Raw genomic sequence first — 57,671 nt, forward strand, 5'->3', positions numbered from 1 at the left:
ATCCGTCACGTGGGCTCGGAAATTTGTATAAGAGACAGGATTTATGATTACTATAGAGATTATAAATAACTTAATATATTGATGAAGATTATCAAAGAGTCCGTAGCCGATGCTGGTCTCTATTTCATAAGAAAAATCTAGTATGTTTATAATATATTTTTTACTTTTGTGTTCTTTTTTATTATTTTTAATATCATGTATTACGAATATAAAATCTCATCAATATGATGGAAGATCAGAAGGAAAGATAGTTTCCCTAAATAAAGTTTGTCATAATGGGAGAAATAATAAGGTTTATATATATTATCCAGTTTATGAATATACTGTGGCTGGAATCACATATCAGGAAGAATTTCCCTTTGGTGACGAATGTCCTAATAATTTAGTAATAGGAGAAGAAACAATTATAAAATATGATAAAAAAATCCAGAAAAATTTATTGTTTCTGGAAAAGAGAATGTTTATTTAGGTCAAGCTATTTTCGGCTTGATTATATCAATTATTATACTTGTAGTAATAATTAATTGAATTAGTATGGGTATATGAAAACTTAAAACAACCGGAGCAAGAGGTTAAGTGTTATGCCAGAGCATACTATCTTTGGCAGCACGAAGGATTTAATGATCCATTTGGTTGGTATAAAGACATGTTAAAATATGCGTACAAAAATCTTGTGCAAACAGATTTGGATTATGAAAATTAGTCTCAGGAACAGCTGAAACAGGCAGAGGCAGATTTAAAAGAAAAATGGGGAGAAGTGAGGAGTGACGAAAATGGACAATGATGAAAACCAGATAGGCGGATATTCAATATCAGAGATAAGAGAATATCTGGAAAAAAATCAAGAAGAGTACTTAAATAGATTCAGACAAATTGATAGAAAGAAAAAATTTAATGGAGCCGCTGCATTTTTTGGTCCATTATGGTTTGCTTATCGAATGATGTGGATAGAAGGATTCTTATTATGGCTCATTTCTTCTGTAATAACATTATTTGCTTCGTTTATTATTTATATATTAATTTTAGCAAATATAATATATACCAAAGAATCTGCCGGACTATTGTTATTTTTACTTTGGATAGTAGAATTTCTGATAATAGGTAAGATGGCTGATTCCATCTACTGGTGGAAGATAAAAAAGAGAATTGATGCTACTCATTGGGAAGATGGAAAAAAACGGAGTATAATTCAAAAGCTGGCGAATGCTGTAGAATGTAAAGGGGCTTCTCTATGGAGTGCAATTGTTTTTTCCTTTTTATTGCGATTTGGAGACGTCGTCGTAGGAGCAATTGGAATTGCAATGGCTACTGTAATGGCCCAAATCTAGACTGGCTTATTAAAAGGAGGAATCTTAATAATTGATTAATGAAGTAAATTTGAAAAATAAAGTTATAAATGAGCTGCAGACTATTGCAGATAATCGTTATCTTTGGTATACAGAGAAGATAGAAAAAAAATTGTTTTATATATCGCTGAAATTACTGATAGTCTGAAAATTGTACTTAATAATATTTACAGTCAATACATAAAATTACAAGATACCGGCGAGGTAGGGATACTGGAATGGGTTTATTTGTCCTTTCTACATACAAGTTTTTTAGATCATTCGCCATGTTATAAAATTGATTTTTACGATACAAGAGACTGTATTTCAGAAATTGAATGCTTCAAAAGTGGATTATCAGCCTGCATAGACATTAAAAACGCATTATGGTATAATAAGGAAATCCAATTGGTCCTTTCTGGTAATTTTTCCGGATGATCCGGAGAATACTACCTGAATATACAGACCCTTCAGGAGAACTGGATCCGGCTGAATTCCTACATGCCGTTACCAGAAAAATATTGAAAAAGAGGCGATTAACAATGTCAGAAGTGATCAATCATTTTTTAAAATATGTATCTTATGATACCCAGTCAAAGTATGAGGTTGACGCTGTTCCAAGTACTTCAAAGCAGCGGATACTTGCAGAAGAACTGGTGAAAGAACTTCAGGCCATGAAGGCTGCAGATGTAAGAATTGACGAGCACAGCTATGTGTATGCTACCATTCCGGCCACCATGGACAAAGCAGTCCCGGTACTGGGATTTATCGCTCACATGGATACCTCTCCAGCCTACTCAGGAGCTGGTGTAAAGCCGCAGATCGTAACGAATTACGATGGTAAGGATATTCTAATGAATGCGGATACAGGACTTACCATGAGCCCGGAAGATTTTCCGGATTTATTAAAATATGTCGGGCAGGATATTATAACTACAGATGGGACAACCCTGTTAGGTGCAGATGATAAGGCCGGTGTGGCTGAGATCATGACTATGGCGGAATACTTACTTACCCATCCGAAGATTCCTCATGGAACCATCCGAATCGGATTTACACCGGATGAAGAAGTGGGCAGAGGGGCAGATTTCTTTGATGTGAAAGGATTTGCCGCTGATGTTGCTTATACCGTGGACGGCGGTGGGTTAGGAGAGCTGGAGTACGAAAATTTCAATGCTGCTTCTGCCAGAGTTTTAATCCACGGATCCAGCATCCACCCCGGTTCTTCCAAAGGAAGAATGAGAAATGCGCTTTTAATGGGTATGGAATTTCATAACATGCTTCCGGCAGCTGAGAACCCTATGTATACGGAAGGATACGAAGGATTCTACCACCTGGATTCCATGATTGGAAGCGTTGAGGAAGCCAGACTTGATTATATTATCCGTGATCACAGCAAGAAGAAGTTTGAAGAAAAGAAAGAATTTATGACCCGTGTGGCAGATTATTTAAACCAGAGATATCAAAGCGGGACAGTAGAACTGATCTTAAAAGACAGCTATTTTAACATGAAAGAAAAGATTGAACCCCATATGTACCTGATCGATATTGCAAAGACGGCGATGGAAGATCTGGGAATTGAACCGTTAGTTACTCCGATCAGAGGCGGTACAGACGGAGCACGCTTATCCTATGAGGGGCTTCCCTGTCCAAACCTTTGCACCGGCGGATATAATTATCATGGAAAATTTGAATTTATCCCAGTTCAGTCCATGGAAAAGGTTGTGAAACTGCTTCTTAAAATTGTTGAAAAGTTTGCTGAAAAGTAATTTTATAGAACAAAACTTAAAACGTCCGGAATTGGTTTTAATGGTATACTGCCAAAACCAATTTCGGACGTTTTTTTTGCTGTATCATTCATTTATTTTGCGGTTTCCGGTTCTTCAAGTATTCCCATTAAAGTATGCCAGGGAAGGACAGCACATTTAACCCTGCCCGGCATATGGGAGATTCCCTTCAGAGCAATCGCATCCTCAAGTGAATCCAGCTGCTCCTCATCTGATATTTCTCCTTTTATCATCCCCAGAAAGGTATTAAGCAGATTCTGAGCCTCTTCAACCGGTTTTCCAAGAATGAGATCAATCATCAGAGACGCGGAAGCCTGGGAAATGGCACAGCCTTCTCCGGTAAATCCGGCATCTTCAATGATTCCGTCCTTGACCCGCAGCTCCAGAACAATGTCATCGCCGCAGCTGGGATTGACTCCTTCCAGACTGGCTGTCGCCTCTGATACCTTGTGACGGTTTTGACTGGAACGGCTGTTTTCCACAATAATCTGATTGTATAAAGCATTAAGCTCCATAACCCATCCACCTCCTTACCTGTTTTAAGCTGTTTAAAAATACCGAAATATCTTCCTCTGTATTGTAGATGGCAATGCTTGCCCGGACACAGGAGCCAATTCCCAGATATTCCATTAATGGCTGGGCGCAGTGATGACCGGCACGGACTGCGATTCCTTCTGAATCCAGAATGGTTGCAGTATCGTGGGGATGAACCCCTTCCACATTAAAGGAGATAACCCCAAAACGGTCACGGCTGTCTGTACTGCCGTATATGGTGACATAGGGCAGAGCATTCAGTCCTTTCAGCGCCTGGTCCATCAGAGCGTGCTCATGATTACGGATCGTCTCCCAGCCTATGGAAGTAATATATTCCATGGCTGCCGCCAGGCCTGCTTCACCGCCTACATTTCTCGTTCCTGCCTCGAACCGGCGGGGGACTTCTGCATAGGAAGCGGTCTGTTCATGGACGCTTGCAATCATATCGCCTCCACTTAAAAACGGGGGCATTTTTTCAAGCAGCTCTTTTTTGCCATATAAAACACCAATGCCCATGGGAGCATACATCTTGTGTCCGGAAAATGCTGCAAAATCTACTCCCAGGTCTTTGACGTCAAGAGGCATGTGAGACACACTCTGGGCGCAGTCCAGAACCACTGCAGCGCCGCATAAACGGGCGCGTCTCACAATGGATTTTACCGGCGCTTCCGTTCCAAGCACATTTGATACGTGGGCAATGGCAATCAGCCTTGTGCGCGGGTTTATTTTCTGATCCAGTTCTTCTTCTGTAATCCGCCCGTCAGGTCCCGGATAAAGATAAACAAGTTTAGAACCTGTCAGCTTTGCGACTCTCTGCCAGGGAACCAGATTACTATGGTGTTCCGCTACGGAGATAAGTATTTCGTCCCCTGCTTTTAAGAACTCCATACCGTAGCTGTAAGCGATCAGATTAAGAGCTTCTGTAGCATTCTGGGTGAAAATAATTTCCTCCGGGCCGGCATTTACAAAGCGGGCCGCAGTCTGCCTGGCGTTTTCATGAATATCCGTGGAGCGGACGCCCAGGGTGTAAACGCCCCTGTGTGGATTGGCATTATCCATACGGTAATAATCATCCACCGCCTTTAAAACGGACAGAGGCTTGAATGAAGTCGCTGCGTTATCTAAGTATATCAGTCTCTTTCCATTTTCCGGAACAGCGAGAATGGGAAACTGATCACGAATTGGTTTCATGTTCATCGAGCCTCCTTTCAATGACATTCAGAATCTCCATGCGCAGATCATCCGGAGTTATTTTATGAAGAACAGGCATAAAGCGGGCTTCTACCAGCATGCGCTTTGCCTCCATCAGGCTAAGCCCTCTGGAGCACAGATAGTATAGCTGTTTTTCATCAAACTGTCCTAAGCTGGCTGCATGCTGTCCTTCCACAGCTTCTTCTCCGCACAGGATTAGGGGAACAGTCCTGTTTCTGGCGCTGGGGCTTAGCAGAAGTACGGTTTCATTTTCGTGCCCCACAGAGTGTGCGGATCCTGCCTTAAAGTCTATGGTTCCTCTCAAAATCTTGCTGCTGGAGCCTGCAAGAACTCCGGCCGTATGCATTTCGCTTACCGTTTCTCTGCCGGTGTGGCGGGCAATGTCATTGAAATCAAAAATCTGTTCCTTATCAGTAAAGTATGCAGTATCCTGTTGGTAGCCGCCTCCCTGCCCCTCCAGATGAGCCAGAGAACCGCATGCCGCTGTTTTTCCTCCCAGGACGGCCCGAATGAGTTCTACCCTGGCACCTTTTCCAATGCGAGCACCTACGGCATCAAAGCTCTGGCTGTTTCGTCCAAGCAGCTGGACAGAAACCAGACGGACAACGGAATTTTCCTGCGCATCAATCTGAGTTAAGCTTCCAAGAACGCCGTCTTTTGCGTCCCCGCGATTAACCTGAATTACCGTGAGATTACTTCCTGGCTTTGCGTTTATGGCATAATGGGCTCTGATAACCGGATGAGTAAGGTCCAGAGTCTGGGTGATAATAACAGGTTCACTGGGAGATCCTTCTCCCAATAAGTAGCAGGTTTTGTCTGCACCGTTCATGATAAACTCATTCATCCATTCACCCATCCCGCTTGGAATTGCAGCAGTTTCTTTTGGAAGATCCTCCATCAGGCTGATTCCGTGAGGAAGGTCGCCGTTATAAGGAAGGTGGCCGCCCTGCGAATATTCCCTGTCCGAAGGCAGCGCTTTTTTATCCAGCCAGTTTACCCCTGTCCGGTTCCAGGTAGGAACCGGGAGACGGTTGATTTGTGTATTCATATTTGTGTTCCTCCTTTCAGCCGATGCTTCCCTTCATTTCAAGATGAATGAGATTGTTCATTTCCACCGCATATTCTAACGGCAGTTCCTTGGCAATGGGTTCTGCAAACCCGCCTACGATTAAGGCCCGTGCATCATCCTCGGACAGACCGCGGCTCATTAAGTAGAAGATTGCGGATTCACTGATTCTGCCGATTTTTGCCTCATGGCCGATATCTGCCTGATTGCAGGAGATATCCATCACCGGTATGGTGTCGGAACGGGAAATACTGTCAAGCATCAGTGATTCACAGGAAACGGCTGATTTGCTTCCTTCTGCCTTTTCCGTAACGGTTACCAGGCTTCGAAACGTGGAATTGCCTCCATCCCTTGATATGGATTTCGTAGAAATGTGAGAGGTGGTATCCGGTGCGGCATGAAGTACCTTTGCGCCGGTATCCAGGTTCTGGCCTTCTCCGGCAAATGTGATGCCTGTAAACTCCATACGTGCCTTTTTCCCTTTTAAAATGCTCATGGGGTAAAGATAGGAGATATGAGATCCGAACGATCCGGAGATCCATTCCACGGTTCCTCCTTCCTCTACCGAAGCGCGTTTTGTATTCAAATTGTACATATTCTTTGACCAGTTTTCGATGGTGGAATAGCGGAGCCTTGCATTTTTACCCACATACAGCTCCACACAGCCGGCGTGAAGGTTTGCAACGTAGTATCTGGGAGCAGAGCAGCCTTCTATGAAATGAAGATAGGCACCTTCCTCCACGATGATCAGCGTATGCTCAAACTGGCCCGCACCTGGTGCATTCAGCCGGAAATAGGACTGAAGAGGAATTTCAACCGAAACCCCTGCCGGCACATAAACAAAAGAACCTCCGGACCAGACTGCTCCGTGAAGAGCCGCAAACTTGTGGTCGGACGGAGGAACCAGTTTCATAAAATGCTTTCGTATCATTTCACTGTAAGGGCCGGTAAGAGCGCTCTCTATATCCGTATAGACCACGCCTTTTGACGCAACCTCTGCACGGACATTGTGATAAACCACTTCTGAGTCGTACTGTGCCCCCACACCTGCCAGGGATTTCTGCTCCGCTTTGGGAATACCAAGACGTTCAAAAGTCTGTTTGATATCGTCTGGGACATCGGACCATTTCGCTTTCATGGTTGATTTCGGTCGGACATATGTAACAATCTGATCCATATTCAGCTCATCAAGAGAAGGTCCCCAGGAGGGAAGCGGTATCTCATTATACAATTTCAATGATTTAAGGCGGAACAGACGCATCCATTCCGGTTCATTTTTTTCCTTAGATATCTGGTTTACAATCTCAGGGGTAATGCCGGAGTCCGTAAGGAAGGCCGGGTCCAGCCTGTCTTTCACATCATAAATGGTGCGGTCAGCCTGGTCGACTCTTGTTTTTTCCTGTTTAAAGTCTTTCATAGAAGCCAGCCTCCTTTCCCAGAACGCCGAATCCTTGCTGCGTAATTTTTGAGATCAGTTCCCGGCCGCCTGTATATGCAATTTTGCCTCCTTCCAGTACATGTACCACATCCACATCCAGACCTTCCAGAATACTTGCATTATGTGTAATGATAAAAAGTCCGTTTTTACGGTTTTTAAAAGCACGGATTCCCTTTGTAACGGTACGGACAGCATCTACATCAAGACCGGAATCCGTCTCGTCTAAAAGAGCCAGCTTTGGCTGAAGCATAAGAAGCTGGAGGATTTCCGTTTTCTTTTTCTCTCCACCGGAAAAGCCAACATTTAAGTACCGTTCCGCATAGCTGGGGTCCATATCCAAAGCTTTCATCTGTTCTTTCAGTTCCTTTTTAAACTGCAGTATCTTTGGAGGACGTTTTTCCAGGGATCCTTTGGCTGTGCGGAGAAAGTCTTCAAGGGTGACGCCCGGAATCTCCTCCGGAGCCTGGAAGGAGAGAAAGACACCTGCTCTGGCTCTTTCGTCCGCTTTCATTTCTGTTATATCTTTCCCATCCAAAAGAATCTGCCCGCTTTCAATCTGGTACCGGGGATCCCCCATAATGGCGGATACGAGAGTGGATTTTCCTGTTCCGTTTGGTCCCATGAGGACATGAAGCTCACCTGAACCTATGGTAAGATTAATGCCGTTTAAAATTATTTTATCCTCCACAGATACAGTGAGATCTTTAATTTCCAGTAATGCATGACTCATATATATCAACCTCCTTTATTCCCCGAATGGGAATCTAATGGTTAGTACTTGCTAACATGTCTTTGTGCTTTCATACTATACCTATTTGGTATGAAATGCAAGCCTGATTTTTATTTTTTTATAATCATAATGAAAATTTTGAAATTTCAGAACAGTTTGGAAAATATGTGGCTACAGTAAATGTAAGAAATTTTATTTTTTTCTTGACATAACTCTGATATGGGAGTATTATTGCACCAATTGAACAATAATCTTCAGGGCAGGGTGTAATTCCCTACCGGTGGTATAGCCCACGAGCCGCAAGGCATGATTCGGTGTAACTCCGAAGCCGACAGTAAAGTCTGGATGAAAGAAGATGATGCAGTTTTTTTCATATTTATGAAACATCTGCTGATTAACACGCTCTGGAATGATCATTCATTTCAGAGTTTTTTGTGTTAACAGTCATAAATAATGGACGGATTGCCGAAAATATGCCCTGAGCCTTGTGTTCAAGGCATTTTTCTTTTAAAGGCGGTGTGATATGAATGATATTGAATGTATGCGTCTGGCTTTGCAGCTTGCCAAAAAAGGTTGTGGTTTTGTAAATCCAAATCCCATGGTTGGTGCTGTACTTCTAAAGGAGGGCAGGGTAATTGGCACAGGATACCACGAACGGTATGGTGCTCCCCATGCAGAAGTAAACGCACTTGCAGGCTGTGAAGAATCCCCGGATGGAGCGACTCTTTATGTGACTCTGGAACCCTGTTGCCACTATGGGAAGACACCTCCCTGCACAGAAGCCATCTTAAAAGCAGGTATAAAACGAGTAGTGGTGGGAAGTTCAGACCCAAACCCGCTGGTCAAAGGACAGGGCATCAAAATCCTGCGGGAAAAAGGAGTTGAAGTCACGGAAGGAATACTAAAGTCGGAATGTGACAGGCTCAATGAAGTATTTTTCCATTTTATCCAGACAGGAAGGCCCTATGTTGTCATGAAATACGCCATGACAATGGATGGAAAAACAGCAGCATATACAGGTGACTCCAAATGGATTACCGGTGAAACTGCAAGGGAAAACGTCCATAAAGACCGGCTCCGTTACAGCGCTGTGATGGTTGGGATTGGTACCGTTTTTGCAGATGATCCGCTGCTTACCTGCCGGACAGAGGGAGGGCGTAACCCGCTTCGCATCATCTGCGACACAACCCTGCGGCTTCCCCTTACCTCCCAGATCGTGGCCACTGCAAATGAGGTTCCGACTCTAATTGCAACGTCCTGCAGGGATCAGGAGACACAGCAGCCCTATTTAAAAGCCGGCTGCAGGATTCTCCCGCTTGAACAGGCGGATGGACATTTGGATTTGTATGAACTCATGACAAAGCTTGGCGCAGAGAAAATTGACAGCATATTACTGGAAGGCGGCGGTATTCTTAACTGGTCGGCACTGCAGGCAGGAATTGTAAACAGAGTGCAGACATACATTGCGCCAAAGCTTTTTGGGGGATCAGGCGGGAAAACTCCGGTTGCAGGACCTGGCGTCCCTCACCCTGAGGATGGTTTTTTTCTCACAAACATAGAAGTGAAACATTTGGGAGAAGATATACTAATTGAAAGTGAGGTGAAACCTTATGTTCACAGGGATTATTGAAGAAATAGGCATACTGAAGGAGGTAAAGAAAGGAGCGCAGTCCGCTTTGCTGACTATACAGGGCAGTGTGATTTTTGATGATCTTGGAATCGGGGACAGTGTAGCGGTAAATGGCGTATGCTTAACGGCTTCCGGGCTTTCTTCCCATACCTTCCGGGCAGATGTGATGCATGAGACCTTAAACCGTTCCGGTCTTGGAAAGCTGCATCCCGGAGATTTTGTAAATCTGGAACGTGCAATGGCGGCAGACGGACGATTTGGCGGGCACATTGTCTCAGGACATATTGATGGCATTGGGACCATTACGTCCGTTGTAAGGGATGACAATGCCATCTGGTACACCATTGCCGCTGAGGACAGGATACTCCGTTATATTGTGGAGAAAGGCTCGATTGCAGTGGATGGCATCAGTCTGACGGTAGCTTCGGTTAACAATACAGAGTTTCGCATATCTGCTATACCCCATACAGTAAAATCCACCATTCTGTCATACAAAAAAACAGGTGATATGGTGAATCTGGAGAATGACCTGATGGGGAAATACGTGGAAAGGTTTTTATCAGCAACCCAGGAAGAACAGAAGCCACGCGGTATCACAAGAGAATTCTTAACAAAATCTGGCTATTAGGAGGAGTAAGATGTTTGAGTACAATACCATAGAAGAAGCGCTTGAATCGCTTCAACAGGGAAAAATCATTCTTGTAACAGACGATGAGGGACGGGAAAATGAAGGTGATTTCATCTGTGCCGCCCAGTTTGCTACAACCGAAAATATTAACTTTATGGCGACGCATGGAAAAGGGCTGATCTGCATGCCCATGAATGAGGAGTTGTGCATGCGATTGGAATTACCACAGATGATTTCTGAAAACACAGACAATCATTCTACTGCCTTTACCGTTTCCATCGATCATGTGGATACAACCACCGGAATCTCCGCAGCAGAGCGGTCAATAACTGCAATGAAATGCGTAGACGCCAATGCAAAGGCCGGGGATTTCCGCCGACCGGGACATATGTTCCCTCTTCTTGCAAAACGAAACGGAGTATTAGAGCGGGGAGGACATACGGAAGCCACAGTGGATCTCATGCGTCTTGCAGGTCTGAAGGAATGCGGTCTTTGCTGCGAAATCATGGGAGAAGACGGGACCATGATGCGTACACCTGATCTGATAAAGCTGGCTGAAAAATGGAAGATTCCTTTCATTACCATCGCAGCTTTGAAGGAATACCGTAAAAAACACGACAGGCTGGTGGAACAGACCTCAATCTGTAATATGCCCACAAAATTTGGAGATTTTAATGCCTTCTGCTTTGTTAACAAACTAAACGGAGAACATCATGTGGCTCTTGTCAAAGGCGAAATCGGTGACGGTAAGAATCTTTTGTGCCGTGTTCATTCAGAGTGCCTGACCGGGGATGCGTTCGGCTCCATGCGCTGCGACTGCGGACAGCAGCTTGCTGCCGCCATGACGCAGATTGAACAGGAAGGAAGAGGAATTCTTCTATATATGCGTCAGGAGGGGCGCGGAATCGGTCTGGTTAACAAACTGCGTGCTTACGCACTCCAGGATAAAGGCATGGATACGCTGGAAGCCAACCTTGCTTTAGGCTTTGAAGGAGATCCCAGAGAGTATTACATCGGTGCTCAGATTCTCAGGGAATTAGGAGTAAAAACCCTGCGCCTGCTCACCAATAATCCGGATAAGGTATATGGGCTGTCCGGCTTTGGTATGGAAATTATGGAACGGGTTCCCATACAGATTCCTGCCAATGACCATGATCTGTTTTATTTAAAAACCAAACAGACAAAAATGGGGCACATTTTACATTATTAATTATTAATCATAAAGGAGAATTCATAATGAAAATATTTGAAGGAACACTGGTATCAAAGAATATCCGGATCGGCATTGTAGCCGCACGTTTCAATGAGTTTATAACATCAAAGCTTCTTGGCGGGGCATTGGATTGTTTAAAACGCCACGGTATCAGCGAGGAGGACATTGAAGTGGCCTGGGTGCCCGGAGCCTTTGAGATTCCGCTGATCGCTTCCAAGATGGCAGGCTGCGGCAAATATGATGCAGTAATCTGCCTTGGTGCGGTTATTCGGGGCAGCACCACACATTATGATTACGTCTGCAGCGAGGTGTCCAAGGGGATTGCCCATGTATCATTAAATAGCGGCATTCCCGTCATGTTTGGAGTCCTGACGACAGAAAATATTGAACAGGCAATTGAACGGGCAGGTACGAAAGCAGGTAACAAAGGGTTTGACTGTGCAGCGGGAGCAATTGAAATGGTAAGTTTAATCCGCACAATTCAAGCTTAAACAAGAAAGAAAAGCCTCCAATAAAGGCTGTATATAACCTTATTGGAGGACTTGATGGAATTTTATTTTTAATCAGCCAGCAGGTCAGGAGAAAGAGTATTTCCTGACCGTAACTCCTGGCGTGCGGTCTGGATGAGGGAATCCATTTTCTCTAACTTTTCTAACAGCTGTTTTTCTTCTTCGCTTGTATAAATCACATGATTGATACCGCCGTTTTTAATGACAATCCGCTTGTCCGCCATTAATGCCAGAAGGGGATCGTGGGTCGCCATTAAGACGATTTTATCTGATGTCACAAGAAGCTTTAACGCCTTTTTGCGGTCGATTCCGGCATTTTCGATTTCATCAATAAGAACGATGGGAGAGGAACTTAATATTGCTGTATCTGCAATCATAAGCGCTCTGGACTGCCCGCCGCTTAAGCTGGTAACAGGAGTGGAGAGTTCAAATTTTTCTCCCGCTAAATCGTTGGCTGCGGCTATGATTCTGTCTATCACAGACTGGGGATCCTCAACCATGCGGCTTTCCGCATGCATCCGTAAAAAGTCCCGTACCGTTAAGTCCATAACAAAGTTCATGTTCTGGGAAAGCTGGGCGACCAGCTTGTTGTTTGAGGAAAAACGCCACTTCATATCAGGCACTTCGCCGTTGACCAGAATGCTCCGCCCGGTAGGAGTGTCATTCTGGGCCGTCCATTCAATATCTGCCAAAAGCCGGCTTTTTCCTGAACCGGTAGGTCCTACAATGGATATAATCTGGGATGTCTCTACAGTCAGTTCCTTAAAACCTTCCATCGTTCCTGATTTATCGTGACCTGGTAAAATGGTCAGGGACTGCACCTTCCGGTCGTTCTCCATTCCTAAAAACTGACGCATCTGATCCAGATAGACAGGCAGGTCCGACAATAGCTTGGCTTTATCAATGGCCTGGTCTTCCAGTTCTTCCTCTGAAAAATGATTTAAATACTCCTCAAATGTCTGATCCTCAAATCCAGAGATAGTAAGCTTATTCTGTTCAAAATATGCGGCAGCAAAAGGATATTCCTCCAGCAGCTTTTTCATGCTAATATTTATCATTTTTTATCACCGCCTAAATCAATTTTCTTCACATTACCCATCTGATACGCTTCTCCGATTCTTGTTTCACCCAGACAATAGGAACATAATGCGGAGGGCATTGGGAAACGGAGCTGCATTCCCTGTACGGATTTAATACTTTGATTTTCATCATACAGAAGACTTGCAAGTTCATAGGTACCCTGTCCGGTGAGTCCGTTCACATGCATGGTAATGGCTCTGGGATTTACAGAGCTGACACAGGAAGCAAATACCTCCCGTTCTGCCTGGGAAACAATATCTCCCTTGGTAATCACCACCAAGTCGGCAGCCTTTAACATCGGGCCGATTTTTTTAGGAGTGTTGATACCGGATAAATTATCGATGACACAGACTCCTTTTACTTCTTTTAAATAAGGGGAACAGCGGTTGCACAGACCTGCTGATTCCGTAATCAGCAGATCAAGCTTTTCTTCATTTCCCCAGTTAACCACCTCTTCAATATTGGAAGCAAAGAAGTGATCCGGGCATAAGGCGCCGGATAAGCCCTTTTTCACAGGGATTCCCGCCTTTTCATAGGCAATGTCATCATCGGTGTAAAGACAGTCAAACTTCACCACACCCACCTTTATGTTTTTCGCATGAAAGGATGAAATTGTTTTTAAAATTACTGATGTTTTACCGGAAGAGGGCGGGCCTGAAAATATAATCAGATTCATAAGAACTCCTTTTGTGCAGCTGAAAAGAACTGCTTTTCTATTTTTTTGATTAATTCTCCAATATCATTGTTGTGAATAAAATCCCATCCAATCCACATAAATTTCTGGTCAGGTGTTAAGCCATTGTCCACCAGGGGATTGGTCGATGGGAATTTTCCGTTTGAGGAAAGAATATCTCCAATCTCTTTTGAATATAAAAGATCAACAAAAGGTTTTACTTTCTCCTTATTCTTTGATTTAGCCAGAAGGAAAATCGGACTGATAATGGCTCCGTCTTTTGGCCATACCGGCCGCATGGGGCTTTTTTCATCTGTCATGCTGGCAAAGAAATAGGGGGCAACCGTAATAGCGGGAACCTTATTGCCATCTTTTAGCTTGTGGGATTTGATCATCTGAGCCGGATGCATGCTCTGTAAGAGAGCCTTACCCATCTTTTCGATTCCTTCTTCCCCATAAAAACGGTAGATGTGAAGTAAAAATGCATTAAACATATCCAGATCCTTCATGGGAAGGCTGATGCTGTTTTCAAATTCCGGTTTCATTAAGTCTGCCCAGCTCTCAGGCAAGGGGCGGTCCCCTAAAACGTTTGTATTAACCATGAAGACTGCAGGAACAATTCCGATGATGGCGTACTGGTTTTTGGGATCCTTCAGTGATATATTATCATTATCAAGATCAGGGTTTAACCGCTCCATCCCGGAAAGATCTTCGAATACGCCTGAATCCTGATAGCCGCCAATCATCTTTTTATCAAAGAACAAGTCAAAACCTGCAGAGAGATAAAGATCTGACAGACCGTCAGGGTCTCCGTCTGCCAGAATAACCCGGTCCTTTACATCATCAAGACCCAGGTTTGCTGATTTTAAATGATACTCCACCTCATACCCAAGTGAACTTTGATTTTCCTCAAGCCAGGATTCAAACTTTTCCAGAAGAGGAATGCGGATGGGACAGGGCAGTACACCCTCGATGCGGATATCCCCTTTATTTTCCGATTGTGCAGGAGTGAGTCCGTCTGTGAGGCTGGGAGCCTTCCGACCTATCACTTCCTCCAGCTTCTTAATAAAAAGTTCCTGGTTTACCTTTCTCATTGATAATGCTGTTTCTAATGAGATGGTTTTTCCAAGAGTTCTGCGCATAACGGGATTGCTTAAATTTTCAAAACCATTGGCAATAAAAACTTCAATGGTTTCCGGATAGGTTTCTGTGATATGAAAGATCGTATCTGAAGCTTTAAAATAATTTGACATGATTATTCCTTTCTCTATGTTAATTGTAAGTTGGTTTCTGAAAGTATGTTTATCATATCATAGATTCTTTGTTTTGTTTGTTGTAAAAACAACTAATCTCAAATACTTTTGATATTATTTCCTGTTTAGGCACTATCTTTTTCATCAATGAGATAGTATGATGAAATCATATAAATTTGATTCGCAGAGGGGGAATTACATTGTTAAAACCAAAAAAAATCACTCTGGCTTATTTTTCAGGAACTGGTTGTACAAAAGAAGTCTGTCTGTGTTTCGCACAAGAATTAACAAAGAAAGGACTGGAAAGCAAAACCATCAATCTGGAAAGTCATGATCCGGAGAAATTAAAACAGCCCGATCTCCTGGTAATATTTTCACCCGTATATGCCTTCCGGCTGGCCTCCATTACCGAAAAATGGGTCAAAGGCCTTCCGAAATCCAATCGGACAATGGTTGCGGTCGTTCCTGTGTCCGGAGGGGGAGATATCTCACCCAATACAGCCTGTACCATCGCCTGCAGGCGAATATTAAAGAAAAAGGGATATCATGTGATCTATGAACGAATGATCGTAATGCCGTCTAATTTCGGTGTGGATGCAGGAAGGGAAATTAACCTGCAATTATTACACCGATTACCGGAAAAAACAAAAGAAATGATCGAAGACATACTCACTGGAGAACATCATTTTCTGCTGGCTAAATCCAGGGACCGTTTTCTTGCTATGCTGGGAAAAGGAGAACATCTGGGGGCAGGATTATTCGGCGCTTCCATTCAGCCATCTGCTAAATGCACCCACTGCGGGCTATGTTCACAAAAATGCCCCGCCTGCAACATCAAAATGAAGCGGGGAATGCCCAGATTCGGCTTCCGTTGTATCTGGTGTTTAAGATGCATTTATGCCTGTCCGGTTCATGCTCTGAAACCCCGAATTTTATCCTCTGTTGTTTTGAAGGATGGTTTTCATTTGCAGGAATTAAAAAAACAGGATTATAAAAATTTTGATCCGGATCAGACAAACTTTAATCAGAATCGAGCCTGGAAGGGCGTCAGTGAATACTTAAAATAGGTAATTTACAAAACGGGCATGCATTCTCTCAAAAGAATACATGCCCTTTATTATTATTTATAATTTTAAATCAATTCCACTGGTTTTTGCTTCCATCATTGCTTCTATAATAGAAATGATCTGTGCGCCGGCTTCTACCGGCGGCAATCCATTCTTATGGATATTGGATACCACCGTTCTCTGGGATTCCGGCTTCTTCGTGCTTGATTCATATGCCATATATGCACTTAAACTTTCTCCGGTTGCAAGACCCGGCCTTTCTCCTATGAGAATCATGGTGATCTTCGCATTTAACGTTTCACTGATCCGGTCCATGGTTGCTACCCGAGCAAATTTAACAAAGATGGGATCACCCACAGTATATCCCTTTTCTTTCAGTCCATCCATAAGCATGGGATAGATATCAGGAAGATTACTGGTGATCGCAGGAGAGCTGAGTCCGTCACCGGCAATGATCTGCACATCAATATCGTGTCTGCAGTTTTCACTGATTGTTTTTAGCGTTTCATCGGAGAAACGTCTTCCAAGATCCGGTCTTGTTATGTACTCATCTTTATTTTTGCATAAACTCTGAACCTTTAAAAATCCCAGCTGATCCACCACTTTTTCATCCACCTCCGACCAGACAGCATCCATGGCAACTGCATGGTCAGCGCGGAAACGGAGATAAGTTTCTGTTTTCAATCTGGTACCTGCCTTGCCGACACAGATTCTTGCAGCCGTTGTCTTCTTTAAATCAACGCAGGACTGGCGGTCAATTGGCTGGTCAATTGTTACCCGGTCCGTTAAATCAAGGGAAGAGATATCCCGTACAAGGTCCTGGCCCATTTACTTTACCTCCTGTGTGAAAATAGATGGATCACCGGCGCGCTCCGTCAAATGTCCGTCTTCCATGATCCCAAGTTCTTCCATACGCTTTTCAAATTCCTCCATGGGGCGTTTTCCGCTTGTTTCCCGAAATGCTGCGGCATCATGATAGCTGGAGGACTGATACATCAGCATAATGTCATTCCCGGCCGGTATTCCCATCACATAATTGACACCTGCACTGGCAAGGAGAACGCCTAAATTTTCCAGGTCATTCTGACTGGCCTTCATATGATTAGTATAGCAGACATCACAGCCCATAGGGATTCCGGTCAGCTTTCCCATAAAATGATCTTCCAGTCCGGCCCGGATTACCTGGGCTCCGTCATATAAGTACTCCGGTCCGATAAATCCCACCACGGTATTGACACAGTAAGGGTGGTAGCGCTTTGCAAATCCATAGCACCGTGCTTCCATCACCAGCTGGTCCGCATCATGATGGCCTTCAGAGGAAAGTTCCGAGCCCTGACCGGTTTCAAAATACATGAAATTCGGGCCTTTGGAGCTTCTTTTTTCCTTCATCAGTTCATACGCCTCATCCATTAAAGCTGTGCTGATTCCGAACGCGGTATTGGAGATCTGTGATCCGGCAATGGATTGGAACATTAAATCCATGGGACTGCCTTTTTTTAAAGCTTCCATCTGTGTGGTAACGTGGGAAAGAACGCAGTTTTGGGTGGGAATCTGCCATTTATCCATAAAATCACGGAACGCCCGGAGTATTTTATCCGTTTGTTCCACCGTATCTATGGCGGGGTTTAAACCAATCAATGCATCACCGTTTGCATAGGAAATCCCCTCAAATACAGATGCCATTACACCTTCAAAGCTGTCGGTGGGATGATTGGGCTGCAGCCTGGAAGCAAGAGTTCCAGGCAGACCGATTGTCGTATTGCAGGTAGCAGGAACAATCAGCTTTTTTGAAGCCACAATGATATCCAGATTGCTCATTAATTTTGTTACACCAGCAATCACCTCAGCGGTGAGACCATCCCGGATCTCTTCAATGGCAGCGGCAGGAGAAGCCAGTATAAATTCCCTCAGTTCTCCCAGAGTTATGGATTTGATTCTTTTATAAGCTTCCTCATCCACACCATCCTGAATGACTCTTGTGACTTCATCTGACTCATAATCAACAACCGGATGGTTGCGTAAATCGGAAACGGTTAAATCGGCAAGAACCACTTTGGCTGCAATACGTTCTGCCGCATCTGCAGCTGCAATTCCAGCCAGTGTATCGCCGGATTTCTCTTCATTTGCCTTTGCAAGGACTTCCTTCACTGAGCAAAATTCGTAGGTTTTTCCGAATAATCTTGTTTTTAACTTCACGTTTCCAGCCTCCTATGCTTCCAATTCCTTTTCTGCAGTTGAAAAATCATTTGCAAAAAGTCTTTCTTTTACAAGATAATAAAGAACGGCTGCTGCATAAACAATGGCTGCCAGGAACAGAAGTGATGCCTGGGAAACCACAAGCGCAACTACTACAACTGCACAGGTAACTGCTGCAATGGCTGGAATGAGTGCTGACTTTAACCGGTAGGGGCGTGCCAGCTCCGGCTCTTTTTTTCTGAGAACAAACCAGGAGGCGATGGATAAAACTGCCATTACAGACGATCCGATGCAGGAGAATACAACCAGACTGCCTACGTTTCCGGTAATTACAAAAAACAGACCGATCAGGCTGGTGCTCACAAGAGCAAAGACGGGAGTACCATTTTTATCCAGGTTTGAAAGTGCTTTGGGGAGATAACCGCTTCTGGACATGGCATATGCCTGTCTGGAGTATCCGATCATAATTCCATGAAGACTGGCCGCCAGACCGAATAATCCAAAAAAGCCGACCAGTTTAACCAGGAATGAATTCTCTCCATAGACTTTTGATAAAATTGCGGGAAGAGGGTTATCCGTAGATGCAACTGCTGACAAATCGGAAGCAGAGTTCCCGGCAGTAACGAAAAGAACAGCAACTGCCATAACAACCAGGGCCCCGATGCCTGAAACAAAAGCCTTTGGTATGTCTTTTTGAGGATTTTTGCATTCCTCTGCGCCCATTGCTCCCGATTCCACAGCCAGATAAAACCAGACCACAAAGGGAATGGCCGCAAATATGCCATGCATGCCGTTCATGGAAGCACCGGAAGAGAATAAGCCATGTACATCTACGGTCGGAATTCCAACTACAAAATAAACAGCCACACCAAGAATCGCAAATACAGTAACAATCACACTGACAATCGCCGCTGATTCAATTCCCCGCATATTAATAAATACGAAGATACAGAAAGCTGTAATCGCAGCAATATTCGCAGGAATAACAGGAAATAGTCCGTGAACATAAGCGCCGATGGAAAGTGCGATTCCTGGCGTTGCAAAGATATACTCTAAAAGAATTGAGAAGCCTGCAATAAAACCTGCAAACTTACCGAATGATTTTTCTGCATATGCCGTAGGACCGGCTGCGGATGGAATGGCGGTTGCCAGCTCAGAGTAACAAAATACAAAGGAAACATAAAAAAGAGTGACAATGAAAGCAGCAATTAAGGCTCCTGTAAAATTAGTTTTTTCGAACAGATAATTCCATCCAAAATACATACCGGATACAACTGCACCAACGATAATTGCCCACAGCTTAACAGGTGTAAGAGCTTTGTTCAAATTTTTTTCTTCCATAATGGAATCCTCCTGATTTTTCATGTTTTATTTTTTTAATCCTGATTTTCCTTTTCATCAGGATTGATACACTAACGTTTTAATAATGACGGGAACAGCGCTTCCAACAGGGGAACCGATATCAATGTAATCACCATTTTCAATCGTTAACTGATCCAGACAGATAACGGGTTTGCCACAGGATGTATGAATCCGGATCATCTGACTCAGTGCTTTTGCAAAGTCTTCTTTTAAAAGTACAATCACCGGACTTTTTAATCCCTCATAAAGTCTTGCGATCTGACCGGCAAGAATTTTCAGTTCCCCGTATCCGGGACTTTTTCTGCCCTCAATACTCACTGCAAGAACATCTTCCTCATAAAGCTCCATAAGAGGTCTGGTACTTCTAAATACATCTTCCCACTGGTCAAAAGCCGCCGGGCATTTTACTATGGGAATATTGCGTATGGGTAAAATGGATTCGTCAACCCCAACCGTACTTCCGCTGACTGACAGAGAGTGGCTTCCGGCTCCGATCACGGTTGCATTTATTTTTTCTTCCGGAATAATAAGCCTGCTGCGAAATGGGGAAAGGGCCTGGGTTAATTTGTATCCCAAAAGAGGACCGATGTCTCCGTACTGGAACCATTGTTCCTGGTGTGCACTTTCGTTTAATGATCCCACATATTCGCCCACTCCGCCGGATACGGATATGAAATCAATATCTTCCGGAACTGTAAAATCAGTGATGTATAAGGGGAGGGTATCCTCACTCATTTCACGCAGCCCAAGTGCCTGAAGACAGCAGTCTGCCAGATAACCGCAGAAACGTTCCAGTACTTCGATATCTGCGCTTTCTCCCTGCCTGATGGAAATTTGGTTTTTCTCAAGAATATGGAGGATCCGCTCTGAAATATAGGTTACGTTGTGAGAACCATCCAGTCTGATCAGCCTGCCCCCGATGTCCATTGCAAATGAATCCGTACAGTCGCCGCTGTCAAATACTGCGGCATTTAAAGTTCCCCCGCCAATATCCAGGTTGATGATTTTTTTGCTCCGTTTTTTTGATTCCCCGCTGATTCCGGCTCCCTTTCCGGCTAAAACCGATTCCAGCTTCGGACCTGCAGTAGCAACAACAAAATCCCCCAGGTATTCTGATAACCAGATGTTTACCTGCCTGGCATTGTCTTTTCTCGCTGTTTCTCCTGTTATGATGACTGCACCGGTTTCTATTTTTTCCTTTCCGATTCCGCTTTCTTTGAAGGCCTCTTTAACCCGCTCCCGTATCTGTTCAAAATCGATAATATCCTTAGAAACAAACGGTGTGAAGATCACCGGACTGCGATAGACCACTTCAGTCTCATCGATTTCAGTGGCGGGCAGCAAAGAAGGCCCAAGCCTGGTGGAGATTTTAATATTGCTGATAATAATTTCCGTTGTGCTGGTTCCTATATCCACGCCGATGCTGTACAACCATATACCTCCTTCCGGCAGCTTCAAAAACGAAAGAGCAAATAAAAAAGACGAAGGAAATTTCCAGCAGGAAACGTCTTCGTCTTTTTGACCTCGTATGAAGTTAATATATTAACAATTAATATAAGGACTTTGATTGCGTTTGTCAACAGTAAAATGAAAAAGATAATTCCGCCATCAGATATACCCTCGGAACAGGATAAAATATATTGTGCAATATGTACATGACAATTGTCATATAGCCAATACCAATAGTGATATATGCATAAATATTATTGACTTTCCTCACACGGTTGCTATGATGAAGGCAGAGAGGGGGAATTAATATGCCAGATGAGAAGGGAAATAGAAAAATAATTGTTGCCGGACACATTTCCCTGGATATTACACCGGTTTTTAATAGCAGTGACGGAAAGAAAATTCTTAAATCCTTCCGGCCCGGAAAACTCCTGGAGGCAGGAAAGGCCAACGTATGCGGAGGCGGAGCGGTTTTTAACACGGGGCTGGGGCTGCATGCGCTGGGTGCAGATGTTCTTTTAATGGCAAACACAGGGGATGATGATTTCGGACGGATTCTGAAAGGAAAGATACAGGAAAGAGGGTGTGAAAGCTGTATCACAGTTTTGCCGGGAGAAGACACCTCCTACACAATTGTCCTTGCGCCAAAAGGTGTCGACCGCTTATTTCTTCATAATCCCGGATGTAATAACACCTTTGGCTTTGAGCATGTGAATCTGAAAAAAGCAGAAAAAGCTGCCCATTTTCATTTCGGTTATCCTACACTGATGAAGCGGTTTTACCAAAATGACGGAATGGAATTAAAAGAACTTTTCTGCCGCATCAAAGAGCTTGGGCTTACCACTTCTCTGGATCTGGCGGCAGTGGATCCGGACTCTGAAGCAGCAAACTGCCGCTGGGACCGGATTCTTGGCTCTGTGCTTCCCTATGTGGACTTTTTTGTTCCAAGTATCGAAGAACTGGGGTTTTTACTGGACCGTCCCCTCTATGAGAAATGGCAGGAGCTTGCAGATGGTGATGATATTACCACGGTTCTCTCTTTAAAGAGAGACGTGGAAACCATTGCAAATTACGCTCTGCAGCTGGGTGCAAAAGCGGTGCTTTTAAAATGCGGAGCGGCCGGGATGTATTTAAAAACCGCCTCAAAACCGGCGTTTGTAAATGGACCGGACTTCTTAAAGGAATGGGGGGAGATTTCTTACTTCCAGAACAGCTTCCTCCCCGACCGCATTCTGTCTGCCACCGGAGCAGGAGATACCAGTATCGCTGCGTTTATAAAGGCCATGCTGGAAGAACGCAGCCCTGAAGAATGTGTAAAGCTTGCTGCTGCAACAGGTGCCTCCTGTGTGACTGCCTATGATACAGTAAGCGGCCTGCTGCCATTTGAAACGTTAGAACAAAAAATAAAAATTGGGTGGGAAGAGCAAAGGCGGATCCTGCCATAAAAAGAAGGAGGAATTACATATGCTGATCACTATGAAATCAATTCTCAAACTGGCGGAGGCCAGAAAAATTGCCGCAGGTGCTTTTAATATCACCTCTCTGGAGGGAATCCAGGCGGTACTGGGGGCCGCAGAAGAAGCCGGGCAGCCTGTCATTCTTCAGTTTGCGCCAGTTCATGAAACAATTATTCCCTTGTCGGTAATTGGGCCCATCATGGTTATGATGGCGGAAAATGCGGCTGTTCCCGTAGCTGTCCACTTAGATCACGGAGATGATTTTAAGGTATTAAAGCAGGCTTTAGACATGGGATTTACCTCAGTTATGTACGATGGGTCCGCCCTTCCTTTTGAGGAAAATACGGCAGGCACTAAAATTGCGGTGGAGCTGGCAGGAGCCTATGGTGCTTCCGTTGAAGGAGAGATTGGGGCTATGGGAAGAGAGGAATTTTTAAGCGTGGGAGAAGGAGAAGGAAATGAAGCATCCGAAAGCTGCTACACAGACCCGGATCAGGCAGAAACCTTTGTTGCAGCCACAGGAATTGACGCCTTAGCCTGTTCTTTTGGCACCGTACACGGCCTTTATCTGAAAAAACCCAATCTGGACCTGGAGCGGATCAGCCGCATTCGGAAAAAAGTGGATCTTCCCATTGTCATGCACGGAGGTTCCGGAATCAGCGACGAAGATTTCCGTCAGTGCATTAACCGGGGAGTCCGTAAGATCAATTATTATACCTATCTGGCAAAAGCCGGCGGCATGTTTGTGAAGGAAAAATCCGCAAAAGCAGATGATATCATATTTTACCACGATGTAACAATGTGGGGAGTGGAAGCAATGAAAAAAGACGTGCTTCATACGATTAGGGTATTCTCTGGTATAGAACAGAAAGAGGGCTGAAAACTATGAAACGTTCTGAAATCAACAAAGCTTTAAAGGATATGGAACATATGGTTGAGGCTTGCGGATTTTACCTTCCGCCATTTTGCAGCTTCACTCCGGAGGAATGGAGGAAAAAAGGCCATGATTACGATGAGATCCGTGACAATATGCTTGGGTGGGATATTACAGATTTCGGACTTGGAGATTTTGACCGGACCGGATTTTCTCTCATTACTCTTCGAAACGGAAATGTAAATCAAGCAAAATATACGAAAACCTATGCAGAAAAGCTGCTATTCTTAAAAGAAGGGCAGTCAGCCGCCATGCATTTTCACTGGAAGAAGATGGAGGATATTATAAACAGAGGGGGTGGAAACGTCCTGATCCGCGTTTATGAATCCACTGCAGATGGGAGTTTTTCTGATTCGGATGTGACGGTAAGCAGTGATGGAAGAAGTTATAACGTGCCTGCAGGCACAGTTGTAAAGCTGCAGCCAGGAGAGAGTATTACCATCTATCCTTATCTCTACCATGATTTCAAAGTGGAGCCCCATACCGGACCAGTACTGCTTGGTGAAGTTTCCATGTGCAACGACGATAAAGAAGACAACCGCTTTTTTAAGCCAATCGGCCGTTTCCCTCAAATTGAAGAAGACGAACCCCCATACCGCCTTCTTTGCAATGAATATCCCAAGGCAGAGTGATTGTGCATTGTGATGAAAATTCAGGCCGGGACAATCCCGATTCGTCAAATACAGCAAATTAAATATGACAAATGTAATTAAAAACTAATTACATTGTGCACATGTTTTAAATTAAATGGAGTGATATGATGTTTATGCAGCATATAACACAATTATATAATGTATAAGGAGGACTTACCATGAAAAAAAGCACAAAAAAGCTTGTCGCAATTCTGATGTGTGCAGCGCTTGCCGGAATGTCTGTGGCAGGCTGCAGCAATGGGGAACCAGAAACAAAGGCGCCGGAGACAACAAAAGCCGCTGAGGAAACAAAAGCAGAGACAAAAGCGGAAACGAAGGCTGAAGCAAAAACAGAAACAACGGCTGCAGCAAAATCCGAATCTGCCGTAAACATGGCAGATGCCAATGTAAAAAAGAAAGATCCAAGCAAGCACTATAAATTCGGATATACCTGCATGGACGGAACAAACCCATTCTTTGTTACAATTGAAAAGACCATGCGTGAAATGATTGAAGCCCAGGGAGATGAACTGGTTTCTGTGGATCCGGCCAATGATGTAACACTTCAGATCACCCAGGTTGAGGATCTGGTTTCACAGAAAATCGATGCCATGTTTATGAATCCTGCGGAAGCAGAAGGAATCCTTCCGGCACTGGACCAGTTAAAAGAAGCAAAGATACCTACTGTAGGATTTGATACGGAAGTGGCTGACATGTCCTACCTGATCTCTTATACGGGTTCTGATAACTACAATGCCGGATTCGTATGCGGAGAAGATTTAGTAAAGAAATGTCCAAATGGCGGAGACATCATTGTTCTTGATTCCCCTACCATGAATTCTGTGACTGACAGAACCAACGGATTTTTGGATGCCATTAAAAATCACAACTTCAACATCGTTGCCCAGCAGGATGCAAAAGGAAATTTAGAGGTTTCCATGGGAATTGCAGAAGATTTACTTCAGGCTCACGGTAATGTAGTTGCCATATTCGGAGGCAATGATCCCACAGCTTTAGGAGCACTGGCAGCTGCCAATGCAGCAGGAATCAAAGACTGCAAAATCTACGGCGTAGACGGTTCTCCGGATATCAAGGCAGAAATGGCTTCCGGCACTTCCCTCATTGAAGGAAGCGGCGCACAGTCACCGGTTAAGATCGCACGGTCTGCAGTCAATATCATGTACTCTTACTTAAACGGGGAAGAAGTCGCTGACCGGTATCCGGTAGAAACATTCCTGATTACATCTGACAATGTAAAGGATTATGGCACAGACGGCTGGCAGTAATGAAAGATAAGAGGAACCATGCCTCCTGGAGCAAGCATGCTGCATGCACCGGGGGGCGGTGCCTTTTTCCAAGACTGGCCTCATAAATGGATAACGCAGTGTAAGAACAGGCAGGTGAATATATGAGTGAGAAAATTCTGCTTCAAATGAAAAATATCCACAAATCCTTCCCGGGTGTTAATGCACTGCAGGGTGTGGATTTTGAGCTGCTCCCTGGGGAAGTTCACGCTCTTCTTGGCGAAAACGGGGCTGGAAAGTCTACGTTAATTAAGGTATTAGGCGGAATTTATATTGCAGAAGAGGGAGAAATTTTCATTGAAGGACAGAAGGTAGTCATTGACGGAGTAAATGCTTCTCATGCCAATGGAATTTCCATCATCCATCAGGAACTGGTACTGGTCCCGCATATGACCGTGGCAGAAAACATTTTCCTGGGACGGGAACCTGGAAAAGGCGGTTTTATTGACCATGAGACAATGGAGCGGGAAGCAGGGAAGCTCTTAGATGATTATCAGATGAGCATTTCTCCGGGCGCTTTTATCAAAGACTTAACCATTGCCCAGCAGCAGATGGTGGAGATCGTAAAAGCCATTTCCTACCGGTCAAAGATTCTGGTCATGGATGAACCAACATCCTCTATATCGGATAAAGAGGTGGAATTTCTTTTTCAGACCATGCGGATGCTGATAAAAAAAGGTGTGGGAATTATTTATATTTCCCACAAAATGGATGAACTGGAACAGATCTGCGACAGAGTGACCGTTTTAAGAGATGGAACATATGTAGGAACAAAAGTTGTTAAGGAAACATCAAGAGATCAGTTAATCTCCATGATGGTGGGACGGGAACTGACAAAATATTATACCAGGGATTATAAGGAACCAGGCGAAATTGTTTTAAAATGTGAAAATATAGCAGACGGGAAGATGGTAAAAGGAGCAAGTTTTGAACTGCGCCAGGGAGAGATCATCGGCTTTGCAGGGCTGGTTGGAGCAGGCAGAAGTGAAACCATGAAATGTATTTTCGGTCTGACGCCGTGTATGTCCGGGGAAATATTTGTAAATGGGAAACCGGCAAAAATAAAATCCCCCCTGGATGCCATGAAATATAAAATCGCCCTGGTGCCGGAGGACCGGAAACAGGAAGGCCTTTATCCGGTGCAGAGTGTCCGCTTTAACTCCACAATTGAAGTGCTTAAAACCTTTATCAAGGGAATTTTAGTCAATCAGAAAAAAGAAGAAGAAATAACTGGAAAATATATCGAAATGATGGATACCAAGACACCATCCCAGGAACAGCTGATCGGTAACTTATCCGGCGGAAACCAGCAAAAGGTTATGATCGGAAGATGGCTTGCCACTTCCCCTGACATCCTGATTCTTGATGAACCGACCAGAGGCGTTGATGTAGGGGCAAAATCAGAAATTTATGCAACCATGAATGAGCTGGTGAAGGAAGGGATGTCAATCATTATGATTTCTTCCGAACTGCCGGAAATTCTAAATATGAGCGACCGGGTATATGTCATGTGCGACGGAAGAACCACCGGCTGTTTCCACCATAGCGAAAACATTACCCAGGAACAGATTATGAAGCTGGCAGCCAAGTAGGAAAGAGGGAGAGATCAGATGACAACTAGAATTCAAAAAAATATAAAACAGTATTTAAAAGATAACATCGGAATTATCGGTGCACTGCTGATTCTGTGTATTTTCTTATCCATATTTCCAAAGACCAGCGGTGTATTTCTGACACATAAAAATATATTTAATGTACTAAGACAGATATCTTCAAACTTATTCCTTGCATGCGGAATGACCATGGTAATTATCTTAGGCGGAATTGACCTTTCCGTGGGTTCCATCATTGCCCTTTCCGGCTGTGTGGCTGCGGGCTGTGTGGCACGTTATAATCTCCCCATATTTGCAGCGATTTTAATCGGTATTCTGATCGGTACGGCAGTTGGAATGGCAAATGGTGTGGTAATTTCCAAAACGACCATCCCTCCGTTTATCGTCACACTTGCCACCATGAATGTGGCAAAAGGTCTGGCATACGTTTATACCGGCGGTTCTCCCGTGAGAGTTGTTACAAAGCAATGGCAGTTTCTGGGTGCCGGCTATATCGGAGGAGTTCCCACCCCTGTCATTATCCTGGTGTTTGTGTTAATCATTACTGCGATTATTATGAATAAAACAAAGCTGGGGCGCCACATCTATGCGGTGGGAGGAAATTCACAGGCTGCCAGGTTTTCCGGAATCAGCACGGCAAGAGTGAAACTTCTGGTACATACCTATTCCGGAATTATGGCAGGTCTTGCAGGCGTTGTCCTGGCTTCCCGTATGTATTCCGGACAGCCTACTGCAGGAGACGGAGCAGAAATGGATGCCATTGCTGCGGTAGTCGTTGGAGGAACCTCCATGGCGGGCGGTTCCGGTAAAATCGGAGGCACCATTATCGGAGGTCTGATTATTGGTGTGTTAAACAACGGGCTGAATCTTCTGAATGTCAACTCATTCTGGCAGTATGTGGTAAAAGGTATTGTGATTCTTCTGGCAGTATTTGTGGACTACTTAAGAAATAAGAAAAAAGGTTAAAAATCTCCACAGGCAGGGAGCGTTTCCTTAACAGAGAAACGCTTTTTGTGGTATAATTAATAAAAAACCTGGGGGTGTTAATAACATGAAGAGAAAGGCAGCGGTATTTCTCTTAATTGCACTGATTGCAGCTTTGACGACAGACGGCTGCAGCAGGAGGAAGGACGAAGCACCTCCTCATGAGGCTCTCATATTCGGAGCCACTTATATGACACGGAATAATCCCTATTTCAATGTTTTAGGACAGGGGATTGAAGAAGTGGTGGAAGCCAATGGAGACATTCTTTTAACAAGAGATCCTTTGCAGGATCAGGAAAAACAGAATGAACAGATTGAAGAACTCATTGACGAAGGAATCAGTATGCTTTTCTTAAATCCGGTGGATTGGGAAGCGGTCCGCCCGGCGTTGATTGCCTGTAAGAAGGCAGGTGTTGCGGTTATTAATGTAGATACCGTGGTTAAGGACCGGGATCTGGTAATATCCGTGATTGAAACCGACAACTACCAGGCAGGTCAGCTCTGCGCCCTAGACATGATGAAGCGTAAGAAATCTGCGGATATTGTAATACTGGATAATCCGATTCAGATGTCCATCACCTACCGGGCTCAGGGGTTTACCGATGCCATTGCAGACAATCCCAATTACCGGGTGGTATACCGTCATGCGGCAGCAGGCGAAATTGAGGTTTCTTCCAAAGTAATGGAGGAGTTTTTAAACCAGAATAAAAAGTTTGATGTGGTTCTTGGAGGCAATGATCCAACGGCGCTTGGTGCTTTGGCCGCACTTCAGCAGGCAAGAAAGGAGGAAGGAGTTCTTATCTACGGCATAGACGGATCTCCTGACTTCAAGGCAATTCTGGATATGGGGTATGTGACGGGAACCAGTGCCCAAAGCCCCAAAGCCTTAGGAAGAGTTGCAGCTGAAACCGCTTACCGGTATTTAAGCGGAGAACCGGTTGACCCATATATCAGTCTGTCCAGTACCCTGATCACAAAGGACAATCTGGCTGACTACGAAATCGATGGCTGGCAGTAGGGTGAGAGATGGAAGAAAATAAATCGAACAGCAGGATCAGGATTCTACAGACAGGAATCCTCATTCTCAACATCATATCCGTAATGGGAATCAGCATTTTTATATACGGTACAATTGAAAAAATCCGCAGAACATACGGTGCAAGAGAATTCTTAAATGAAATTCAGGCCATCGTCTGGTATCCATATGCCAAAATATGGCTCTGCGCCCTGCTCTTAGGTTTTCTCACCTTAAGCATGGTGATCAGAGACCGGCTCTTTCCCAATAACAGTAAGGTTATATTAACCAGTCTGGTGGCAGATTTTATTGTATGCTTTGCCATTATCATTGAACTGAATTTCAACTACAACGGAATTCTTCTGCTGGTATTTTCCAATGTTATTTTGTATGTAAAAAACGGAAAATCCAGATATATCCTGGCGGCTGTGGCCATTGGAAGCTTTATTCTGGCCGATTATGAACTGTTATCCATCTCGTACAGACTGTATTCCATCCAGGATTATATTGCTTTTTACAGCGCCTCTGAACAGCAGTATTTTCTGAGTATTTATAACATTTTTATTTCCTTAAATGTAATCTTATTTGTCGCTTACTGTGTCAATATCATAAACGAGCAGCAGGGGAACATCGAAGAAATACATGGGTTAAACGAAAAGCTGCATGATGTAAACGAACAGCTGCAAAAGTATTCCCTTATGGCGGAGAAAATGGCAGAAACCAGAGAACGCAACCGTCTGGCAAGGGAAATTCATGATACACTGGGCCATACACTCACAGGAATTTCAGCCGGAATCGATGCATGTATTGCGATCATCGGCACTTCACCGGAGCAGACAAAAAAGCAGCTGGAACTGATCTCCAAAGTAACCAGAGACGGAATTAAGGACATCCGCCGTTCCGTAAGTGAATTAAGACCGGATGCCTTAGACCGGTTCAGTCTGGATTTTGCCATTAACAAGATGGTAACTGACATCAACGCCGTATCCGAAACAAGGGTTTATTTCGACTGCAGGGTAAGTAATTTAAAATTCGGTGAAGATGAAGAAAATGCAATTTACCGCGTGGTACAGGAAGGAATTACCAATGCCATACGCCACGGACAGGCGAAAGAGATATGGGTGACTGTGAAGATGGAAGCGGATGATATTCTGATTCAGATTAAAGATAATGGAATTGGATGCAAGGAAATGAAAAGCGGTTTCGGTACCAAACATATGAAAGAACGGATTCGTATGTTAAACGGAGCCGTGACGTTTGACGGAAGCGATGGTTTTATTGTAAATGCAAGAATACCAATCCGGAGGGGAGAAACCTATGATTAAAGTATTGATTGCCGATGATCAGGAACTGATACGCCAGAGTCTGCAGATTGTCTTAAACAGCAGAAAAGACATGACCGTTACCGATGTGGCGGCAGATGGCCAGGAGGTGATGCGGTGCATCCGGAAAAATAAGCCGGATGTAATCTTAATGGATGTGCGTATGCCCAAAATGGATGGAGTGCAATGCACAAAGCTAATTAAAGAAAGCCACCCTCAGATTAAGATCATTATCCTGACTACATTTGATGATGACGAATATGTATACAATGCTTTGAAATACGGTGCCAGCGGATATTTACTCAAGGGAGTCTCCATGGAAGAACTGGCAAATGCGATTACAACCGTTTACAATGGCTGGGCGATGATTAACCCGGATATAACAGCAAAGGTTTTAAGACTGTTTTCCCAAATGGCAAAAGCAGACTATTCCATCACAGTTAAAGAAAAAAACATGGATGAACTGACAAAAACCGAATGGAAAATCATCGCGCAGGTAGAAAAAGGAGCAAGTAACCGGGAAATCGCGGCAGCCTTAAACTTATCAGAAGGAACCGTACGAAATTATCTAAGCACCATTTTAAATAAATTGAATTTAAGAGACCGGACCCAGCTTGCAATCTGGGCGGTACAGAACAATGTGAGAAATAAGGTGGAAGGACGGATCGAGGAAACAGAGGGCGCTTTATGAAAAAAAAGAAATTTATTTCTGGCGGGCTGATATGTTTGCTTATGCTGTCTGCCTTCTGCCTTGTCTACCATAAAAGCAGCCGTCCGGTTATACTGGAATTTGGTATGTTTACCGGCAGCAACTGGGATGTGGCAAGTGCCAACAGCTTTAAAATAATGGATCGGGCCATCGCAGATTTTGAAAAAACTCATCCGAATGTAAAGATCCATTATTACAGCGGAATTGCAAAAGAAGATTACTCCGAATGGTGCGCAAGAAAGCTTCTGGAAGGAAAAACACCCGATGTATTCATGGTGCTGGATTCAGATTTTGATAAATTTACGTCTCTTGGAGTTATGAAGAACCTGGATGATTTAATGTCCTCTGACAGCAGCTTTCACAAGGAGGACTTTTTTGCAACCGCTTTGGACACCGGACGAAACGGAGAGCATCAGTATGCGCTCCCCTATGAAGTGGTGCCGACTCTGATGTTTGTAAATAAATCTCTTCTTGCAAAAGAGGGGATAACGATGCCAAAAGAAGACTGGACCTGGGAAGATATGGCTGAGATTTGCCAGAAGGTAACTAAGGATACGGATCAGGATGGGCTTTTAGACCAGTTCGGAACTTATAATTACAGCTGGCGGGATGCCTTATATACCTGCGGAGGCAAACTGTTCGGGAATAATCAGGCACAGATATCCTTTACCGACAGCCGGGTTTTAAATGCGGTCAAATACATCAAACGCCTGAATGATATCAATCAGGGGCAGAGTGTAACACAGGAAGATTTTAATGCGGGTAAAGTGGCATTTATGCCTCTTACCTTTGCCGAGTACCGAACCTACAAAACCTATCCTTACCGGATTAAAAAGTACACCAAATTTCAGTGGGACTGCATAACATTTCCTGCAGATAAAGAAGGCGGAAATATATCCAAGGTGGATGCCCTGTTAATCGGAATCGGAAGCAGAACCAGACATGAAACCCTTGCATGGGAGTTTTTAAAACAGCTGACCTATACGAGAAAGATGCAGATGGATGTTTACCGTTATTCCCAGGGAGTGCCTGCACTTAGGGCGGTGGCCTCTTCCCAGGAAGGGGTAGATTGTCTTCAGGAGGACATGGACGAAGGAGAGCAGGTCATAAGCAGCACACTTTTGTGCCATGTCATAGAAAACGGAATTATTGAACCCAAGCTTCTCCAGTATCAGCAGGTCATGAATCTGGCAGATGGAGAGGTATCCAAAATCCTGCAGGAAAATAAAAATGTAGACAGCAGCATGAAGATCTTTCAGCGTACAGTCAGTAAATATTTACAGCAGCAGAAATAAAAAACCTGACATAAAAATATTCTTGTAATAAAAAGTAAAGTTAACTATAATGATATGAGATGTTAATAACAAATTGTTTCATGGCAAAGGAGATAAACGGTGCGGTTTTTAGAAGTAGAGAAAAAGGGATTGGCTCAGATAAAATCCCAGAATCGGGTTCGGATTTTCAGCGAAATCTTAAGGCAGCAGCCCATTTCCAGAACCCAATTGGAAACAGTTCTTTCCTTATCTCCGTCAACGGTTTCAAGAGTTGTGGAACAATTAATGAAAGCTGGAATTGTCAAAGAGTCCGGAACCGAACCAACAGCAATTGGAAGAAAACCGATTATGCTTTATATCAGAGAAGATGCATATTATGTAGTCGGGATAAGTATAACAAAGAAACGAATTGTATTTGTGCTGATGAATGTTCTGGGAGAGATAATTGAAAAAGTACAGTGGAGTACCATTGCCATCAGTAGAAGCGAAGAATTATTATCAACACTGGAACGCGGCATCGGCCAATTGCTTTTAACGTGCAGTATTGACCGGGAACAGCTTTTAACCATTGGCATTGCTGCCAGAGGACTGATTAGCAAAGAGACGGGAAGTATTCTTTATGCCATGGAAACCAGAGAATGGATACCGGTTAAGGAGTATTTAAATCAAATATTTGACTGCCCGGTCTATTTAGAAAACAATGTGGCGGCTGACTTAAAAGCCCAATATATGCAGGATAGTGTAATTGAAAACGCCATGGTTTATCTGTATATGGACGAGGGGATCGGCGGCAGTATCATTTATGATGGTAAGATTATTGATGGTCAGAGCAATATGGCTGCCAGATTTGGACATCTGACAGTTATTCCTGACGGAAAACTGTGCAGCTGTGGCAAAAGAGGTCATTTGGAAGCATACGTTACCAACAGTCTGCTGATCGAGGCATATAGACAGCTAACCCAGTCGTCCTGCAGCTCCGTTAAGGAGATATGTTTAGCAGCCAGTCAGGGAGAGGCAGACGCAAAGATAATTGTTGATGAAGCTTTAAAAAAACTGGCGTTTGCCATTTCTCAGATACTGGTAAACATCAATCCGGGAACCTTCGTTCTGTATGGCGAATTATTCGAACATTATCATGGAGTCATCGATACGTTAAAAGAAGAAATTGATAAGCTGGTCTTCGATGAGAAGCTTTACCAGATTAATTGGATCATCAGGAATGAACAGCAGGTTCAGGTGGAGCAAAGCATTGCAAAATTAGCTCTGGAATGGGTGCTGGCATAAGCGCAAAAAATTAGGCGGTAACGTTTTTTGATGAAATGGAGTGGAGTGTGTACAATATACATATTCTGCTCTTTTTTTGCTGCGTTATTAACGTATAATCAACATTATATAATTTCAAGTTGAAATTATATATGCAATATGTTAGAGTATGACTAACAAAGACAAGGCAAATGCAACATAAACAACACAAAAATTTCTGGCAACAAAAAAGGAGAATGGCTATGAATCTTTTATATTTAAACACTCATGATATAGGCAGATACTTAAATATCTACGGATATGATGTAGAAACTCCGAATCTAAACCAGCTGGCAAAAGATGGGATGCTGCTTCGCAACATGCATTGTGCCAGTCCCACCTGTTCGCCAAGCAGGGCAGTACTGCTGACCGGACAATATCCACACAATAACGGATTAACTGGTTTGGCTCACAGAGGATTTGATATTACAGACAAAAAGACACATTTGGCAGCTTTTTTAAGACAGCAGGGGTATGAAACTGTTCTGGCAGGAGTGCAGCATGAGATCAGAACAAGGTCAGAGTCCGAGCTTGGCTATGAAAAGGTACTGAATGGCGAAGCTTATTATCAAAAAGGAATTCGCCAGGAAGAGTTTCTGACAATGCAGGATGAGATGGCAACAGAGGCTGCAGTTGTTTACCTACAGTCCAGAAAAACGACAGACCGGCCATTTTACTTAGCCGTGGGTTATGGCTGTACCCATAGGGAATATCCCGATCTGCCCCAGGAATATAACTGCAGCTATATTATGCCGCCTAAGGGAGTGCCGGATCAGGCAGGATCGAGGCAGGATATGGCCAGATTAAAAATAGCCCTGGAGCGTATGGATCGGTATTGTGGAAAAATTATTGAGACATTAAAGGCCATTGGGGAATATGAGAATACGGTGATTGTATTTACTACCGACCATGGACTGCCAATTCCCAAGGCAAAGTGCACATTGTATGATGATGGTACCGGTGTTGCGATGATTATCAAAGCGCCTGGAATAACAAAACCATGCCAGAGTTCAGATGCTTTGTTATCCCAGATTGACTTTTATCCGACTCTTTGTGAAATTCTGTCCCTGCCGCAGCCGGAATGGCTTCAGGGGGTATCTTTTCTGCCTGTTCTAAACCAGACATCATCAGAAGTGCGCAATGAAATATACGGCGAAATTAATTATCATATTGCCTGCGAACCGGTTCGGTCAGTGCGGACCAGCCGTTATAAGTACATACGTCATTATCTGGCTGAATATCCATATCAGATCCCATGCCACATTGATGACAGTGAACCGAAAGAAATCTTTCATCAGGCTGGTATTTTTGAACAGAAACTGCCAATGGAAGAATTATACGATTTAGTGGGTGATCCGCAGGAACGGAATAATCTTGCAGAATGTCCGGAATATCAAAAGCAGAAAAATGAAATGCAGAATCTATTACTGGATTGGCAGGTTAAAACCGGGGATCCTTTATTAGAAACCGGAACCGTTTGCCTTCCGGCAGGGGCTATTGCCAGTACGCCGGATTCCTACAGCACCAAAACACAGGTAATACTGCCGGAATGCAGACAATATTTAGGAGCTTTAAAAGAGGTACTTCAAAATAATATAAAAGGCTAAGCCTGTCATTGTTCGAAAAGAGCAAAATAAAAAGTTGTAATTTCGATAAGGAATTATAACTTTTTTATTTCTGACCTGAAATTCTAAAATAATGTTCGTTTATTTGGGAGAAGTGAAAGAAAAAATCAATTACAATGTGTTTATATCAAATGGAGAGAGGTCAGAACAATGAGAGAGAAAGGTGAAGTTGTATTAGAAGTCAGGAATATGTGTAAGAACTTCGGATCAACCATAGCCCTTAACCATGTAGATTTTCAAATCAGGAAAGGAGAAATACGAGGGTTAATAGGGGAGAATGGAAGCGGTAAATCAACCGTTTCATCAATTATTGCAGGAATGCAGCCAGCTACGGATGGAGAGATGTTTTACCATGGAAATCCATGGAAACCAAAGACAATGTTAGAAGCAGCAAAGGCCGGAATCGGTATGATTGTCCAGGAAGCCGGAACAATCGAAAATATAACAGTAGCCGAGAATATTTTTCTGGGGAATGCGGCTGGTTTTTTAAAGGGACCCTTTGTCAACAGGAAGGCAATGACAAAGGCTGCCGAGAAAGCATTGACAGATTGCGGAATTGATTATATCAATGCGTCCTATCCCACCAGACTGCTGGATATGCAAAAGCGTAAACTGATTGAGATTGCAAAGGTAATGTCTTTGGATCCTGAGATATTGATTGTAGATGAAACCACGACTGCCCTGTCCCAGCGCGGCAGAGATATATTGTATAAAATTATGCACCGCCTGGCAGATGCGGGTAAGTCGGTATTGATTATTTCCCATGATATGGAAGAAATGATGACCCATTGTGACGTTCTCACAATTTTACGTGACGGTGAGATTATCGATAATCTGGAAAAAGAAGATTTTGAGGACAGTAAAATCAAAAAGCTGATGGTAGGACGTGATATTCAGGGTAATTATTACCGGAATGACAACGATACCTGCAGCGATGAAATCGTCTTAAAAGCAAACTATATTACTACCTTGAATGATCTGATGTGTTTTAACCTGGAGTTACATAAAGGTGAGATTCTTGGTATCGGCGGTTTGTCAGACTGCGGCATGCATGCTTTAGGACGTGCCCTCTATGGTCTGGACGAGATAATTGACGGTGAAGTAATTCTCACTGAAACTAACACGGTTGTAAAGGACAGTATTATTGCTTTTCAGCATGGTATGGGGTATGTTTCCAAAAACCGGGATTCGGAATCTCTGGAACTTATGGCACCCGTCAAAGAAAACATTCAAAGCACCGGCTATTGGAAGAACATCTGGAAAAAGCCCCTGATCGATTTTAAGAAAGAGAAAAAGTATGTAACAGACCAAGTGGAAAATCTGTCAATAAAATGCCGCAATATAAATCAGCCGGTCCGGTTTCTATCAGGCGGCAATAAGCAGAAAGTGGTATTTGGAAAGTGGATAGCCGCTGATTCCAGCATATTGATTCTTGACTGTCCTACCAGAGGTGTTGATGTTGGAGTGAAAGCTGCCATGTATCAGTTGATGTATGAAATGAAAAAACAGGGAAAAGCGATTATTATGATCAGTGAAGAGTTACCGGAACTGATTGGCATGAGTGACCGGCTGCTGATTATGCGGGATGGTGCAGTCAGCGGCGAATTTTACCGCAAAGATGGTTTAAATGAGCATGACCTGATTAATTACATGATTTAAGGGAGGAAATTCAAGTGAAACAATTAACAAAAATAAAGGAAAACCGTTATTTCATGGAAGTGTTTCCTTTTGCCATTTTATTTCTTCTACTGCTTGTGTTTGGGTTAGGCACAGGAGGACGCTTCTTTGCAAAAGCAAATATAACCGGAATTTTTAATCAGGCACTCATAACCGCAACAGCCACCATTGGTATTGCATTTATCTATACCACCGGCAATCTGGATATCTCGATCGGAGCGGTTATTGCCCTGGCAGCAACGGTGGGCGGAAAAATCTATCTGGCAACAGAAAATACAGTAATTATGATTCTGGTAACACTCCTGATCTGTCTGGCTCTGATGGCATGGAATTCCACTTTGTCAGTCAGCTTACATATTAAAACAACCACTGCCGCAATTGTTATGATGCAGATTTATAAGGCAATACAGGAATCTCTGGTAGGTGCTGTAGATTTAACTGTACCTTTTGCCATATGCTCGGCATTGGAAAAGAGCGCATTCCGGATGGTGACTCTGCTGTTGTATCTGGTTCTGGCAATTGTGATTTACAATTTCACACCATTTGGCAGAGCAGTTCGCTTCATTGGCGGAAATGAAAACTGTGCCACCCAGAGCGGCTTAAGAAAGTCAACTTATATCCGCTTAAGTTTCCTGATTGCAGGAGTCGGGGTAGGCTTGTCGGCCGTTTACACGATTATCCGTGTAGGAACGATTACTACATCTACAGCCGGAAGTATGGGTATGGATGTAATGCTGGCAACCGTACTGGGAGGAATGTCAATTTTTGGCGGTGACCGTTCCAAATGCTACGCAGGTGTGTTGGGAGCAATAACGGTAGTAGTGTTAAACAAGGGGCTTCTGATGATGGGAGTGGATAACTCACTCGTACAGGGGATCCGGGGAATTTTATTCCTTTTGTTAGTGTATTTAAACAGCGAAAGACCAGATGTATTACCAACCAGAAAACAATTTTAGGAGGAATGAAGAATGAAAAGAAGAGTATTGGCAATTGCAATGGCATTTACCATGATGGCTGCAGGTCTGGCAGGATGCAAAAGCGCATCGGAAGAGGCTGTGGCTGAGCCAACCACTACAGCTGCAGGCAGCACAGCAGCGGGTGAAAGTACGGCTGCTAACACAACTCAGGCTGCAAACTACGATCATGCTACTGACCACGAAACGTTTAAAATCGGGCTGGCTTTTGGAGATATGTCCAATGAAAACCTGGAACGGATTGATTACCTTAAAAATTATATAGCTCCAAAATACAATGTAGAATTTATTGTTTCGGAGGCACTGGATTCAGCCGAGGCAGAACTTAATTTTATTGAAAATGCGCAAATTTCCGGAGCCAAGGGCATCCTCAGTTTCTCACCTACTTACTGGGAACAGGCCGGAAATAAATGCCAGGAGCTGGGTATCTATTATGCAGTTCAAAGAACAGCTAACACCTCAAGCATTGACGGATTGGAATATTTCTGCGGTGGTTTTGGTTCCCAGCAGTCATCTACGGCTGCCCAGATGAAAATAGCAGCTGAAAATTTCCTTGGCGACGGCCAAAAACACGGCATTTTGATTCCAACTCTGCTGGCTTGTAAAAATAATGAGGCTCATCGTCTCAACGCAACCGCGATTATGGAAGCAGTTGAGGAAGCGTATGATTTAAAATTCACCAAGCCGATTGATGAACTGGTAGTTGCCGGTGAACCTACAATGGCAGAAAACGATAAAGGGATTGATGTTTATCTGTATCCGGGAGAGATGAAAAACGAAGATGTAATCACGGGTATTTCGGCAGCGTTATTAACTGGAAAATATGATGTAGTAATGGGTGCCGGCAATACTTATACACAGTTATCACAGATTATTGATGAAGCAGAACGGTCATTTAACAAAAACATTATGGTGGCATCTGTTGGTGAATTATCCGAATCTTTACATACTGCAATGAATACGGATGACTGTACTGGTAATAAGGCATTGGATTTTGCTGTAGTAAAGTCAACAACGGTAATTGCCGGCGAAGGCTTTGCAATTTTGATGAATGGTCTGTTAGGGGATTCTGATGTTCTGAAGCCAGATGGCAAGGCAATGAAATTCCAGGCATTAAACTGGGGCTGTGACGGACCGCAGCAATTGGCTGAAATTGAACAGCTGGACCAGGATGAATCCACTTATGTATTTAATTCCGATATGATTGATAAGATGATTAAAAAGACGAATCCCAGTCTTACCAATGAGGAAATACACACCATGTTAGGTGATTTAACTTTGTATAATTGCTTAAAGATGTTGGGGCTTACCCAATAAAGGAGACTGCCATGAATAAGAGCGCACTTAGATTGAATATTAAAAATGCCATCTGTTCCTTATGTGTACCGGTAGGGATATATCTGATTATGGAAATTATCGCCCGGATGGTAACTGGAGCAGGAGTTATTAATAATATGGCAGATTTGAAGAATCTGGCTCGAACCTTCGCCTCTTTGTTTTGTATTGCACTGGCTCTCAGCTGCAATCTGCCAGCTGGAAGAATGGATTTCTCACTTGGCTCCCAGATGATTCTGGCGGTAATATTTGGAGGTAATATTGCTTTAAGCCTGGGAATGGGAGGAATCGGTACATTAGTTATCAGTATCTTATTTGGTGTGATTGCCGGTTTCCTGGTTGGTGTGGCATTTGTAAAAACCAGAATTATTCCCATGATTCTTGGTATGGGAATGGCCCTGATCTATGAATGTATTTCATTCTCAGCATTTGGATCAAAAGGGCTGCAGACATTCGGAAACAGTAAGCTGGCAATTTTATCGAACGTAACTTTTATATCCATCGTAGTGCTGCTGGTAACTTTGGTAATGGGATATTTATTCCTGATGTCACCATTTGGCTATAACCGCAAAGCAATTCAGGGAAATCAGAGGATTGCCATGAACTCAGGAATTAATATTTTCTCTAATTGTATAATCTGTTATACCATAGCAGGCGGTCTGGTCGCTATCGCCGGAATCTTCGACACCGTTTTCAAAGGTAATCTGGCACCGGTTTTAGGTATGGATTCCCGCGCTACGGTTATGGGTAATATGTTTGCGGTTATGCTTGGAATGACTCTGGCACGCTTCAGCAATTCTGTAGTCGGTATTTTAATGGCTGTATTGTCAATTAAAATTTTAACTCTCGGTCTCTCCAAGCTGGCTTTAGACAACAGCGTACAGACCTTAGTCATCTATTTTCTCTTCCTGATCCTGATGATCTACCGTATGAATGAAAATGAGATCAAGGCATGGAAAAAGAAGAAAATAAGAATAGCAGAGGCAAAACGAATACGAGCAAAAATGGCAGAGTAATAGGAGAAAATCATGAAAAAAACCGATATATTAATATATTTGAGCGATCAGCACAGCCCCATCTTTTCCGGATGGGGTGCTGTGCCGGTTGAGACGCCGAATTTAGACAGACTAAGGGAAGACGGGACTAATTTTACAGAGAGTTATACCTCCTGTCCACTGTGTGTTCCGGCCAGAATGTCAATGTTGTCAGCAAAGCTGCCTTCTAAAACAGGGGTATATTCAAATTTTGATACCCTGGCAGATATGACACCCACATTTTTACATCCCTTTGCAGCTGCAGGGTATGAGACTGTGTTAATTGGACGGATGCATTTTATTGGTCAGGATCAAAGGCATGGTTTTACAAAACGTCTGGTGGGGGATATCACACCAGTCACATGGAACCGGCCAGGTGAATCATTGGCTCAGGAGCGAGGGGTATTTAAGGACTGTTTTATGGATACCTGCTGTACGGATGTAATAGGCGGCGGAGAATCACCGGTGCTTCATTATGATGAGGCGGTGGTGGACGCAGCTCTTGAGTATCTGTCACAGGAGCATGAAAAGCCTCAGCTGATTGTTGTTGGTACCTATGGCCCCCATTACCCGTATGTGGCGCCAAAAGAATTGTATCTGAAATATTTAAATCGTGTAACCGTACCTGACAGCTTTGAAACGGATATGCCGATGAACCGGCTGCTGGAAAAAAAGAAAAAAGAACGTTCCTTTGATGCGGACAGTGCCAGGCAGGCGCTTGCAGCTTATTGCGGAATGATTGAGCATATGGATGGACAGATCGGCAGGGTAAGGGCTGCATTTAACGATTATTCCAAACGTTCCAATCAGTCTTCCATATTCTGCTATCTGTCAGATCATGGCGATCAGGTTGGAGAAAACCGTTTATATGGAAAGCAGACATTTTTTGAAAAGTCGGCGAAGATTCCGTTACTGTTTGCCGGAGATGGCATTGGTTGTGCACGAAGCGTGGATGCACCCGTCAGCATTATGGATTTAGGACCAACGATGTGTGAACTGGCCGGGGTGGAATTTCCCGTTGAAACAGATGGGACCAGTCTTGCGAAAGTCCTGACAAAAGCGGAAGAGCCGGACTATGAGCGGGCAGTTATCAGTCAGTTTATGGCAGGTGATCTCAATGAAAGATCCTATGGAATCATGGTAAGAAAGAATCATTATAAGTATATTACCTATCATGGCTATGAGGATGAAGATATGCTGTTTGATCTTGCCAGAGATTCCAATGAAAAGACCAATTTAAATCATAGTAATCCTGAACTTTCCAGTGAACTGAGAAGTATTGCCCTGACGTTTGCAGATCCAAAACAACAAGAAAAGTCCTTCGTGGAGCATTGGCATATGCACAAATGGATGATGGCATGGGAAAAAGAAACCGGTATGAACGATGGGGAGCGATGGAGCCAAAATCCAGCTTCAGCCAGAGATTTGCCTGAAGTAAGATAGGAGCTTAATTTTATGGATAGAAAAAATATTTTATTTTTAGTGGCGGATGATATGAATTATAATTCTCTTGGTGCTTTTGGCTGCCCGGTGGAGGACATCAGTCCTAATCTGGACAGACTTGCAGCAGAGGGGCTGTTATTGGAACGGGCTCATGTAACAGCTGCAATCTGCATGCCATCGAGAGAGTGCCTGTTAACAGGAAAATATCCTCATCGAAACGGTGCACCAGGATTTGATCCCATTGCTGCAGATGTGACTACCTTAACGGAATACCTACATAAATATGGCTACATAAATGGTATTTGCGGGAAAGAAGAGCACTGTAAGCCGATTGAAAAATTTGAGTGGGATTATATGGGAGATGTATTCAATGCGAAACATCTCTATGGCAGAGCACCTTATATTTATTATCAAAAGGCAAAAGAGTTTTTTGATAAATCAAAAACAGAAAATGCGCCGTTCTTCTTTATGGCTAATTCTCACGATCCGCACCGTCCCTTTGCCGGCAGCGATCAGGAATTAAAGAAATACGGGTATCATACTTATGCTTCCCGCTATTATACACCGGAGGAAGTAGCCGTACCTGGTTTCCTTCCTGATATACCTGAGGTCAGAAAAGAAGCTGCTGAATATTTTTCCAGTGTACATCGCTGCGATGAAACAATGGGAATGGTACTAAAAGCATTAAAGGAATCGGGGATGTATGACGATACTATTATTGTATTTTTAAGTGATAACGGGATGGCATTTCCTTTTGCTAAAACAAACTGTTATTTAAACAGCAATCGTACTCCTATGATTGTCAGGGCCCCCGGTGTAACAAAAGCTGGGGAAAGAGATACGGCTCACTTCGTTTCAGGAATTGATTTTATGCCAACAATGCTGGAGCTGCTGGAACTGCCCATTCCGGAAGATATGGATGGCCGTTCTTACGCAGGGATACTGAAGGGGCATAAGGAGTCTGGATGGGAAGATGTTTATACTCAGATTACGTCAACAGCCAGGCATGATTTATATCCCATGCGGGCAATTCAGGATGCAGAGTATGCTTACATATTCAATGAATGGTCAGATGGCAGTTATCAGTTCATGAATGAATCGAAAATGGGGCGGACGTATCAGGCAATGGTGAACGAAGCAAAAAACGATGAGACCGTTGCCGCCCGTGTCCAGATGTATGATTATCGGAAAAAAGAAGAATTATATGATTTAAGGAGGGATCCGGATGCCTTGGAAAATTTAATTGACAAACCGCAATATCAGGAAACCGTGAATCTCTATCGTCAGAAGATGTTAAGATACATGGAAAACACCAGGGATGACATTATATTGCAATATAAGAAAGCCGTACCGGATCTTAACCATATTTAAGTTAGTATTATCGAAAAAAACAGCTTCAGTTTCAGAAAAGAAACTGTTTATAGAAAGAGGGCAAACTGGATTGATATATCGTTTGTCCCTTTTTGTAATGTAATTACATCTGATGCAAAGTGAGGACGGGAACGTGTATGAATGTTTTTGGCATTCTAAAACTGCTGGATAAGCACAAAAGGAAGAGGGGACGCCGGATATCACTGAAAAATTTGATTCCGGGATTGTTTTTAGGTATTATGATTCCATTGGCGATGATACTGGTCATTTATTCCAGTTATATTGCCCGCAGCGTGGAGGTTTCTTCCAGTCAGTCTTCAAGGAGCCAGTTGGAAATATTTAAAAGTCATATGGAGAGTACGATGAAGGCAACGGAGCGGGTTATGTCCGGAATGGTATCAGGAAACGCCCAGTTTCAAAGCTTTTCTGTGGAACTGATGCTCAATGACATGTACAATCGGTCTTATAATGTACAAGAGATTTTAAAGTCGAATCTGACTGCCAACCAGAATCTGTATACAATGGCTGTCTACAGTCCGGTAAATAACTGGTATACCGGCGAATACAATTCTTATTATGAGATTACGTCTTCTCAGCGCATTAAGGCTCAGAAAAATCTGGAAGCGGAGATTAAAAGACTGGTTAATCAGGGAGATTTTGATTTATCCAAGTGGTTTTTCCATTCGATTGGCGGAAGAGATTATCTCCTGCGGGGAATGAATTACCGTACTGTTTACTGTATTGCTGTAATCGATTTAGATCGTCTGAATACCATTGCTGTATTGGACTACCGGATGAATGGAACCTTGATATTTGGCGAAGGGGAAACGATGGTCTATCCGAATCTGGAACTTGGGCTGGCACCTGGTGAAATCCTGAAAGCTGGTGACAGTTATCTGATCACAGGGACTGCCAAAAAATATCTTGTTGTTTCTGATCAGGCAGGATATATTACGTTGATTTACGCAAGACCTTATGATGGGATTTTAAATGAAATGAACCTGTTTCATATTATTGTTATTCTCTGTGCCGTAATGGCGGTTGTGGCAGTTCCTTTTGTTTCAATCTGGCTGTGGGAACTGGTGGTCAATCCCATTTCTCACCTTACAAATACCATTGAAGCCATTCGAAACGGCGATTTATCTGCTCATGTGGATACGTATGCAGTGGAGGAATTTTGTCAGGTTAATGATATGTTTAACCAGATGATTGATGAGATTTCAGAATTGAAAATTGCCTCATATGAAAAAGAGCTGGAAAAGCAGAACACCGAATATCAACTGCTGCAATCCCAGATCCGTCCTCATTTCTATCTTAACTGTTTAAAGAATATATACGGTATGGCAGAGTCCGGAAAAAACAAGGAGATCCAGCAGACCATTTTACATTTGTCAAGTTACCTGCGTTATATTTTTACAATCACAAAAGATTATGTTCCACTGCAGAAAGAATTGGAGGTGTGCAAGAATTACACTGACTTATTTTCATTAAACCAGCATCAGAGTATTGAATTTTCCATTACTTATGATGCTGTGCTTACCAATATACCAATTCCGCCAGTCAGTCTGTTAACCTTTATAGAAAATAGTATTCATTATGGTTTTGTTTCAGGCCAGAAGCTGAAGCTGGTGCTTAAAGTAAGCCGGATTGTTACAGCTGAAAGGGTTCTGATACACATAACGGTTGGGGACAATGGTCCGGGATTTGAGCAATCCGTTATAAACAGCATCGATAAAGAAGAAATAATGGTTGATGGGAAAGGGAAAAAACATGTTGGTATTTATAATGTGCTGAAGCGTTTCCGGCTGTGCTACGGAGATGATTTTGCAGCTGCATTCCGCAACCGGGAAGGGGCTCTGGTTGAACTGTTTTTTCCATATACGGAAGGGGAAGAATTATGAAATTATTGATTGTGGATGATCAATACCGTGTAGCAGAGGGGCTGCAATGGGGAATTAACTGGCAAACGATTGGTGTTGACCAGGTTTATACTGCGCTTAGTGCATATCAGGCTAAGGATATCATTCAGCAGGAAGAGATTAAAATCATACTTTGTGATATTGAAATGCCTGGAGAAAATGGAATTGAACTGATCCGCTGGGTGAAGAGACATTACCCGCATATCTCCTGTATTGTGCTGACTGCTCATGCTGACTTTTCTTATGCTCAGGAAGCATTGAAATTAGCCTGTACAGATTATATTTTACAGCCGGCTTCCTATCCGGTGATTGAAGAAAGTGTCCGGCGGGCAGTTCAGGAATTATGTGCAACAGCTAAGAAAAAAGAACTGGAACAAATGGGAGATGAATATAAAAAGCAGGAAAAAAATCTGATTCGAAACAGTATAAGAAATTATCTGACTGGTGTCGTAAGCAGTAGTCAGTTTTTTAAGCTTCAGGAAAAGGGAAAAGTTCCCGCAATGGAGCAGACCGTATATTTATTACTGATACAGATTATCCGCTGGAACAGTACAGAAGTATGGCAGCCAAGACTGCTGTCAGATACAATGGAAAACATTGCAGCTGAGACATTTGAGCAGAATCACCTGCAGGTGATCTCTTTTGTTTCAGATTATCCGTGCTTCGGGATGGTGATATGGGGGGATATATTGCCGGATGAGGATACGATGGATTGCAGGCTGCAATTTATCAACAGCTTTTACCAGCAGTTTTTCAAATGTGAAACTGCTATTTATATGGTGACACCATCGCCGTTTCAGGACCTGGAAAAAACCTGGCATAATCTGATTAACTACCGTGATGACAATGTTTCTTTATCCAATGGTGTTTATACTGGTCCTCGAAAAACTGATAAAGGAATTTCCAGCCGGGTTCCTGAGGTACGCAGATGGTCAGGGTTATTAAAAGAAGGACATGCCCAGGCTGTTGCAGAGGATGCCGGTAAGTGTCTGGATCGTCTGGTTGAAAGCGGAGTTATGAACCGTAATACACTTCGGGAATTTTATCAGGATTTTTTACAGGCTGTTTATTATGCATCCCAGAATGGAGAGGGGTTTTTTAAGAAACTGTTTTCTACAGAGGAGGAATTTCAGCTTTATCTGGACGGAATGAGAAGCGTGGAGCATATGAAAGCTCTGATTGGATATGTAGTCAGACGCTTTGACCAAAATCTGGAGGAGACGGTACCAGAGGATCTGATAGAAAAGGTGGTAAATTATATTACTGACCATATGGAGGAGCAGATTATGCGGGATGATATTGCCCACCATATTCATTTAAATCCTGATTATCTGACCCGGATCTTTAAAAGGGAAACGGGAATGACTTTAAAAGAATTTATTATTAAGACTAAAATGAAAGAAGCACAGATGTTAATTGAATCAACACGGCTGCCAATCAGTCTGATTGCGGCTAAAGTTGGATACACCAATTTTTCTCATTTTTCTTATAGCTATAAGAAAATTATGGGGATAACGCCGCAGGAAAAACGGCGGGGCGAAGCCGAGGAGGAGTAATGGGGAAAAAGGCAGCAGTAATGGCAGCAGTTGTTTTATTAAGTCTTACAGGCCTGGCGGCCTGCCGTGGGCAAAAGGGGATGGAAGCCAGAGAATATCCAACCATCACAATCTGTTCTGTTCATACGGCATCTGCTGAGGCAAATCAGCGGATATCAGAAGAAATCAGCCGGATAACCAGAGAGAAAGCAGGTTGTAACGTTAAGATTATCGGCTATAAGATGAATGACTATGAGGATGAACTGACGGTGCTGTATCATTCAAGACAAATGCCGGATGCATTTGCAGCTTTTGAATTAGATTCTTATGAACGGTGGATCAGTATGGGGGCTGTAATCGGAATTAATAATCTGCTGAAACCTTATAAAGACAACCTTAGCTCCTATATCCGTGACAAAGAGTGGCTGATCGCATATTTAAATGACGAAATCTATGGGATTCCATCCTGTACTTCTGACAGTAAATGTATGGGGTTTGTATTTCGCCGTGATATTGCTGAGACACTGGGGATTGACTGGCGTTCCATTAAAACCATGGACCAGCTTCATGAAATGCTGCTGGCAGTAAAGGAACATTATCCGGATATGAATATAATAGTCCCCCATGGCGGCAGGATTATCCCACGTATGATCCAGGACCGGCTGGGGAATAACATTGGAGTTTTAGTGGATAAAGGCAAAGACAACAGTGTGGTTGAAAACTTTTATAAGTCTGAATATTTTTATAACCTGTGTCTACAGATGCGGGAATGGAACCAGCAGGGGCTGTTTATGGAGAAAGCCTATTTGGGAAAGGAAGACAGACAGAGTTATCTGGCTCAGGGAGATTCTTTTGGCAGTTTTCTAAATCTTTCAGAGATATCCATTTTTAACATAGCCCGCTATGTAGAATATCCGATGGCTGCTGTTCAGCTGGCTCCCCGGATCGCTGACTCAGACAGCTGTAATATGATCTGGTGTATCAGCCGTGACAGTAAAAATCCGGAACTGGCGATGAAGGTGCTGAATCTGATGTATACAGATGTGGAAATATCCCGTTTACTGGCATATGGACAGGAAGGCATCGATTATGAATTTGCCGGTGCAGGATATGTAAAACCAGCAGATAACCCGGATTACTCACCCGCTGAGCAATGGACTTCCAAGGTGTGGAGCTGGCCGGTGGGAGTTAAAATTGAACAATGGCAGGAAGAGGATGGGTTATTGGATCATGTGGTGTTCTGGGACGAACCAGTTAAGGATTCCCCAGCTCTGGGTTTTTTGTTTGACGTATCTGAAGTAAGGGTGGAGGTTGATGCCTGCCAATATATTATTGACAAATATGAGAATGCTCTTCTGTGTGGTGAACTATGGCCTAAAACCGGAATTGAATCTTTTAATCAGGAACTGGAGACGGCGGGAATTGACCGGGTAATCGCCGAGAAGCAGAGGCAGCTTAATGCTTTCATGGAAAAAAATAGATAGATGGAACATATCATGTCTGGAAATACCCGGAACATGATATGTTCTGATTCATAAATATACAACTTCATTGCAGAAGCTTTTTCTTACCAGTGAAATTAAGTACTGGTCAGCCCGGGATAAAAATCCGCCGTTTAACGATGTAATACACAGATCCCAGTTCGGGCTGTATTTTTCATCAATGGACAGCAGAGTGGGGGGATTTTTAAGCTGTGTGATTCTTGCATAGTCATCCGGAAGAAGAGTTACTCCAAGTCCCTGGCCTGCCAGTCCAAAAGCAGTTTCGTAATTTTTCAGTGTGAGGAGAATATTAGGCTGGGTTATCCCGGCCTTATTTAAGATTGTATCCGTCACCTGGCGGATTCGCTGCTGCTTATGCACCATAATAAAAGGCTCATTCTTCAGCAATTTTAAATCCAGTACCGGATAAGGATAGCCTTCTTTTTTTATGGCTTTTTTTACAAGGGGATGAGAGCCTTCTAGTGCGATTATAAAAGGATCCCTTGACAGAATTTCATTATAGAGCTGGGGATTTGACAGTTCCTTCGGGGCATGAAGAATAGCAAAATCCAGCTCCCCTGCCAAAAGCCTGGACTCCAAATTGGCTGTAATCTCTTCACAAATGGAAAGTTCAATCTGCGGACAGTTTTTTTTGAATTCTGGAAGCACAGCAGGAAGAATAATTGTGCTTAAATGATTGGTGATACCCATCTGAATCCGTCCTGTTTTTAAATTATTAATATCACTGACTTCCGTCTCAAAATCATCGTAGATTTTTAAAATTTTACACGCCACCTGATAATACCGTTCTCCGGCATAGGTTAAAGTCAAACCTGCAGAAGTTCTGTTAAAAAGCTTGGTAGCCAGTGAGTCTTCAATTCTCTGAAGTGACTGACTGAGTGATGGCTGTGCAATAAATAGTTTCTTGGCCGCCTGGGAAATGCTTTTTTCATCGGCTACTGTCTTTACATATAAAAGTTCTCGGCTGGTCATGGTTACTCCTTCTTACAGTTAATGCTTGTACTAACAGTATAATGCAATATCCGGGAAAAGAAAAGTTTTAAATAGATAAAACCTATAAGAGTTATAAGGTACATGGTATTTGCCTATATAGCGGAACGGTTATATAGTAAAAGCATAAATACTTTCATAACTCAGGAGGGTTTCACATGGTAAAGTTATACGAAGGCGGAGTCTATCTTATAAATGGTACTAAGATTGTTCCGGAGGCAGATCTTGAAAAGACAGTTTCTTCCACTGCTAAGACAGTAAATAAAGAGGAGGCAAAAAAAGGCACCATTGCCTATTCTATATTAGAGGCACATAACACCTCCGGTGATATGTCCCATCTAAAGTTGAAATTTGATGCCATGGCATCTCACGATATTACATTTGTAGGTATTGTACAGACCGCAAAGGCATCCGGAATGGAAAAATTCCCGATTCCCTACGTACTGACGAACTGCCACAATTCTTTGTGCGCAGTTGGCGGTACGATCAATGAGGATGATCACATGTTCGGACTTTCTGCCGCAAAAAAATACGGCGGAATCTATGTACCGCCTCATATTGCAGTCATTCACCAGTACATGAGAGAGATGCATGCCGGCTGCAAAAGCATGATATTAGGATCCGATTCCCACACCCGCTATGGAGCTCTTGGAACCATGGCAATCGGAGAAGGCGGCGGAGAACTGGTAAAACAGCTTTTATGTGATACTTACGATGTAGCTTATCCGGGAGTCGTAGCGATCTATCTTACCGGTAAGCCCCAGCCTGGTGTGGGTCCCCAGGATATTGCCCTTGCAATCATCGGTGCTGTATTTAAAAAGGGATATGTTAAAAATAAAGTTATGGAGTTTGTGGGACCTGGCATTGCATCCATGAGTACGGATTTCAGAAACGGCATTGATGTTATGACAACAGAAACCACCTGCTTAACCTCAATATGGAAAACAGATGAAGATACCAGACAGTTCCTTGCCCTCCACGGAAGAGAAGATGCGTATGAAGAACTAAGTCCGGCAGATACGGCATATTATGACGGCTGTGTATATGTGGATTTAAGCACAGTGAAACCAATGATTGCCCTTCCGTTCCATCCAAGTAATACCTATGAAATAGACGAACTGAATGACAATCTCTCTGATATCCTGAGAGAAGTAGAAAAGGAAGCATTAAGAATCAGTGACGGGCGCGCTTCCTTCTCGTTAACGGATAAAATTGTGAATGGAACGCTTATGGTTCAGCAGGGTGTGATTGCCGGCTGTGCGGGCGGTAATTACACAAATGTTGTGGAAGCGGCAAATGTATTAAAAGGAAAAACCTGCGGAAACGGAGAATTTTCTCTTGCTGTTTATCCCTCCTCCCAGCCCGTATTTATTGATCTTGTAAGAAAAGGTATGATAGAAACACTGATGGAAGCAGGGGCGGTCATCCGTACAGCATTCTGCGGTCCCTGTTTCGGAGCGGGAGATACTCCATGCAATAATGGTCTCAGCATACGGCACACCACCAGAAACTTCCCCAACAGAGAAGGCTCCAAGCCCGGCAACGGACAGATGTCTGCAGTTGCATTAATGGATGCCCGTTCCATTGCTGCTACGGCGGCAAACGGGGGAATTCTGACCTCTGCAGCAAAATTTGACTGCTGGAATCAGATTCCGGATTATCACTTTGATAAAGCGGTTTACGACAAGCGGGTCTATTACGGTTATGAAAAAGGGGAAAGCACACAAGAACTGGCATATGGCCCAAATATCAAGGATTGGCCGGAAATGAGCGCACTTACTGACAACATCCTCTTAAAGGTCTGCTCAAAGATCATGGATGAGGTGACAACAACAGACGAACTGATTCCATCCGGGGAAACCTCCTCTTACCGCTCCAATCCCCTTGGCCTTGCAGAATTTACATTATCCAGAAGAGATCCCATGTATGTGGAAAGAACCAAAGAAGTGGCCCGTCTGGAAAAAGCAAGAATAAATGGAGAAAATGTATTTTCTGCTGAACCAGAGCTGGAGCACGTATTTAAGGTAATCCGTTCTTCCTTTAAGGATTTAACCGTTAATCCGGAAGAGACAGAAATCGGAAGCATGATTTATGCAGTAAAACCAGGTGACGGCTCGGCCAGAGAGCAGGCAGCCAGCTGTCAGAGAGTGATTGGTGGATTAGCGAATATTACGAAAGAGTATGCAACGAAAAGATACCGTTCCAATGTAATGAACTGGGGAATGATTCCGTTCCAGATGAAGGAAGAACCGGATTTTGAAGTGGGAGATTATATTTTTGTACCAGGAATCAGAAACATTCTGGATGGTGATTTAACTAATATTCAGGCATACAAAATTAACAGAGAAAATGTATCCCCAATGACACTTACCATCGCAGATATGACAAAGGACGAGCGTGAAATCGTGAAAGCCGGATGTCTGATCAATTTTAATAAAAACAGAAACAAAAGATAAATCAGGAGGAACTGTCATGCAGATTTTAAAACCGGCTATGGCTGGAACACTGGAATCCAGTGATGCCCAGGTAACGGTCGAGCCTGGAGACGGAGTCATTGAATTCCATTTACAAAGTTCTGTCATCAACCAGTATGGAAACCAGATTAAAAAGGTGGTTTACGAGACGCTTAACAATTTAGATATTCATGATGTGAAGATTACAGTCGTTGATAAGGGTGCACTTGACTGTACAATAAAAGCGAGAGTGGAAGGGGCTGTTTTCAGAGCTGCCGATGTATACGAAGATCTTCCATGGGGAGGTGCAATCCGATGATACATCCTGAAAAAAAGAGACTGAGAAGAAGCATGATGTTCTTAAACTGCCAGAAGCCCGGACTGATTAAGGATCCCTATATCTATAAACCGGATTCCATGATTCTTGACCTGGAAGATGCCGTAGCAGAAAATCAAAAGGATGCTGCCCGTTTTTCTTTATTCCATGCGCTGCGGGAAATTGATTACCATGGAGTGGAACGCGTCGTCCGCATCAATGGTCTGGATACAGGTTTCTGGAAGGAAGACATTATGGCCGCAGTCGCAGGCGGCTGTGATGCAATCCGGATACCAAAGACAGAACGCCCGGAAGATGTCAGACTGGTGGAAGAAGTGATTGAGCTGGCAGAAACCAGATTTGACCGTCCCATCGGATCCGTTCTGATTATGGCGGCTCTGGAGTCTGCAAGAGGCATTATGAAAGCGCTGGATATATGCGAATCCTCTGAACGATTATTAGGGGTTGCACTTTCAGGAGGAGATTATACAAAAGATCTTCAGACACATATTACCGGCACAGGCGTGGAACTGATGGGTGCCAGACAGAATATGCTTATTGCCGCAAGAGCTGCAAAAGTACAGTGTTTTGATACGGTTTACACCAACCTTGATGACATGGAAGGCTTTCGTAAGGATGTAGAAACCATTCATCTCATGGGATTTGATGGAAAATCCATCATAAATCCAAGACAGATCCAGATTGTACATGATATTTTCACCCCATCTGAGAAAGATATTATTTTTGCGGAAAAGGTTGTAAAGGAAATCGACGATAAAAAGAAAAAAGGAATCGGTGTATTTACTGTTGACGGAAAGATGATTGACATCGCATTCTACGATGGCGCAATGCGCACAATTTCACTTGCAAAAGCATCCGGAGTTTATAAGGGGGATTTATAAAGATGATAAACGCGGTTGGAAGAGATATACCGGAAGAAATTTTAAAAATAACCGGAAAAGAAGTGTTTCAGGGAAATCATTACAGGGACGGCTATACATACAAAAAAAACGGTCCTGAAACCAAATGTGTGATCAATAACACCGAAAGCAAGCTTGTAGACAATATTCGCCAGGTCCTGGTTAAGTGCGGGATCAGGGATGGAATGACACTGAGCTTCCATCATCATTTCCGCGAGGGTGATTATATTATTAACATGGTCATGGAAGAAGTCTATAAAATGGGAATAAAGGACATCACGATTTGTGCCAGTTCACTGGGAAAAGCACACGATCCTATCGTTCCTTATATTGAGGAAGGAGTAATTACAGAGATTCAGTCCTCAGGCGTACGCGGGAAGATCGGAGAAGCAATATCAGCAGGAAAATTAAAAGGCCTTGCCGTCATGCGTTCCCATGGAGGACGTGTAAGAGCCATTGAATCCGGAGAAACCAAAATTGATATTGCATTTATCGGAACCCCCACCTGTGATGATTACGGCAACTGCCGCGGAATCGGCGGAAAAAATGACTGCGGTGTTCTTTCTTATGCAGTTGTGGATGCGGATTATGCAGATAAGGTGGTTGCGATTACAGACTGTCTGGTGCCATTTCCCAATTTTCCTGCGCACATCAGCATGACAAAGGTGGATTACGTTGTTGTTGTGGATGAAATCGGTGATTCTAAGAAAATAGCAACTGGAGCAGCAAAGCCGACAACCGATATGAGAAAACTCATGATGGCGGAATATTGTACCCAATTTGTTACCCATGCACCTTACTTTAAAGATGGGTTCTCCTATCAGACGGGAGTTGGAGGTGCTTCTATCGCATCTACCATATCTCTTGCAAAAATTATGAAGGAGAAAAATGTCCGGATGCGCTTCGGTGTCGGCGGACTTACAAAACCCATGTGCGATCTGCTGGTTAATGGCCAGGTGGACTGTCTGCTGGATACACAGGATTTTGATCTTGCGGCGGTTGAATCCGTAAAGGATTTAAAACATTTCCGGATCTCTGCCGGAGAATATGCAAACCCGTTTAATAAAGGCGCTGTTGTAAATAAACTGGACTTTGTTATTTTAGCTGCCCTTGAGGTAGATGTTAATTTCAACTGTAACGTAGTGGTGGACTCAAATGGTATGATTACCGGTGCACAGGGCGGACATCCCGATACGGCAGCAGGCGCGAAATGCAGTATCGTGATCGTTCCTCTTCTTCAGGGCAGAACGCCGGCTGTGTGCAGCGAAGTGACGACTGTAACAACTCCCGGTGAGAGCATTGATGTAGTTGTAACTGATTACGGGATTGCCATTAATCCGCAGAGAAAAGATCTTATTGCATGTATGAAGGGTGTGGATCTTCCGTTTAAAACAATCGAACAATTACGGGATATTGCTTATTCCATAGCAGGAGAACCCCAGAAGGTTCCGTTTGGTGACAGGGTGGTAGGAATCATTGAAAGCCGGGATGGTACGATTATGGATGTTGTCCGGCAGGTGAAACCATTTGAATTCAGTGAATAAATCTGAAATTTTAATCGGACAGCTGGCAGCAAAGGCTTTACTGGAAGAGGTCTTTACGGCTCCAAAGCCAGGGCTTGTGGACCCTTATTCCACTGGTGCCCACAAAGATATGAATCTTCATACATTCAGGGAAAGCACCAAAGCCATAACACCCTATTTTGTCAAAATGGCTCTCCAGGGGATTTCCATGTACGAAGAACCGGAAAATCTCTTTCCTGTTATCCGCCTGGTCGGATTGGAAGCGGAACAGGCGATGTATCAGGCAACGGACGGGGTTAATACCCATAAAGGAGCCATTTTTACTTTAGGGATTTTCAGTGCCGCCGCCGGAGTCTGCTGCCGGAAGCTGTGCTGTGTTACATCCGATGCGTTATTGGAAACAGAGCAGAGAATGGTCAGAACAATTCTTCTGTCCGAGCTGGAACAGCTGAAAAGCAGTGCTCCGAAAAGCAGCGGAGAGCGCAATCTTTTTCAATACGGCTCCAAAGGAATCAGAGGAGAAGCTGCTAAAGGATATCCATCTATAAGAAATTACGGGCTTCCTGTCTTGCGGGAGGGAATTAACTCCGGCCAGGACTGGAATCTGGTTAAGATCCAGGTACTTATGACACTTATGAGCAGCGTAGAGGATGGTAATATCCTGGCCCGGACCGGCCTGGAAGGATTAAAAGAGGTTCAGACAACCGCCCGTACTTTTTTGAAAAACGGAGGTGCCTATGCCCCCGGAGCGGAAAAAAAGCTCCAGTCACTGGATTCGTATTTTACAGAAAAAAATTACAGCAGCGGTGGATGTGCTGATCTGCTGGCAGCCACTATTTTCATAAACAGTCTGATTGAAACATTGAAAGATAAGGAGGAATTCCAATGCAGGAAGGAAAGTTATTCAACGGAAAAGAATTAGTACAACTGAAAAATTTTCTGGAATTCATGGGTCTTAACTATGACGAGGGTATTGAACACAGTGTGTGCCTTTTCAATGATGATTCTGAGATTATTGCTACCGGCTCCGTGGACCAGAATGTACTCAAATGCATTGCAATTCATCCGGACTATCAGGGGCAGGGGCTTGCAGGAACACTGGTGTCTGAGCTTATTCAGTACCAGTATGAACATGGACGCACTCACATCCTTTTGTATACAAAGCCGATTAATGAAGTCATGTTTTCAGATCTGGGCTTTTATACCATTATTAAAACTTCCACAGTACTGTTTATGGAGAACAAGGTACGGGGCTTTACTTCATGGCAGAAAAGCCTGACAGAAGAAACACCGGTTTATGCATTAAATTCCAAAGCTGACATCGGCTGCATTGTGGCTAATTGCAATCCCTTTACACTGGGGCACCGGTATCTGATTGAAGAGAGCTTAAAGCAGTGTGATTATCTGCATTTATTTGTTCTCTCTGACAAAAGGAGCTTTTATCCCCCTGACTTAAGGTATCAGATGGTAAAAGCAGGTGTCCTGGATTTACCCAGGGTAATTCTCCATAAGACATCGGATTATATTGTATCTGCAGCCACCTTTCCTACTTATTTTATGAAAGAGAAGAGTGTGGCCCGGAAGGCAAACTGTGAACTGGATCTGGAATTATTCGGGCGTCTCATCGCTCCCCGGCTTTTTATCAGAAAACGGTTTGTGGGAACAGAACCCACCTGTAAAGTCACCGCTTTTTATAATCAATCTATGAAAACGCTGCTTCCTGATTTTGGAATTGATGTGATAGAAATTGAGAGAAAACAGGCAGCAGGGACCGTCATCAGCGCCTCAATCGTGAGAGACTGCATCAAGGCCGGCAATTATGAGGCGGTCAGGAGTCTCATACCAGAGAATGTTTTAAATTATGTACTGATGAAAGGAGGTGGGTCTATGTACGAGTCACAGAAAACAGGCAGTTTAAAAAAGATTTTTGGTCCTTATATCAATTCGTCAATATCCAGTGAAGATTCCAGTAAGGAAAAGAGTGAGAAAGAGCAGGCTCTTTTTGAAATGGTTGACGATTATATCGAACAGGCTTAATTTTATAAATTCCGTATGTATAGGGCTGCTGCTCCAGTGAATAATTAATTTACCGGAGCAGCAGCCCTGTTTTTTATGAAAAAATGGTTGACAAAAATATAATATAGCTGTATTATTGTATTAAGCAATTAGTACAGTAATACAATATGATGTGGAGGAGGAATAGAAAATGTCATGGGAGCTAAAGAATGACCGCCCTATCTATATTCAATTAATTGAACAAATTCATTTCCGGATCATATCCGGAGAGTATGTATCCGGTTCCAAGCTGCCAAGTGTCAGGGATTTAGCCGCAGAAGCTTCCGTTAACCCCAATACGATGCAGAAGGCACTCTCTGAACTGGAACACAGCGGTTTGCTGGTTACGAATCGTACCAGCGGCCGATTTATTACGGAGGATCAGTCGATGATACAAAAAATGAAGCTGGATTTAGCGAAAGAGCAACTGGAAAACTTTTTAAAACAATTAAAAAAACTTGGTTTCAGTGACGAAGAGGTGAAAACGTTTATCCTCGAATCTGTCCGGTAAACCGTAATTCATATATGGGAGGTAATCAGTATGAATCCATTACTTGAATGTAATGCATTAAGCAAACGTTACGGCAGTGTAACTGCTTTGTCTGACATCAATTTAACATTGGAAAGAGGTAAAATTATAGGTCTTCTTGGCCCCAACGGAAGCGGAAAAACCACATTAATCAAGCTCATCAACGGACTGCTGGTTCCAACAAAAGGCCAGCTTTTGATCAATGGAACAGCGCCTGGTACAGAAACCAAAAGAACAGTATCCTATCTTCCCGATAAGACCTATTTAAATAATTGGATGAAAGTGAAAAATCTGTTGGACTTTTTTGAAGATTTTTACGATAATTTTGATAAAAAACGGGCCTATGATATGTTGGAGAAGCTTCATATTAATCCAAATGACCATTTAAAGACTATGTCAAAAGGCACAAAGGAAAAAGTACAGCTTATTCTTGTTATGAGCCGTAATGCTGACCTTTATGTACTGGATGAGCCAATCGGAGGTGTAGATCCTGCTTCCAGGGATTATATTCTGGATACCATTATCAGCAATTACAATGAAAATTCTACTGTCCTGATTTCCACACACCTGATTGCAGATATTGAAAATGTACTGGACGAAGTGATTTTCATACAGAATGGCCGCATCCTGCTTCAATCCTCTGTGGATGATATCCGTGTAAAAGAAGGAAAATCGGTTGATTCTTATTTCAGGGAGGTATTCAAATGTTAGGAAAATTAATTAGACATGAACTAAAGGCGACTGCACGCTATTTTTTACCACTGTTTTTAAT

At 43.3% G+C, this 57,671-nt stretch carries 51 protein-coding genes and 1 riboswitch (1 of these 52 running past the window's edge); of the genes, 38 read left to right on the forward strand and 13 right to left on the reverse strand.

Annotated features, from left to right (window positions below; genetic code table 11):
• The first annotated feature begins 142 nt into the window (after window positions 1-142).
• The 3 genes from DS742_RS11350 to pepT all read left to right on the forward strand — a co-directional run bounded on the left by DS742_RS11350 (window position 143) and on the right by pepT (window position 3,094).
• Complete coding sequence (locus DS742_RS11350; RefSeq protein ID WP_117417125.1) at window positions 143-469, forward strand: hypothetical protein; 327 nt, start codon at window positions 143-145, stop codon at window positions 467-469.
• 304 nt (window positions 470-773) lie between these two features.
• On the forward strand, window positions 774-1,328 hold the full coding sequence (locus DS742_RS11355; RefSeq protein WP_117417126.1) for a DUF2628 domain-containing protein: 555 nt from the start codon (window positions 774-776) through the stop codon (window positions 1,326-1,328).
• Window positions 1,329-1,867: 539 nt separating this feature from the next.
• Entirely contained in the window at window positions 1,868-3,094 is a 1,227-nt protein-coding gene (gene pepT, locus DS742_RS11360) for a peptidase T (RefSeq protein ID WP_117417127.1), read from the forward strand.
• A gap of 92 nt (window positions 3,095-3,186) precedes the next feature.
• Here pepT and sufU read toward each other — a convergent pair whose 3' ends face one another.
• From sufU to sufC, 5 genes are read right to left on the reverse strand one after another with little or no spacing between them, the layout of a single operon-like run.
• Complete coding sequence (gene sufU, locus DS742_RS11365; protein WP_117417128.1) at window positions 3,187-3,627, reverse strand: Fe-S cluster assembly sulfur transfer protein SufU; 441 nt, start codon at window positions 3,625-3,627, stop codon at window positions 3,187-3,189.
• A complete protein-coding gene (locus tag DS742_RS11370; RefSeq protein ID WP_117417129.1) occupies window positions 3,617-4,843 on the reverse strand; it encodes a cysteine desulfurase in 1,227 nt (408 codons plus the stop codon). Before DS742_RS11370 ends, sufU begins: the two co-directional genes overlap by 11 nt.
• On the reverse strand, window positions 4,821-5,906 hold the full coding sequence (locus DS742_RS11375) for a SufB/SufD family protein (protein ID WP_117417130.1): 1,086 nt from the start codon (window positions 5,904-5,906) through the stop codon (window positions 4,821-4,823). Before DS742_RS11375 ends, DS742_RS11370 begins: the two co-directional genes overlap by 23 nt.
• Window positions 5,907-5,922: 16 nt before the next feature.
• On the reverse strand, window positions 5,923-7,341 hold the full coding sequence (gene sufB, locus DS742_RS11380; RefSeq protein ID WP_117417131.1) for a Fe-S cluster assembly protein SufB: 1,419 nt from the start codon (window positions 7,339-7,341) through the stop codon (window positions 5,923-5,925).
• Window positions 7,328-8,092 (reverse strand): Fe-S cluster assembly ATPase SufC, encoded by a 765-nt coding sequence (sufC, locus tag DS742_RS11385; protein WP_117417132.1) that lies wholly within the window; start codon window positions 8,090-8,092, stop codon window positions 7,328-7,330. Before sufC ends, sufB begins: the two co-directional genes overlap by 14 nt.
• A 246-nt stretch (window positions 8,093-8,338) precedes the next feature.
• A riboswitch (FMN riboswitch) is annotated at window positions 8,339-8,453 on the forward strand.
• A 162-nt stretch (window positions 8,454-8,615) separates the two neighbouring features.
• On the opposite strand from sufC, the gene ribD reads away from it, so the two are divergent.
• Genes ribD through ribH form a run of 4 tightly spaced genes read left to right on the forward strand, consistent with a single transcriptional unit; the run spans window position 8,616 to window position 12,054 of the window.
• Window positions 8,616-9,722, forward strand: a complete 1,107-nt coding sequence (gene ribD, locus DS742_RS11390) for a bifunctional diaminohydroxyphosphoribosylaminopyrimidine deaminase/5-amino-6-(5-phosphoribosylamino)uracil reductase RibD (protein WP_117417133.1) — start codon at window positions 8,616-8,618, stop codon at window positions 9,720-9,722.
• Entirely contained in the window at window positions 9,703-10,350 is a 648-nt protein-coding gene (gene ribE / locus DS742_RS11395) for a riboflavin synthase (RefSeq protein ID WP_117417134.1), read from the forward strand. The genes ribD and ribE overlap by 20 nt, the downstream gene beginning before the upstream one ends.
• 10 nt (window positions 10,351-10,360) lie before the next feature.
• Window positions 10,361-11,560: a bifunctional 3,4-dihydroxy-2-butanone-4-phosphate synthase/GTP cyclohydrolase II gene (locus DS742_RS11400; RefSeq protein WP_117417135.1), complete on the forward strand. Its 1,200-nt coding sequence runs from the start codon at window positions 10,361-10,363 to the stop codon at window positions 11,558-11,560.
• Between the two features lie 26 nt (window positions 11,561-11,586).
• Window positions 11,587-12,054, forward strand: coding sequence for a 6,7-dimethyl-8-ribityllumazine synthase (gene ribH / locus DS742_RS11405; protein WP_117417136.1), 468 nt, complete (start codon window positions 11,587-11,589; stop codon window positions 12,052-12,054).
• Window positions 12,055-12,122: 68 nt separating this feature from the next.
• Here the strand turns inward: ribH and DS742_RS11410 are convergent, their stop codons facing one another.
• Genes DS742_RS11410 through DS742_RS11420 form a run of 3 tightly spaced genes read right to left on the reverse strand, consistent with a single transcriptional unit; the run spans window position 12,123 to window position 15,078 of the window.
• Window positions 12,123-13,130, reverse strand: coding sequence for an ATP-binding cassette domain-containing protein (locus DS742_RS11410; protein ID WP_117417137.1), 1,008 nt, complete (start codon window positions 13,128-13,130; stop codon window positions 12,123-12,125).
• Window positions 13,127-13,828, reverse strand: coding sequence for a GTP-binding protein (locus tag DS742_RS11415; protein WP_117417138.1), 702 nt, complete (start codon window positions 13,826-13,828; stop codon window positions 13,127-13,129). Before DS742_RS11415 ends, DS742_RS11410 begins: the two co-directional genes overlap by 4 nt.
• Complete coding sequence (locus DS742_RS11420; RefSeq protein WP_117417139.1) at window positions 13,825-15,078, reverse strand: ABC transporter substrate-binding protein; 1,254 nt, start codon at window positions 15,076-15,078, stop codon at window positions 13,825-13,827. The genes DS742_RS11415 and DS742_RS11420 overlap by 4 nt, the downstream gene beginning before the upstream one ends.
• Window positions 15,079-15,278: 200 nt before the next feature.
• On the opposite strand from DS742_RS11420, the gene DS742_RS11425 reads away from it, so the two are divergent.
• On the forward strand, window positions 15,279-16,145 hold the full coding sequence (locus DS742_RS11425) for an EFR1 family ferrodoxin (RefSeq protein ID WP_117417140.1): 867 nt from the start codon (window positions 15,279-15,281) through the stop codon (window positions 16,143-16,145).
• Window positions 16,146-16,202: 57 nt separating this feature from the next.
• Here the strand turns inward: DS742_RS11425 and eutC are convergent, their stop codons facing one another.
• From eutC to DS742_RS11445, 4 genes are read right to left on the reverse strand one after another with little or no spacing between them, the layout of a single operon-like run.
• A complete protein-coding gene (eutC, locus tag DS742_RS11430) occupies window positions 16,203-16,973 on the reverse strand; it encodes an ethanolamine ammonia-lyase subunit EutC (protein ID WP_117417141.1) in 771 nt (256 codons plus the stop codon).
• A complete protein-coding gene (locus DS742_RS11435; protein WP_117417142.1) occupies window positions 16,974-18,341 on the reverse strand; it encodes an ethanolamine ammonia-lyase subunit EutB in 1,368 nt (455 codons plus the stop codon).
• A 12-nt stretch (window positions 18,342-18,353) separates the two neighbouring features.
• The gene (gene eat / locus DS742_RS11440) at window positions 18,354-19,682 is read right to left on the reverse strand and encodes an ethanolamine permease (protein WP_170313433.1); all 1,329 of its coding nucleotides are present in this window, start codon (window positions 19,680-19,682) and stop codon (window positions 18,354-18,356) included.
• A gap of 57 nt (window positions 19,683-19,739) precedes the next feature.
• Window positions 19,740-21,134: an ethanolamine ammonia-lyase reactivating factor EutA gene (locus tag DS742_RS11445; RefSeq protein WP_170313434.1), complete on the reverse strand. Its 1,395-nt coding sequence runs from the start codon at window positions 21,132-21,134 to the stop codon at window positions 19,740-19,742.
• 326 nt (window positions 21,135-21,460) lie between these two features.
• Here DS742_RS11445 and DS742_RS11450 point away from each other — a divergent pair, with 326 nt between their 5' ends.
• The 21 genes from DS742_RS11450 to DS742_RS11550 all read left to right on the forward strand — a co-directional run bounded on the left by DS742_RS11450 (window position 21,461) and on the right by DS742_RS11550 (window position 48,095).
• A complete protein-coding gene (locus DS742_RS11450; protein ID WP_117417145.1) occupies window positions 21,461-22,597 on the forward strand; it encodes a carbohydrate kinase family protein in 1,137 nt (378 codons plus the stop codon).
• A 19-nt stretch (window positions 22,598-22,616) separates the two neighbouring features.
• Window positions 22,617-23,489 carry a class II fructose-bisphosphate aldolase gene (locus tag DS742_RS11455; RefSeq protein WP_117417146.1) on the forward strand — a complete coding sequence of 291 codons (873 nt, stop codon included), beginning with the start codon at window positions 22,617-22,619 and terminating at the stop codon, window positions 23,487-23,489.
• Between the two features lie 5 nt (window positions 23,490-23,494).
• Window positions 23,495-24,175 (forward strand): D-lyxose/D-mannose family sugar isomerase, encoded by a 681-nt coding sequence (locus DS742_RS11460; protein WP_117417147.1) that lies wholly within the window; start codon window positions 23,495-23,497, stop codon window positions 24,173-24,175.
• Window positions 24,176-24,354: 179 nt separating this feature from the next.
• A complete protein-coding gene (locus tag DS742_RS11465) occupies window positions 24,355-25,461 on the forward strand; it encodes a sugar ABC transporter substrate-binding protein (RefSeq protein WP_117417148.1) in 1,107 nt (368 codons plus the stop codon).
• A 122-nt stretch (window positions 25,462-25,583) separates the two neighbouring features.
• Window positions 25,584-27,071 (forward strand): sugar ABC transporter ATP-binding protein, encoded by a 1,488-nt coding sequence (locus DS742_RS11470; RefSeq protein WP_117417149.1) that lies wholly within the window; start codon window positions 25,584-25,586, stop codon window positions 27,069-27,071.
• A gap of 18 nt (window positions 27,072-27,089) precedes the next feature.
• A complete protein-coding gene (locus DS742_RS11475) occupies window positions 27,090-28,058 on the forward strand; it encodes an ABC transporter permease (protein ID WP_117417150.1) in 969 nt (322 codons plus the stop codon).
• Between the two features lie 85 nt (window positions 28,059-28,143).
• Window positions 28,144-29,094: a sugar ABC transporter substrate-binding protein gene (locus DS742_RS11480; RefSeq protein ID WP_117417151.1), complete on the forward strand. Its 951-nt coding sequence runs from the start codon at window positions 28,144-28,146 to the stop codon at window positions 29,092-29,094.
• Between the two features lie 8 nt (window positions 29,095-29,102).
• Window positions 29,103-30,416: a sensor histidine kinase gene (locus DS742_RS11485; protein WP_117417152.1), complete on the forward strand. Its 1,314-nt coding sequence runs from the start codon at window positions 29,103-29,105 to the stop codon at window positions 30,414-30,416.
• Complete coding sequence (locus tag DS742_RS11490) at window positions 30,409-31,104, forward strand: response regulator transcription factor (protein ID WP_117417153.1); 696 nt, start codon at window positions 30,409-30,411, stop codon at window positions 31,102-31,104. Before DS742_RS11485 ends, DS742_RS11490 begins: the two co-directional genes overlap by 8 nt.
• 41 nt (window positions 31,105-31,145) lie before the next feature.
• Complete coding sequence (locus DS742_RS11495) at window positions 31,146-32,417, forward strand: ABC transporter substrate-binding protein (protein WP_367575501.1); 1,272 nt, start codon at window positions 31,146-31,148, stop codon at window positions 32,415-32,417.
• A gap of 99 nt (window positions 32,418-32,516) precedes the next feature.
• Window positions 32,517-33,680 carry an ROK family transcriptional regulator gene (locus tag DS742_RS11500; protein WP_117417155.1) on the forward strand — a complete coding sequence of 388 codons (1,164 nt, stop codon included), beginning with the start codon at window positions 32,517-32,519 and terminating at the stop codon, window positions 33,678-33,680.
• A 221-nt stretch (window positions 33,681-33,901) separates the two neighbouring features.
• Entirely contained in the window at window positions 33,902-35,305 is a 1,404-nt protein-coding gene (locus DS742_RS11505) for a sulfatase family protein (RefSeq protein WP_170313435.1), read from the forward strand.
• Window positions 35,306-35,473: 168 nt separating this feature from the next.
• Complete coding sequence (locus tag DS742_RS11510) at window positions 35,474-36,982, forward strand: sugar ABC transporter ATP-binding protein (RefSeq protein WP_117417157.1); 1,509 nt, start codon at window positions 35,474-35,476, stop codon at window positions 36,980-36,982.
• A gap of 14 nt (window positions 36,983-36,996) precedes the next feature.
• The gene (locus DS742_RS11515) at window positions 36,997-37,956 is read left to right on the forward strand and encodes an ABC transporter permease (protein ID WP_117417158.1); all 960 of its coding nucleotides are present in this window, start codon (window positions 36,997-36,999) and stop codon (window positions 37,954-37,956) included.
• 12 nt (window positions 37,957-37,968) lie between these two features.
• The gene (locus tag DS742_RS11520; protein ID WP_117417159.1) at window positions 37,969-39,291 is read left to right on the forward strand and encodes a hypothetical protein; all 1,323 of its coding nucleotides are present in this window, start codon (window positions 37,969-37,971) and stop codon (window positions 39,289-39,291) included.
• Between the two features lie 11 nt (window positions 39,292-39,302).
• Window positions 39,303-40,325 (forward strand): ABC transporter permease, encoded by a 1,023-nt coding sequence (locus DS742_RS11525; protein WP_117417160.1) that lies wholly within the window; start codon window positions 39,303-39,305, stop codon window positions 40,323-40,325.
• 12 nt (window positions 40,326-40,337) lie between these two features.
• A complete protein-coding gene (locus DS742_RS11530; RefSeq protein WP_117417161.1) occupies window positions 40,338-41,786 on the forward strand; it encodes a sulfatase family protein in 1,449 nt (482 codons plus the stop codon).
• A 12-nt stretch (window positions 41,787-41,798) separates the two neighbouring features.
• Window positions 41,799-43,157, forward strand: coding sequence for a sulfatase family protein (locus DS742_RS11535; RefSeq protein WP_117417162.1), 1,359 nt, complete (start codon window positions 41,799-41,801; stop codon window positions 43,155-43,157).
• Window positions 43,158-43,294: 137 nt separating this feature from the next.
• On the forward strand, window positions 43,295-45,058 hold the full coding sequence (locus tag DS742_RS11540; protein ID WP_117417163.1) for a sensor histidine kinase: 1,764 nt from the start codon (window positions 43,295-43,297) through the stop codon (window positions 45,056-45,058).
• Window positions 45,055-46,632 carry a response regulator transcription factor gene (locus DS742_RS11545; protein WP_117417164.1) on the forward strand — a complete coding sequence of 526 codons (1,578 nt, stop codon included), beginning with the start codon at window positions 45,055-45,057 and terminating at the stop codon, window positions 46,630-46,632. Before DS742_RS11540 ends, DS742_RS11545 begins: the two co-directional genes overlap by 4 nt.
• Complete coding sequence (locus DS742_RS11550; protein ID WP_117417165.1) at window positions 46,632-48,095, forward strand: ABC transporter substrate-binding protein; 1,464 nt, start codon at window positions 46,632-46,634, stop codon at window positions 48,093-48,095. The genes DS742_RS11545 and DS742_RS11550 overlap by 1 nt, the downstream gene beginning before the upstream one ends.
• A 48-nt stretch (window positions 48,096-48,143) precedes the next feature.
• Here the strand turns inward: DS742_RS11550 and DS742_RS11555 are convergent, their stop codons facing one another.
• Window positions 48,144-49,085 carry a LysR family transcriptional regulator gene (locus DS742_RS11555; RefSeq protein WP_117417166.1) on the reverse strand — a complete coding sequence of 314 codons (942 nt, stop codon included), beginning with the start codon at window positions 49,083-49,085 and terminating at the stop codon, window positions 48,144-48,146.
• Between the two features lie 176 nt (window positions 49,086-49,261).
• On the opposite strand from DS742_RS11555, the gene DS742_RS11560 reads away from it, so the two are divergent.
• The 9 genes from DS742_RS11560 to DS742_RS11600 form a co-directional block, all read left to right on the forward strand.
• Window positions 49,262-51,559, forward strand: coding sequence for a hydratase (locus DS742_RS11560; RefSeq protein WP_117417167.1), 2,298 nt, complete (start codon window positions 49,262-49,264; stop codon window positions 51,557-51,559).
• A gap of 16 nt (window positions 51,560-51,575) precedes the next feature.
• Window positions 51,576-51,875, forward strand: coding sequence for a citrate lyase acyl carrier protein (citD, locus tag DS742_RS11565; protein ID WP_117417168.1), 300 nt, complete (start codon window positions 51,576-51,578; stop codon window positions 51,873-51,875).
• Window positions 51,872-52,774: an aldolase/citrate lyase family protein gene (locus DS742_RS11570; protein WP_117417169.1), complete on the forward strand. Its 903-nt coding sequence runs from the start codon at window positions 51,872-51,874 to the stop codon at window positions 52,772-52,774. Before citD ends, DS742_RS11570 begins: the two co-directional genes overlap by 4 nt.
• 2 nt (window positions 52,775-52,776) lie before the next feature.
• Window positions 52,777-54,336 (forward strand): citrate lyase subunit alpha, encoded by a 1,560-nt coding sequence (gene citF / locus DS742_RS11575; RefSeq protein ID WP_117417170.1) that lies wholly within the window; start codon window positions 52,777-52,779, stop codon window positions 54,334-54,336.
• A complete protein-coding gene (citG, locus tag DS742_RS11580; protein ID WP_242996457.1) occupies window positions 54,329-55,237 on the forward strand; it encodes a triphosphoribosyl-dephospho-CoA synthase CitG in 909 nt (302 codons plus the stop codon). The genes citF and citG overlap by 8 nt, the downstream gene beginning before the upstream one ends.
• On the forward strand, window positions 55,201-56,352 hold the full coding sequence (citC, locus tag DS742_RS11585; RefSeq protein ID WP_117417172.1) for a [citrate (pro-3S)-lyase] ligase: 1,152 nt from the start codon (window positions 55,201-55,203) through the stop codon (window positions 56,350-56,352). Before citG ends, citC begins: the two co-directional genes overlap by 37 nt.
• Window positions 56,353-56,521: 169 nt before the next feature.
• Entirely contained in the window at window positions 56,522-56,881 is a 360-nt protein-coding gene (locus DS742_RS11590; RefSeq protein ID WP_117417173.1) for a GntR family transcriptional regulator, read from the forward strand.
• A 30-nt stretch (window positions 56,882-56,911) separates the two neighbouring features.
• On the forward strand, window positions 56,912-57,610 hold the full coding sequence (locus tag DS742_RS11595; protein WP_117417174.1) for an ABC transporter ATP-binding protein: 699 nt from the start codon (window positions 56,912-56,914) through the stop codon (window positions 57,608-57,610).
• Window positions 57,604-57,671: the start of a hypothetical protein gene (locus DS742_RS11600; protein WP_117417175.1), read on the forward strand. The gene runs 730 nt beyond the window's last position; 68 of the gene's 798 nt are visible here — the first part of the coding sequence; the start codon lies at window positions 57,604-57,606; its stop codon lies beyond the right edge, outside the window. The genes DS742_RS11595 and DS742_RS11600 overlap by 7 nt, the downstream gene beginning before the upstream one ends.

The sequence above is a fragment of the Lacrimispora amygdalina genome (assembly GCF_003432035.1).
Lineage (GTDB): Bacteria > Bacillota > Clostridia > Lachnospirales > Lachnospiraceae > Lacrimispora > Lacrimispora amygdalina.

Coding starts and splice junctions, on each gene's coding strand:
- DS742_RS11560 (WP_117417167.1), top strand. CDS start 49,262: ATGGTAAAGTTATACGAAGGCGGAGTCTATCTTATAAATGGTACTAAG.
- citD (WP_117417168.1), top strand. CDS start 51,576: ATGCAGATTTTAAAACCGGCTATGGCTGGAACACTGGAATCCAGTGAT.
- DS742_RS11350 (WP_117417125.1), top strand. CDS start 143: ATGTTTATAATATATTTTTTACTTTTGTGTTCTTTTTTATTATTTTTA.
- DS742_RS11505 (WP_170313435.1), top strand. CDS start 33,902: ATGAATCTTTTATATTTAAACACTCATGATATAGGCAGATACTTAAAT.
- DS742_RS11465 (WP_117417148.1), top strand. CDS start 24,355: ATGAAAAAAAGCACAAAAAAGCTTGTCGCAATTCTGATGTGTGCAGCG.
- citF (WP_117417170.1), top strand. CDS start 52,777: ATGATAAACGCGGTTGGAAGAGATATACCGGAAGAAATTTTAAAAATA.
- DS742_RS11550 (WP_117417165.1), top strand. CDS start 46,632: ATGGGGAAAAAGGCAGCAGTAATGGCAGCAGTTGTTTTATTAAGTCTT.
- DS742_RS11520 (WP_117417159.1), top strand. CDS start 37,969: ATGAAAAGAAGAGTATTGGCAATTGCAATGGCATTTACCATGATGGCT.
- DS742_RS11495 (WP_367575501.1), top strand. CDS start 31,146: ATGCTGTCTGCCTTCTGCCTTGTCTACCATAAAAGCAGCCGTCCGGTT.
- citC (WP_117417172.1), top strand. CDS start 55,201: ATGCAGGAAGGAAAGTTATTCAACGGAAAAGAATTAGTACAACTGAAA.
- DS742_RS11480 (WP_117417151.1), top strand. CDS start 28,144: ATGAAGAGAAAGGCAGCGGTATTTCTCTTAATTGCACTGATTGCAGCT.
- DS742_RS11470 (WP_117417149.1), top strand. CDS start 25,584: ATGAGTGAGAAAATTCTGCTTCAAATGAAAAATATCCACAAATCCTTC.
- DS742_RS11455 (WP_117417146.1), top strand. CDS start 22,617: ATGCTGATCACTATGAAATCAATTCTCAAACTGGCGGAGGCCAGAAAA.
- DS742_RS11375 (WP_117417130.1), bottom strand. CDS start 5,906: ATGAATACACAAATCAACCGTCTCCCGGTTCCTACCTGGAACCGGACA.
- eat (WP_170313433.1), bottom strand. CDS start 19,682: ATGGAAGAAAAAAATTTGAACAAAGCTCTTACACCTGTTAAGCTGTGG.
- DS742_RS11555 (WP_117417166.1), bottom strand. CDS start 49,085: ATGACCAGCCGAGAACTTTTATATGTAAAGACAGTAGCCGATGAAAAA.
- sufU (WP_117417128.1), bottom strand. CDS start 3,627: ATGGAGCTTAATGCTTTATACAATCAGATTATTGTGGAAAACAGCCGT.
- pepT (WP_117417127.1), top strand. CDS start 1,868: ATGTCAGAAGTGATCAATCATTTTTTAAAATATGTATCTTATGATACC.
- DS742_RS11510 (WP_117417157.1), top strand. CDS start 35,474: ATGAGAGAGAAAGGTGAAGTTGTATTAGAAGTCAGGAATATGTGTAAG.
- ribH (WP_117417136.1), top strand. CDS start 11,587: ATGAAAATATTTGAAGGAACACTGGTATCAAAGAATATCCGGATCGGC.
- DS742_RS11525 (WP_117417160.1), top strand. CDS start 39,303: ATGAATAAGAGCGCACTTAGATTGAATATTAAAAATGCCATCTGTTCC.
- DS742_RS11370 (WP_117417129.1), bottom strand. CDS start 4,843: ATGAACATGAAACCAATTCGTGATCAGTTTCCCATTCTCGCTGTTCCG.
- DS742_RS11450 (WP_117417145.1), top strand. CDS start 21,461: ATGCCAGATGAGAAGGGAAATAGAAAAATAATTGTTGCCGGACACATT.
- DS742_RS11415 (WP_117417138.1), bottom strand. CDS start 13,828: ATGAATCTGATTATATTTTCAGGCCCGCCCTCTTCCGGTAAAACATCA.
- DS742_RS11420 (WP_117417139.1), bottom strand. CDS start 15,078: ATGTCAAATTATTTTAAAGCTTCAGATACGATCTTTCATATCACAGAA.
- DS742_RS11490 (WP_117417153.1), top strand. CDS start 30,409: ATGATTAAAGTATTGATTGCCGATGATCAGGAACTGATACGCCAGAGT.
- DS742_RS11460 (WP_117417147.1), top strand. CDS start 23,495: ATGAAACGTTCTGAAATCAACAAAGCTTTAAAGGATATGGAACATATG.
- ribD (WP_117417133.1), top strand. CDS start 8,616: ATGAATGATATTGAATGTATGCGTCTGGCTTTGCAGCTTGCCAAAAAA.
- DS742_RS11410 (WP_117417137.1), bottom strand. CDS start 13,130: ATGATAAATATTAGCATGAAAAAGCTGCTGGAGGAATATCCTTTTGCT.
- eutC (WP_117417141.1), bottom strand. CDS start 16,973: ATGGGCCAGGACCTTGTACGGGATATCTCTTCCCTTGATTTAACGGAC.
- DS742_RS11530 (WP_117417161.1), top strand. CDS start 40,338: ATGAAAAAAACCGATATATTAATATATTTGAGCGATCAGCACAGCCCC.
- DS742_RS11590 (WP_117417173.1), top strand. CDS start 56,522: ATGTCATGGGAGCTAAAGAATGACCGCCCTATCTATATTCAATTAATT.
- DS742_RS11570 (WP_117417169.1), top strand. CDS start 51,872: ATGATACATCCTGAAAAAAAGAGACTGAGAAGAAGCATGATGTTCTTA.
- sufC (WP_117417132.1), bottom strand. CDS start 8,092: ATGAGTCATGCATTACTGGAAATTAAAGATCTCACTGTATCTGTGGAG.
- sufB (WP_117417131.1), bottom strand. CDS start 7,341: ATGAAAGACTTTAAACAGGAAAAAACAAGAGTCGACCAGGCTGACCGC.
- DS742_RS11355 (WP_117417126.1), top strand. CDS start 774: ATGGACAATGATGAAAACCAGATAGGCGGATATTCAATATCAGAGATA.
- ribE (WP_117417134.1), top strand. CDS start 9,703: ATGTTCACAGGGATTATTGAAGAAATAGGCATACTGAAGGAGGTAAAG.
- DS742_RS11595 (WP_117417174.1), top strand. CDS start 56,912: ATGAATCCATTACTTGAATGTAATGCATTAAGCAAACGTTACGGCAGT.
- DS742_RS11485 (WP_117417152.1), top strand. CDS start 29,103: ATGGAAGAAAATAAATCGAACAGCAGGATCAGGATTCTACAGACAGGA.
- DS742_RS11545 (WP_117417164.1), top strand. CDS start 45,055: ATGAAATTATTGATTGTGGATGATCAATACCGTGTAGCAGAGGGGCTG.
- DS742_RS11540 (WP_117417163.1), top strand. CDS start 43,295: ATGAATGTTTTTGGCATTCTAAAACTGCTGGATAAGCACAAAAGGAAG.
- DS742_RS11535 (WP_117417162.1), top strand. CDS start 41,799: ATGGATAGAAAAAATATTTTATTTTTAGTGGCGGATGATATGAATTAT.
- DS742_RS11400 (WP_117417135.1), top strand. CDS start 10,361: ATGTTTGAGTACAATACCATAGAAGAAGCGCTTGAATCGCTTCAACAG.
- DS742_RS11475 (WP_117417150.1), top strand. CDS start 27,090: ATGACAACTAGAATTCAAAAAAATATAAAACAGTATTTAAAAGATAAC.